Here is a 45,541-nt window from a genome sequence, read left to right as displayed (position 1 = left end):
CGCCACCAATGCGACCACGCCGGCCCCAAACAGCCCCCACGCACGGAGTGACGAAACGCCGAGCGAGCCGATCTCGATAATCCCGGCAATGAACAGCACGAAACCGAGCAACGCCAACGTCTGCCCCACCCAATCGAACGGTTTGATTCGACGCGGCGAAGGCGCGATGCGTACTGCGAGCACCAACACAAGCAGGCAGAACGGCACGTTGATCGCAAAGACCAGACTCCAATGGATCGGCGTCAACAGACCTCCGAGCAACGGCCCCACAGCGGAGGCGCTCGCTCCGCCGGCACCCCATAGGGCGAGCGCCCATGCGCGACGTCTCGGTTCGGGATTCGCTTCGTTGATCAGCGCCATCGATGCCGGCAGAATCAGCGCGGATGCCACGCCAAGCAGACAGCGTCCAACAACAAGCACCATCATCGACCAAGCAAATGAGCTGAACAGCGATGCGGCGGCAAACAGCGTCGCGCCGAACACAAACACACGTTTGGCACCCCAGCGATCGGAAAGATTGCCGCACAACAGCAGCAATGCGGCGAACAGCAGACTGTAGCCGTCAACCACCCACTGCTGGGTGGCCATGTCCCCGCCGAGATCACGCGCGATGGTCGGCAACGCCACGTTCACGATGAGCACGTCCATACCGACGAGGAACGACGCGATCGACGCCGCAACCGTGGTCGTCAGCGCCGAACCTCCCGTCCGCGGTTTCATAGTCGCCATCGTCGTCATACCGTCTCTCGACACCGCCGTTCCCCTTGCCTCCGTCATTGCCTCAGCACTCACCTTTCACCCTTCGACTCGCATATTCGTCTGGTTATCGCAACAGATATACTATGACGCAAGAACCGCGGAAAATAGCCATTAGTAAACGGTTTTAGTTGACGGATCATAAACCATTGGTTCATGAACGATATTCGGGAGGCAGTATGTACGATCGACGACTCGACGCGGTGATCGCCGCCGCGGAACTCGGCAGCTTCGCCAGGGCGGGCCGGCGTCTGCATATCTCCACGCCGGCGGTGGCCAAGCAGGTGAACACCTTCGAGCAGGAATATGGCATCACGCTGTTCGATCGGTCACGAAGCGGCGTCAGGCTCACCGCCGCAGGCGAGGGGTTCGTAGCGGATGCATTGCCGATCATCGACCGATGTCGGGAGATTCTGCGTCGGGTCCGCAATCGCGCTGAATCAGCGTCCGACCCTATTCGTCTCGGCGTATCGATGCTCCGTTCCGGACGCCGCATCCTCGATCTGTGGCAACGCGACGCCCGACGGCACCCGCAGATCCGTCTGGAACTCGTCTCCATGCCCGACGATCGCCAGTCCATCGACGACATCATCACGCATCTCGGCGAACAGGTCGATATGATCTCCACCGCGTTCGACGCCGAATCATGGCACGGTGTCTGCAATACGCTGACGCTTGCCGTCGAGCCGCTATGCATCGCCGTTCCGCGCGAGCATCGGCTCGCAAGACTCCCCCGCGTCACACTCGACGATCTTCAAGGCGAACGAGTTCGCATCATCCGACGTCATCATGGCGGCAATGATCACGCCCGGGACATGCTCGAACGGCATTCCGGCATCGAACTCGTGGATATCGACCATTACGACCTTGACGTGTTCAACCAGTGCGCGCAGATCGGCGATCTGCTCATCACCAAACCGATGTGGGACGGTGTGCATCCGCAACTTGTCAATGTCGCCGTGGACTGGCCGGAACCCGTCGAATTATCGTATGGACTGCTGTACGCACTCCATCCCGAACCGCAGGTGCGCGACTTCGTCGAGCGCATCCGCGAGCTCAATGGCATGCGCGGCGCGTAGTGGTGCATAGGAGAGGCGGATCAATCCCGGACAGGATTCGACTCCGCCGCCAGCCGCCAGCCGCCAGTTTTAGTCGAGTTCGGCGGCGAGCCGCTCCTTATACTGTTCTCCCCACTGCCACATGGCGTCCACCACGAGCTTCAGACTGCGACCGGTGTCGGTGAGCGAATATTCCACCCTCGGAGGCACTTCGGCGTAGACCCTGCGATTCACCAGACCGTCCTCCTCCATCTGCCGCAGATTCGACGTCAGTACCTTCTGCGAGATATTGCCGATGGATCGGCGGAGTTCGCCGAACCGCTTGGTGCCGTCCAGCAGATCACGCACGATAAGCATCTTCCATTTGTCGGAGATCAGCGTGAGCGTGGTTTCCACGGGACACGCCGGAAGCTGTTCCAAAGTCGGCATTGTCAACCTCCCGATAATCGTTGCAATCATTCAATGGTTTCCAAAAGGTAACTATGGCACTTTATGGTGCCTTCTTCCTTTATGAACCATATATCAATAATCTACTGAATTGTCGACGGAAACACCACCGTCATACGGAAAGCAAACAACGAACGAATACCCATGAAGTAACCGTAAAGGAGAATCCCATGACCCGAATCGCAGTCATCGCAGCCAACGGCAAGGCCGGACGCCTCATCGTCAAGGAGGCCGTGGATCGCGGTCTCGACGTCACCGCGGTCGTGCGCGGCGAGAACCGCACCGTCGCACAGCACGCCATCGTCAAGGATCTGTTCGACCTGACCGCCGCCGATCTCGCCGACTTCGACGTAGTCGTAGACGCCTTCGGCGCATGGACGCCGGACACGCTCGACCAGCATTCCACGTCGATCAACCATCTGGCCGATATCCTCTCCGGAACGGACACCCGACTGATCGTCGTTGGAGGCGCCGGCAGCCTGTACGTCAATCCGGAGCATACGCTGCAGCTGTTCGACACCCCAGAATTCCCCGACGAATACGTGCCGCTGTCGAAGGCGCAGGGTGCCGCACTCGACGAGATCCGCAAGCGCGATGACGTGCGCTGGACCTTCGTCTCCCCCGCAGCCGAGTTCCTTGCCGACGGCGAGTGCACGGGCAGCTACGTACTGAACGGCGAGGAGCTGACGACGAACGAGGCCGGGAAGAGCGAGATCAGCTACGCCGACTACGCCATCGCCATCATCGACGAGGCGACCGCGGACGCCGCTCACGCCCACGTCGGCGAACGCATCTCCGTCCGCTGGTAGCGGCAACGACAGGCCGATTCGCCGCCCAACCTACGGGCTGAAAAAGACGAAATCCGTAATTCGTAGTGGTTTACGGACGTTTTGAAGCGCAGAAACGTCCGTAAACCACTACGCATCGGCGAGAACGTCTTTTTCAGCCCGTAATGTCATTCCGCCGGCGCTGTCAGATCGAGCTCAAATCGAGTTCGGCGCGCAGCCAGTCGAGTTCGGCGGCGATCTCGGCGTCGTGCACGCGGATAATGCCTCGACGGTAGGGGTCGTCGATCTGATCGATCGATAGCGGATTGCCAGCGTCGCAGTAGAAGAAGTGGACATCCTGACGGCTCAGTAGGTCGTATCGACGACGAAGCACGGCATCGCGGTCAGCTTTATCGGGCACCACGGAGAGGAACGTGAGCACGACCGTCCATCGCGTGATATCGGTGAGGTTGAACCCACTGGTGTTCTTCAGCTCCTCGATCAGCCGATCGCGGCCGGCGTCCAGCAGTGTGAACACGCGACGCTGACGGCCATCACGCGGCTCGGAATGTTCCGAAATCAGACCGGCCTTGGTCAGTCGTGCGGTTGCCGGGTAGATCGCACCATCGCTGAATTTTCTCGCGTACCCCTGCAGTTGTTCCATTTTTTTGCGCAGTTCGTATCCGCACATGGATTTCTCCGAAAGAAACCCCAGAATCATCATTTCTATCAGGCTCATGACTTCATAATACCTCGTTTCGACACGCCGCGTTTCGACATATCTCTATTCGAGGTATATAGTCATAACCAACACTTCGAAATACCTCGATTAGAGATATGTCGAAGCGAGATACAAGCTGTTGACATCATGCAGACAACACCGTGTGGAAAGGACACATCATGAGCACCATTACCATCTTCGGCGCAGGCAACATCGGATCCGCAGTGGCGGGCATCGCGGTCAAGGCCGGAGCAACTGTGCAGGTCATCGACCGCAATCCCGACAAGGCCTCCGCAGCGGCGGAGGGCGTTACCGGCGCGAAGTTCGGCACCGCCGAGATCGCCGGCGACATCGTCGTGCTCGCCCTGCCGTTCCCCGCATACGACGACGTCATCGCCGCCTATAGCGACCAGCTGGCCGGTAAGACCATCGTCGATCCGTCGAACCCGATCGACTTCGGTACCTTCGACTTGGCCCTGCCGGAGGGCGCACAGTCCGCCGCCGAATACCTGGCCGGCAAGCTTCCGCAGTCCACGATCGTCAAGGCGTTCAACACTAGCTTCGCCGCCACGCTGGCCGCCGGCGTCATCGACGGCGCACCGACCGTGGCACAGCTGGCCGCCGACGACGAGAACGCCAAGAAGGCCGTCGCCGCATTCATCGAGGACGCCGGTCTGAAGACCGTGGACGCCGGCCCGCTCAAGCGCGCCCAGTACCTCGAAGGCTACGGCGCCCTGCAGATCATCCTCGGCGTGACCGAGCAGACCCCGTGGACCGGCGGCTTCAAGGTTGTGAAGTAATAGCTGACCACGGCCGGATCAGCGTTCCCTCTTCGGAGATCAAGATAAGGGTATTCGGGAAACAACTCGACGCTCCCCGTACCGAGCATTTGACGGGCCGAAAAAGACGGTTCCGACAATTCGTAGTGGTTTACGGACGTTTTGAGACACAGAAACGTCCGTAAACCACTACGAATTACAGATTCCGTCTTTTCCAGCCCGTTATTTCACGTGGACGAACCGTTTCGTCCATGCAGCGCGAATATGTACGTTCGTACACATCCCGCGTTATCATGATCGACATGAGCGAACACATCACACGCAACGGAGCGAGCATGAAGGAACTCATGCTCGCCGGCGAGTACTACACCAGCATCGATCCCGAACTCGACGCCGAGCGGGAACGCGCCAAGGACCTGTTGTACGACTTCAATATGATGCGTCCCACCAAGCGCGCCGAACGCGAACGTATCATTCGTGAACTCTTCGGCCATGCAGGCAAGAACTGTTGGATCGAATCCGTATTCAACTGCGATTACGGCTACAACATCTCCGTGGGCGACAATTTCTATGCCAACACCGGCTGCTGCATCCTCGATTGCGCACGGGTGACCATCGGCGACAACGTATGGTTCGGCCCGAACATCGGCATCTATACCCCCGAGCACGTCTTCGACGCGGAGGAGCGCACGGCGGGATGGGAGCATTCGCTGCCCGTGACGATCGGCGACAACGTGTGGGTATGCGGCGGCGCGACCATCGTCGGCGGCGTGACGATCGGTTCGAACAGCATCATCGCAGCGGGTACCGTGGTGGTCAGAGACGTGCCAGACAGCGTGATCGTCGGTGGAGTGCCGGCCCGCGTGATTCGCCAGATCACCGAGGCGGACCGACTGAATCTCGGTCCCGGCGCACGCTGACCGCCATCAGCGCCCGACGCCGCCACTGGCCTTGCCCTCGGCCTGCAAATGCTTGACCTTGTCCACGATGTCGGAGTTCTCCTCCAACAGACGGCGGGCGTCGTCATCCCTCCCCTCCGCAATGGCCCGCCAGTACAGCGTCTTGAACGACACGTACGCCTGCTGCATGCGAATGACCTCGGCCCTGGCCGCCAGTCGCAGGGCCTGCGCATCAAGCAGTTCCATCTGGCGACGGGCACCGGCGGCCCCCTCGGTGGCATTGGCGAGATACTCTCGCATGGCGTCGAGCGGCATGCCCGTGGACGCCAGACACGAAATCGTGGTCAGTCGTTCGATATCGGCGTTGGAATATGCACGATGTCCGGAACTCGGGTCCCGAGCGATCGGCGGAATGATGCCGACCTGTTCGTAGTAGCGCAACGTGGACTCCGGCAGTCCCGAAATCAACGACGCCTCGCGGATGGTATGCCATACGGTTGTGGTGTTCACGGTGCTCATACCTTTTGAATGTAGGGACTTCGAGCGCTTGAAGTCAATCACGTTTACCGCAGCGACTTGAGGATGACCCGCTGAATGGGAATGGTGACCGCAAACGTGAGAATATCGGACACGGACTGCGCCATCTCCACGCCCAGTACGCCGAGGAAATGCGGCAGGATCAGCACGGCGGGAGCGAGGAACAGGCCTGTGCGGCAGACGGCCAGGAAGGATGCGATGCCGGTCTTGCCCAACGTCTGACTCATCATGTTGCCCATCATGTTCACGCCGTTGGTCACTACCGTGGCGCATTGGAAATGCAACGCGGCCACGCCCACCGCCACCACGGCGGGATCGGATCGGAAGACCTCCACCAGCTGCGGCGCGAACGACCAGATCAGCACTGCGAGCGCCAGCAGCACGCCGGTGGCGAGTTTCACGCAGAACCAGTAGGCCTGACGCACGCGATCGAATTTGCCGGCACCGTAGTTGTATCCGCAGACGGGCTGGAATCCCTGACCGAGTCCGATGATGATCGAGTTCGCGCCGAGCATGATGCGCATGACGATGGCCATGCCCGCGATGGCCGCATCCCCGAACGGATTGGCCGCGATGTTCACGCAGGTGGCGGCTATCGAACCGGCGCTCTGCCGAACCAGCGACGGCAGTCCGCCTCCGATGATCTCGCGCAGCAGCAGTACGTTCGGCCGGCAGTTGCGCAACGACAGACGGATCACACCAAAACGGCGACTCATCGTCGTGAGGATGAGGAAGCTCACCGTCTGGCAAATGCCCGTGGCCAGGCCGGCACCGAAGATACCCAGGCCCAACACAAAGATAAACAGGGGCGCCAGCAGGAAATTCAGCAGCGCGCCGGTCACCAGGCCCATCATGCCGAACGCCGACTGCCCCTGGTACCGCAGCAGGCCGTTGAGCGAGAACGAGCCGCATACGCAGGGGGCGGCGATGAGGATCGGCGTGAGATACTGCACGGCGTACGGCGCGATGGTTGCGGTGGAGCCGAGCATCATCACCAATGATCGCAATGTCAACAGTCCGATGATCGTCACGGTCAGTCCGCAGAGCACCGAACCGACGAACCCGATCGCCAGCAGCCGTGATGCACGTTCGTTGTTGCGTTTGCCCAGCTCACGGCTCATGGAATTGCCCGCGCCGTTGCCGAAGAAGAATCCGATGGCCTGCAGCACGGTCATGATCGAGAACGCGATGCCGATCGCACCCGACTGCGAGGTACCCAGCTGACCGATGAAGAACGTGTCGGTGAGATTGTAGGCCGTGGTGACCAGATTGGAGATCACGGCGGGCAGACACAGTCGCAGGATCAGCGGCCTGATCGGGCTGGCGGTCATCTCGCGGTATTTGTCGTCGGCACTCGCCCGTTTCATCGTATGCATGCGAACCACGGAATGTCACTGTACTCCACACTCGTGCCTCGCCGACGCTACTGCCGTCCATCTTCCCCCCCGTATCGATTGCGTATCGATTGTGCCAATCGCCTGTCAATTGCCTGTATTATGGTGCAATCGTTCGCATTGTGTAATTTCCATAAGGAAACTCCACGCGTCACTCTCTGTACATTCATTGTTTACCCCTGCGTCATATTCATAGCCCCCGTACGCCATGTGAACGATCGACAATAGGAATATGGATATGTGTCTTTCCTGCGAATGGACGACAGGAAGACCTCAGCAGGGGAGATGAGATGTTCGGACCACAGACCGCATCGATAACACACATGTTGAAAGCCCGTATGGCTCCGGTGGTGGCGCTGGTGATCGCCATGGCCATGTTGCTGACCGGTTGCGCGGCCGGCAACAATAACTCGAACACGAACGGGCAGTCAAACTCTTCGGTCAACGTCGACGGATACTCCTCCGATCCAACCTCGGGAGACGTCAAGACCCAGGAGTTCAAGCCGAAGTCCGGCTCCCCGACCGCCACGTTGAAGATCGCATCCGGTTCCGAGAACCGTGAGGTGGCCGGCGCAATCCAGAAGGCCGTCGACGATTCCAAGGTGGCCGTGACGCTCGACTACATGGGTTCGCTCGACATCATGAACACCCTCTCGAACGGCGGCGGTGACTACGATGCCGTCTGGCCGGCGTCGAGCATGTGGATCTCGATGGGCGACACCAAGCACATCGTCAAGAACGCGCAGAGCACGTCGACCACGCCGATCGTGTTCGGCATTGAGAAGAAGACCGCGCAAAGCCTCGGTTGGGCGGACAACGACGGCAAGACCAAGGCCGTCGCCACCACCGACCTCATCGACGCTGTGAAGGCGGGTCAGCTGAAGTTCTCGATGACCAGCGCGACCCAGTCGAACTCTGGCGCATCCGCCTATCTGGCGTTCCTGACCGCCATCGCCAAGACCGGCCAGGCGCTCACCAAGGATGATCTCAACAACGCGAACGTGCAGAATTCGGTGAAGACGCTGCTGTCGGGCGTGGACCGCTCATCCGGATCCTCCGACTGGCTCAAGGACATGGTCGTGGCCAACCCCGACCGCTTCGACGCCATGGTCAACTACGAATCGCTGGTGATCCAGGCCAACAAGCAGCTCACCAAGAACGGCAAGGATCCGCTGGTGGCCATCTACCCCGCCGACGGCATCGCCGTCTCCGATTCGCCGCTCGGCTACGTGGATCGCGGCCAGAAGAACGATACGGCGTTCGGCGACTTCAGCAAGGCCCTGCAGTCCAAGGAGGCCAAGCTTCTGTTCGAGCAGGCCGGCCGTCGCACCGGTCTCGGTGGCGTGCTCACGTACGCCAGCGACGCCAAGGTGAAGGATTCCTTCCGCTCCGAATGGGGCATCAACACCACATCGGAAGCGCTCAAGACCATCCCCATGCCTGCGGCTGACGTCATCAACGCGTCGCTGGACATCTACCAGAGCATCCTCAGGAAGCCCAGCTGGACCGTATGGGTGGTGGACTACTCGGGTTCGATGACCGGCACCGGCAAGGACGGCGTGGTGAAGGGACTCAACGCGGCGCTCAACCCCGATCAGGCCAAGCAGGCTCACATCGAGCCCGGCAATGAGGATGTGAACGTATTCATCCCGTTCTCCTCCGACGCATTCAGCCCCACCAAGACCACCGGCACCGACACGAGCGCCATCCTCAATAAGGGATCGGACACCATGCCCACCGGCGGCACCGACATCTATGCGGGTCTTCAGGCGGCATTGCAGAGCAACATGCCCGATGACTTTTCCAAGTACACCACGGCGATCGTGCTGATGACCGACGGCCAGTCCCAGACCAGCAACAAGGACGCCTTCACGGCCGACTACAAGTCCAATGGCCATGAGGTGCCGATCTTCTCGATCATGTTCGGCGAGGCTGATCCCAGCCAGCTTCAGGAACTGGCCTCCCTGTCGAACGCCAAGGTGTTCGACGGACGCAGCGAGGATCTCGCCACCGTGTTCCGTCAGGTGAAGGGATACAACTGATGCTCAGCATCATCGTCAGCTTCGTAGCGGGTCTGCTGCTCGCCCTGCTGGGATTCTGGATCTGCGGGGGCGGGATCCCCGGCATCATCGTGGCGGTCATTCTGGCCGCGGCCGGATACGTGGGCGTGAGCTTTCTCACCCAGCCCGAGCGCAAGCTCGGTCAGGTGCTGGCCTCCGCGATCCCCAACGGCCAGAAGGCCGTGGAGGCCATCGACGCGGCCAACGCGAACCTCAGCACCATCGGCGGACTGCGCTCCCAGGTACGCGACCAGCTCGTAGGCAAGGAGGTCGACGACTTCGCCGTGGCCACGCGTGCGCTCGTGCAGTTCGTGGAATCCAATCCCCAGTCGTACGACACACTGCGCCACTACGTCAACGTGTACGGTGTGCAGACCGAAAAGCTGCTGCGCGGATACGTGGAGGTCGAGCAGTCCGGCGCCACCGATCAGATCGCCAAGGCACGATCCGAAACCATCGAGGCGCTGCAGGTGCTTGAACAGACCGCGGCCGGCGAACTGTCACGCGCCGTGGAGTCCAAGACGCTCGCGCTGTCCGCCGATTCCGACGCGATCGTGCGTCTGGCCAGTCTGGATGGATACACGCAGAATTCGCAGAATGATATGGACGCGGTCGGTAATAGCGGTGCCGGTGGCGCCGGTAGTGCGAATAACGGCTTTGCAGGCAACGGCAATGCGCAGGGAGGGAATCGTTGAAACTCGGAAAATCAAAGATCATAGGTCTCGCCGCACTTCTGGTCGTGGTGCTGGTCATCTGCGGTGCCGTGGCATTCCGCGGATGGCAGCAGAAGAACGCTCCGCAGCCGGTCAAGACCGAAACGGTGACCGGATACCTCGGCGGTGAGAAGATCAGCCTGTTCGAGGATCAGAAGTTCACCGAGCTGGCGAAGAAGAACGGACTCGACGTCGACTATCGCAAGGCCGGATCGCTTGACATGATGACCGCCGACCGCAACGGCATGAGCTATCTGTTCCCCTCGTCCAAGGTGGCCGTGGAATACGGCAAGGCCCAGAACATCGACACATCCAGCGCGGACATCGTGTTCAACAGCCCGATCGTGATCTACACGCACAAGCAGGTGGCCGACGCGCTGGTCGGCAGCGGCATGATGAGTCAGGAGAACGGCGTCTACCACATCGACATGGCCAAGGCCGTGGACGCCATGAAGAACAACAAGACCTGGGCCGATGTCGGCTGGAACGGCGGATACGGCTCCTTCCGCATCGACTCCACCGACCCTGTGAAGTCGAATTCGGGCAACGAATACGCGGCGCTCGTGGCCACCGTCCTCAACGGAGGACAGCCTGCCACCACCGATTCGGTGCAGCGCGATAGCGCCACGCTCCAGACCATCTTCGGCAAGTCCGGCTGGATGGATTCGAGCTCGGAGGACAGCTTCAACCAGTTCCTGACGCTCGGCGTGGGATCGAAGCCCATGATGATCGGCTACGAGAATCAGGTCCTCGACCTTGCGGTCAACCAGCCCGACGCATGGAAGCAGGTGAAGGACGACATCGTGATCGTCTACCCCACCCCCACCGTGTGGAGCACGCATATGCTGATTCCGCTCGACGACAAGGGTCGCAAGCTGCTCACGCTGCTGAAGAGCGATGATGTGCAGAAGCTCGCATGGCAGCAGCACGGATTCCGTTCCGCCAACTTCAGCGGCACCGACGGCATCAAGCGCTTCGGCGTGCCCGGAACCGTGGATCAGGTGACCTCGGTGACCGAACTGCCGAGCAGCGACGCCATGCAGGCGATCATCGGCATACTGCAAAAGCAGCAGGGCTGACGCGAGGCCGATATCCAATACCGATATACCGATCCGAATGATCGTTCCACGATGCTGTGGTTGTTGGGACTTGATGACTCGGACTTGATGAAAGGAAACACGACATGAAGGAAATATCCCTGAGCGATCTCGCCGGCTCCAGCCAGTCGACAAGCGCCGATCTGACCACCAGCACCCCGGCCGACGAGAACCTCGCCGTCACCCCCGATTCGCAGATCGCCCGGCTGAGCGAAGCCGATCAGGCACGTGTCGTCCAGTTGGCGGAGTCGCTTGATCTGACGCGCTCGGGCATCGAGTCCTCCTATGGCAAGGATGTGCAGCGCGCCACCTCGACCTTCGCCGACGACATTCTCTCACGCACCCGTTCCAAGGACGCCGGGCAGGCCGGCGAACTGCTGCAGGGTCTGCTGACCACTGTGGACGAGGCCGAACTCAGTGGCGTGAAGAAGGTTCCGATCCTCGGTACCATCGCCGTGAACATCGCCAAGCTTCGTCGCCGGTACGAGAAGGTGTCGTCGCAGATCGACGACATCGTCAGCCAGCTCGAGCGCGCACAGAGCCAGCTGACCAGCGACATCAGCATGTTCAACACCATGTACGACCGCAACGCCGAGCAGTACCGCGATCTCAAGATCACCGTGCTCGCCGGCAAGAAAGCCCTCGACGACTTCAACACGAACCAGCTGCCCAAGCTCGAGGAGCAGGCCAAGGCGTCGCAGGACCCGATGCAGGCGCAGATCCTTTCCGACTTCAAGGCCAAGCTGGAGCGGTTCGCCAAGCGTCTGGACGATCTCGACCGCGTGAGCGTGATCTGCCTGCAGACCGCACCGCAGATCAAGATCATCCAGAATGCCGATCAGATGGTGTGCGACAAGATCGACACGACGATCTCCACCACGATCCCGGTGTGGAAGAGCCAGATGGTGATCGCGCTCGGTCTGGAGAACCAGCGTCAGGCGCTTGAACTGCAGAAGAAGACCGATGATCTGACCAATCGCCTCATCCAGTCCAACGCCCGCGCCTTGCACCAGGGCGCGGTGGAGGCCGAGAAGGCAAACCAGCGTTCCGTGGTGGATATCGAAACACTCGAGAAGGTGAACTCGGAGCTGATCGCCACGCTGCGCGAGACCGTGCAGATCCAGCGCGAAGGCAAGGCCAACCGTGAGGCCGCCGAGGTGAAGATGCGCCAGCTTGAGGGCGATCTGAAGACCGCGCTGATCGAGAACGCCCAGTCCCTGGGTCGGTAAGCATCATCAGCATCATTGCCGCACAGAACCGATCATGGTTGATCGTCTTTCTGTGCGGCAATGTTGTTTTTTGGGGACGGCGCGCGTCCTTCTCCTAAAAGAAAATCACACAAGTCGAAAGTACCCTCGAGAAACCATTGCAATTGCAAGGGTCTATTTTCGGTACTTTCGACTTGTGTGATTTTTTATAGGGATGGATTGATTTCTACCGCGTTATCACCGGCGAAAACCGAACATTCCTAGTCGATCACTTCACCGCATTGGCGAAATCGTCGACCAGCGCACCCATCCAGTCAGTGAGGTCATCGTATTCCTGCGGCATCTGCTCGGTGAGGTCGACCGTGGGCACGCTGCCCTTGTTGGCGGCGTCGATCAGCTGCTTGGTGGTGGAGTCCTCCTCCTGGGTGTTCAGCACGAACACCTTGATGGATCCCGATTCCAGAGCGTCAGAGAACTGCTTGATGTCGGCGGGCGACGGTTCGCTCTCGTTGGCGCTGGCATTCTTGTAGCCGTCCGTCGTGGCGTCGGTCATGCCGAGATCATCGGCGAGGTACCATGCCACGGACTCGCTTGCCGCGTACGGCACGCCCTGAGTCTTGGACTTGGCGGATTCGATCTTGTCCTCGACCGCCTTCTCCTTCTCCTCTCATGCCTTGTGCTGCTGCTCGAAGTAGTCCTTCTGGTCGGGCATGGCCTTTTCATAGGCGGCGGTGATGGCGTCGGCGGCCTTTTCGCGCACATCCTTGGAGAACCAGACGTGCGGGTTATCGCCTTCCTTCTTACCTGCGGTTTCGGCGGCATCGACCACCGTGGCCTTGGTGGCGTCGGCGGCCTTGCTGGCCCACGGGTCGTAGTCGGCACCGTTGACTACGGCCACCTGCGCCTTGTTGAACGAGGCAACGTCGGCGGAGGTCGGTTCGTAGTCATGCGCCTCGACGTTCGTGGCCTTCATGATGGATTCGACGTTCACCTTGTCACCGCCAAGATCCTTGGCGACGGACCCCCACTGGTTGATGCTCGCCACCACGGTGATCTTGTCATCGGCGCCCTGCGACGACGAAGCACCGCCGGCGTTCGAGTTACCACAGGCCGCAAGCCCTGCGACCATCACCAATGCGGCCGCACCGGCCGCAACACGCTTGACCATGGCTGTCATATTCATCTGATGCTCCATTTTTCGTGATGTACAGAAGACCTTCATATCGCTATTGATATCCGTTATCAACAGTTCCGGCGATCAGTATACATCGTAAATGAGATTCATTATCATCAGCGTGTCGTTCACCGGCTCCCCGACACACTCCACAGCGTGAATTCATCAGTCTGGTCAAACCAGGACGCAACCGGCACGCGCATTTCCTCGTCGGTCAGCAACAGCCATTCCAGTCGCAATGGAATATCCGTATGATTCTCGGACACCACCTGCAATACGGTCATGCACGGCAGATCACCATCGGCGTTGTCCAATTCCTCAATGGAGACTCCACCCGGACCGCCATCCCATACGAACACTGAGAACGGACGCGTCGGCACGGTGAAATGACCGCGAATATGCACGTGGGCCGCCGATCCAGATTCCCCGAATCCGGCGAGCAGAGCGGACAACCGCCCGGGATGAATGGGCCGGACCGAGTGGACCATCGTCGACTCGAATCCATCCGACGCACAAATCAGCCGCACCGGCTCATGCACCCGACTCGCCTCGCCACATTCCGTATGTAACGTCAGCGCGTCAAGACGTTGCTGCGCGGCATCGGCATCATACCGGCCGTCCGCAATGGCACTCCAGTCAGCATCGCAGGTACGTCCGACGTCCATGGTCTCGCCGCCACGAATCTGAGCGATCAGCTCCCCCGTCCACGCAAGCCCGCAATCCACATGGGCCTCTCCCGAACCGACGGAGACGACAAGCAACCGATCCGCCTCACGCAGCAGCGTCGCCTGAATCTCTCCGACACTACGACCGTCATCGATCGACACATCCGCATCACCATGACCATCGGCCCGCACGGAAAACGGCGAATCATCAAACAGACAGGCTCGCAACCCCACCTCATCTACCGTGGAGACGACAGAAGACACACGCGGAGTCGGCACCACCTCATCTTGATTCCCGATGTCGTCGGCGAACGCGAAGCAGTCCTCCATGTATCGAGCGATCGGAAACGCCTGCAGACCGATCGGCAGCACCACGACAAACGTGACGCCCGATCGCACACCACACCGTCGAATGGCCTTGCCCAAACCGACGACCATGCGTTCGGCATCGGATTTGATGGCACAGGTGACGCAGCATTCACGCATCGGCAACCGCTCCTCGCCGCGCGGCACCAGACCGCAACCCTGCACTGATCGCACGATGCAGAGATCACCATCCGCATCATTCATACCATTCACACCGTTCGTATCCCCAACACGCTCCACGCGATAGCGGATAACGCACACATCCTTCTCGTTTTCAGCGCAGAACGCCGACAGGTCCCGCGGCAGCCGCTCCGCTCCGGTCAGCAGAATCACACGATCCGGCAGCGGCGCGTCCCCCTGCGTATTGCGATCGACATCATTGTTGTACATATCGTCCTTTTCTACGGCACGATCGGAGTCACATTGGAGCGATAGTCAGACCGGCACCTGTGACGACACGCCGAAGCGCATCCGTCGCAAAGCGCTGTCACCATTGCCCAACCGAATGGTTTCCGATCACCAATTTGTGATAATGATTCTCATTAGCTATGATGGCAGTCATGAGCAAATATTGTCAAGTCACGGGGCGTCACGCGGGAGTCGGCAACAGCATCTCCCACTCGCACCGCAAAACACGCAGACGCTTCAACGTGAATCTGCAGCGCAAGACCTACTGGGTGCCATCACTCGATCGCCGCGTCACGCTCACCGTGTCAGCACGCGGCATCAAGACCATCGACCGTCGCGGCATCAACTCCGTGATCGCCGAACTCATCCGCATCGGAGAAATCAAACCCTAACTCCTCCACCCCCATACTTAGTGTGATCACACTAAGAAGAGAGCTCCGGATCCGAAGCACCATTCCGGACCCGGGAAGCATCACAGACTTGCCGGTCGCCCTTTCCATCTTCAGCGGCCGGCAACCTTCTTTTGGCGAACGTCATCGAATCAGCACCGGAACCCGTGTAACTGAATCACCTACGACAGTGGCATCAGCCGCCACGAGTCGGTACAGCTACCAGCCGCGTCGTTGCGCGCCGACCCGCCGCCCAGCATCATCCATCATCATTCAAGAAAGAACGAACCGCATCATGGCCGGGAAATCATCAGAGATCCGTCCGGTGATCACACTGCGATCCACCGCAGGCACCGGATTCACCTACACCACACGCAAGAACCGACGCAATACGCCGGACCGACTGGAACTGTTGAAATACGATCCGATCGTCAAGCGCAAAGTCGTATTCCGAGAAACGCGATAAACGCCCACTCCCACATAACAGGGAACACATACAACCCCATACGCCCCACATACCCCCTACAACACCAAGGAACATAGCAATGGCAAAGACCAGCGCAATGGCCAAACAGCGCCAACGCGAGCGCACCGTAGCGAAATATGCCGAACGCCGCGCCAAGCTGAAGGCAATCAGTGTGAATCCGCATGTCAGCGCAGAAGAGCGGGAGGCCGCCATGAAGGCGTTGCACGCGCTGCCCCGTGACGCCAGCCCCACCAGACTACGCAACCGTGATTCCATTGACGGACGCCCACGAGGATACCTTCGCAAATTCGGCGTATCGCGCGTCCGCATGCGCGAGCTCGCCCACGCCGGCAATCTGCCCGGCATCGTCAAATCAAGCTGGTAACCGTTACCGTCACGACGACCCGACGGCCCAACGCCACCGGAAAACCCACACACCAAGAGAGCAAGAAAACAAGAAAGCAAAAACTTATGAGACACGACATTCATCCCGTCTACGGACCGATTGTGGTACGCGACAACTCATGCGGCAGGATGTTCCTCACTCGTTCCACCCTTGCCGGCAATGCGCAGACACTGCCGACCATCGAATGGGATGACGGCAACACCTACCCACTCGTCGTCACGGAGATCACTTCCTACAGTCACCCCTTCTACACCGGCAAAAACGTGGTGTTGGACACCGCCGGCCAAGTGCAGAAGTTCAACGCCCGATACGGGCGCAGAACCGGAAAGGAGCAAGCATGAAAGTCAAGGCATCGATCCGATCCATGGCCAACAAGCCAGGATCCGTGGTCGTACATAGGCGCGGGCACACCTATGTGATCAATAAGAAGAATCCGCGCTGGAAAGCGAGGCAGGGCTGATGGCACATCCGAAAGTCAGGAAATCACGTGCGAATACGCATTCACGCCGCGCCAATTGGAAGACGAAACCCGTCGACCTTGCCACGGTGACCACCCCGGACGGCAGCACAGTCCAAGTGCCGCATCATCTTGCGAGCGCCGCGCGCAGGGGATACCTCGACATCTGATCGAGTTTGAAGAATCATACGAATCACCGGATTTCGGTCATTCATCACAGACGTTGCAACAGACATTGCAATCGCAAAATCCACGACAACAACAAGACCATGGACATCACTGTCAGTACTCGGTAGAAAGATCATCATGTCCAACGACACCATGCCTAACGACACCATGCCCACCTCCAACACCTCTAATGACACCACTGCGGCGTCCAGCCCTGCGCGACGCAAGCGGCGAGCCCTCCTATATGCGATCGGCGGCGGAGCCCTTGCGGCCGCGTTGATCATCGGATCGTTCGCCGCCGGCAGTACCTACCGCGCAGGGCATCCCCAGCAGACCGCCGCGAACGCCAAGGCAGCCAGCGACACATCAAATGTCAACGCCTCCGATTCCTGCGACGTCACACTTAACGTAGTCGCATCCGTGAACCAGTGGGGATCACTTGCCCAGGAGCTCGGCGGCAATTGTGTGGAAGTGACCTCGCTCATCAATTCCACCTCCGCCGACCCACACGACTATGAGGCCACGCCGCAGGATCTCGCGAAACTGTCGAAGGCACAGATCGTGGTGCTCAACGGCGCTGGATACGACGGATGGGCGGAAAAGGCCAACCTCGACGCATCCAAGCAGCGCATCGTGAACGTCGGTGACATCATGGGCATCACCGCGACCGAAGAGCACAGCCACGAACACAATGAGGACACTGAGGGCGCGGGCACCGAAGGCGAATCGGGCCACCACCATCACCATCACGGTTCCACGAACCCGCACCTGTGGTTCAGCCCCGACGCCGTGCTCAAGGCCTCGCAGGCGATCACCAAGGCATACACCGATGCGGCACCCGACGGCGGTGCCACGGAAGCCACGGTGCAGCGCCATTCCAACGCGTGGAACGGCGACTACGCGCAGTTCGTGGCGCTGGTGAACAAGGGTCGCACCCAGAATGTCGAGCGGCATTATGCGGCGACGGAATCCGTGGCGAACTATCTGCTCGACTACATCGGCGCCGTGGACAAGACGCCCGCCACCTACACCAATGCGATGAACAGCGAAGCGGAGCCGTCCGCGTCCGATCTGAAGAACGCCATCGACACCGTCGAGAGCAATGACGTGGATATTCTTGTCGTGAACCCGCAGGAGATGGGTGAATTCGCCAAGAAGCTGGATTCCGCTGCCAAGGAGAGCAACAAGACGATCATCTCGGTGACCGAACAGCTGCCCGAGAACAAGAAGACCCTGCTCGACTGGCTGACCTCCATCACCAATCAGGCTCTGGCCATCGACACCACGAACGGCTACTTCCTCACGCAGGACGTGAAGGACCGCACGCTTGCGGACTATGAGGGCGAATGGCAGTCCGTCTACCCGTATCTTCAGGACGGCACGCTTGATTCCGTCATGGAGGCCAAGGCCAAGAAGGGCGACAAGACGGCCGAGGAGTACAAGCAGTACTACGACACCGGATACAAGACCGACGTGACGAAGATCACCATCAAGGGCGACCAGATGAGCTTCACCAGCGATGGCAAGACCGCGACCGCCACGTACAAGTACGACGGATTCAAGATCCTCGACTATGAGAAGGGCAACCGCGGCGTGCGATACCTGTTCACCGCCACCGGTGATGTGCCGGAAGGCGCGCCGAAGGTCGTTCAGTTCTCCGATCACGGCATCGCACCGTCGAAGGCCGCGCACTACCACATCTTCATGGGCAACGACTCCCAGGAGGCCACGCTCAAGGAAATGGACAACTGGCCGACCTATTATCCCGCATCGATGAGTAAGGACGAGGTCGCCACGGAGATGCTCGCGCACTGATTCACGGTATGGTTGCGTGCGCGGTACGGCTGCGTAATCGGTACGGCTGTGCGCTGATCGTGAAAGTGAAGTGTGATTCACCGCGAAATGCAGCCGCATCATTCGAGAACACATAAGCAACAACAATAAGCACACAACACAGACGCCCGCCGAACGACGACCATGTCGTGGCGGGCGTTCCCCATATATGCAAATACAAAAGTCGTGCGTCGTATGATCAGAGGTCGCGCCACGTCACACCATGTCACGCATTATCGATGTCACATCGTTATGAACGCCTTATCGAGGTCACGCCACGTCACGCCTCATCGATGCCATCCGAATCCGTATGCGCGTCTGTATCACCGGCAGCGTCGCCGCCCTCCTCGGCCGCGCATTCGGCGCAGACGCCGAAGATCTCCAGAATATGATGACTTACGGTGAACCCGTTGTCCTTGGCAACCTTGCGGAACCATGATTCGCTCGGCGGCGCAATGTCGATCGTCTTGCCGCAGCGCTCGCATACCAGATGATGATGGTGGCGCAGGGTGTCCTCGCCGCAGTCGCGGAACAGCTGCTCACCGCCCATGCGAATGGTGTCGGCCTCCCCCGCCGCGGCCATGGCGTTGAGCTGTCGGTATACGGTGGCCAGTCCGATCCTGGAACCGGAATCCTGCAGGCGACGATGAAGATTCTGTGCGGAGACGAAATCATCGGTCTGTCTCAGCGCCTTACGAACCGTTTCCTTTTGAACCGTCCGCCTTGTCTGATGTTCGGCCATGTACGCTCCTGATTAATTGGATAATTCGCGTTTCGCGCATCGAGCCTTGCGCCTCGCACGTTTTCGCGTATCATCCCATGATACGCGCCCCTCCCCCTTACCGTGGCGACAGAGCAACGAGGTGGCCAACACTGCACATAAACACTGCACAACGCATAAACGCAACATACGGGCTGAAACTCCCGTTATTCGGAATTCGTAGTGGGTTACGGACGTTTCGGACACAAAAAACGTCCGTAACGCACTACGAATCGCCGACTTCGGGAATTTCAGCCCGTATTTTTCGTCGACTCGGCCGTCGTCTCAGCGAGCGCAAGCACACGCCGAGTCACGCACGACCATGCGGCCCTGCACGGTCTCCAGTCTGGACTGCGGCGGTTCCTCGCCGGCGCGCTTGGCCTGGATCTGCTCGTAGAGCATGGCGAACGCACGCTCGCCCATATCGTTGAAGTTCTGTCGATAGCTGGTCAGCGCCGGCTTCCACAGCGGCGCGAACTGGCGGTCGTCGAATCCGACCACGCTCACGTCTTCGGGCACACGACGGCCCACCTCACGCAGACCGTTGATCACGGCGATCGCGGTCTCGTCGTTGCCGGCGAACACAGCGGTCACGTCACTGCGACGGCCGAGCGCGCGACCGGCCTGCACCGCCTCCTCAAGATCGGTGGACGACACGCGCACGATCTCCGGAATCGGCACGCCCGCAGCCACGAGCGCGTCACGCCAGCCGTTGGTGCGCGTATTGCCACTCGGACCTTCGGCACGGGCCACATGAAACACCGTCTGGTGACCAAGCTTGAGCAGATACTCGGTCATGGCACGACCACCGTCACGTTCGGAATTGATGACCTGGTACGGCCCCTCCCCCGCGTTGCCGCCGACGATGACCAACGGCATGTCGTCGGGAATGTATCGCAACGCCTCGGCACCGGCACGATCGTATTCGTATACGATCACGCCGGCCGGATTCGCGCCGAGCGCCATCTGCACCATCTGCTGCACCTCATCGAGACGCTTCTCACTCAACGAGGTGACGGCGAACAGGTAGTTCTTCTCCTGCGCGCCGTGTTCCACGCCGATGTTGGTCATGTTGGTGGAGAACGTGCCGGAGTTGGCAGCGAACACCATCACGGAGTCCATTTCCTTGTTCGCCAATGCGCGAGCGACGATGCTGGGCTTGTATCCGAGCAGTTTGATGGCCTGCGCGATGCGCTTGCGCTTCTCCTCGTTCACGTTGGCGGTGCCGTTGAGATAGCGCGACACCGTGGGCGCCGACACCCCTGCCAGTTTGGCGACGTCCTTGATCACCGGCGTGCTGCGCTGCGCGTTCCTAGGCATGAGGACTCCTTCATGTGCTCTCCGACGACTGGTGACATCCGCGTATTGTCTGTACCTTTGACGTACTCGCATGTACCCGCACGTTCCAATAAACAACGAACGGCATGAAATCGTTTCAGATCCCATGCCGAAAGTCGGACTGATACTGATTATTTCAAGTCATACTGACATGTTCGCAATCGTTGCAATCGGTTGCCTCCATGTCAGTATGACTCTCCCGTACTGCGTCGAACGCCGATCGGGCCGCTTGGGATTCTGATCCCTAAGCTTCCTTGGCCGCCTTGAGCGCCGGGGCGACGGACACCGCCGGATCGAGCAACGGAATCAGCGTGCACTGCGTGGCGTGGTACAGGTCGGACTTGCCGGGCCATACCGTGTCGGCGCGGATGCGGCCGGAGACGAGTTCCTTCTCGAGGGCCTTGTGGTCGATCACGATGCCACGGGCGGAGTTGAGCAGCAGGGCACCATCCTTCATGAGGCCGAGCTCGTGCTCGCCGATCATGTTGGCGGTCTGCGGAATGCCCGGGGTGTGGATGGAGACGATGTCGGACTCGCGGAAGACGGTGTCGAGGTCCACCTTCTTGGCGCCGTACTGGGCGGCCTCCTCGTCGGTGAGGTGACGACTCCAGGCGATCACGTTGAAGTCGAACGGCTTGAGCATCTCCATGAAGTCGCGGGCGATCTGGGCGGTGGCGGTCACGACGCCGATGGTCTTGCCGTAGGTGCCGGCGTCGGCGTAGTTGACCTCACGATTGATGTAGGCGCGCTGCTCGCCGTACTGATGCCGGGAGAGCGTGTAGTCCTTGCTTTCCAGCAGAGCGACACCGAGGCAGTACTCGGCCACGGGGATGGAGTTGGCGGCCTGGACGTTGGTGGCGAAGATGCCGCGTTCCTTGGCGATCTTGCGGGCATCCTCGGTCAGACCTTTGTAGGCGACGCCCTGAGCGGCAATGATGACATTGAATTTCTCGGACATGACGCTCCTTTGCAACGGTCTTTGCACACACGACGTCGATATCAGATTCCATGAAAGTGATTTCTTGATTTCATGATTTGCGAGACCTTGAAATCATTACGATCGCCGTTTTCAAAACCGATTATATGAAATCGGTTTCAGATACGCAACCCCGACACGTCGTGACAATGACGCCATTCATACGCACCGGCTGAGCATCGCCTCGCTCCGGACCACCATCCCCAATCGACATGACACATGACATGACAACACGACATGACAAAGGGAGGGCAGCCATAGGCTACCCATTTGGAATTTCAACGGCCCAAATGACCTTTTGAGTTGTGTGATTTTTTGACGCCTATCGGTCACCGGCGAGGAAGGGAATCACGCAGAATCACGTCGGGACGCCCCTGCAGGAAGATCAGGCGACGGCCAGAACCACATTCATCGCCGCCAGCAGCGACAACATCATCGCATCATGGCACGCTTCGCATCCTCGCGTAGCGCGCCACGTTTTCACAGTTATCGTTACTGCCGGACCGGAGCCACGGACCCACGTACCACCAGCTGGGTGGGCATGGTCACATCAATACCGAAGTCATCGAGACCGATCTTGACAGCCATATGGCCCATATTGCCGAAGGGGGCATGCACGGTGGTAAGCGGCACCATCAGATCCTCGGCGTAGGGCATGTCATCGAATCCGCCGACCGACACGTCGTCGGGCACGGACTTGCCAAGCTTGCACAGTGCGGCGATCACATACAACGCCAACTCATCGGTGACGGCGACCACGGCGGTGCAATCGTGAACGGTCGGGAACATGGCCATGGTATTGGCGATCGAGGCCGCCCGATCGTTGTCGAGCGGAATGGTGCAACGCGGATCGAACTCGATGCCGGCCTCGCGCAACGCACGCAGGAATCCGTGGTATCGGGACATGAACACACTGGAGTTGCGACGCAGTCCGGCGAACATGAATCGTCGATGGCCGAGCGAGATCATGTATTTCGTCAATTCGTACATGCCGGACTCGTTGGCGTAGTCCACCACCGCGATCTCCCGCGACAGCCGCATACGAGGCCTGGCGAGCACCACCAGACGCGTTCCCACGGATTTGAACTTGTCCACATAGTCGTTGAGCACATCGTCGATCGGGTCATCGATCACATCGCTGGCGGTAAGTACCGCCAAGCGGGGACGTTGGGAGAGCAGATCATCGAGAATCGGCTTGGGCTCGTCCCATTTGCCACCGGTGGAGGCGATGCGGAACATCATCTTGCGATCGGACGTCTCACGTTCCACGCCGGCGGTCATCTCGCTGTACGTACCGCCGGAGATGTGGTCCACCACCAGAGTGACGGAGTTGGGAGGCGTGGTGAGAGCCAGTGCATGCGCGTTGGGCACGTAGCCGAGTCGTTCGATGGCCTCCTGAACCTTTGCCCTGGTGGCGTCGGAGACCTTGGCGTTGCCGCGCATCACACGCGACACGGTAGCCGTGGAGACGCCGGCCGCCGCGGCGATGTCACGAATATTGACATTACCGGTACGTGCCGGACCCGAATGGCTGCGTTGACGAGTGCCGGTTTCTGATCTGGTATCCGAGGTTCTCGATCCGACATCCGACGATTGTGCATCGTCCAACTGCTTTCGATTCACGTCCGTCTCCTCTCGTCTTCCGTTTCAGATCGTTGTATGGTCTCAGACCCGCGCAGAGAGCGCAAGGTTACCGGCCGAAATCCCATAGAAACCAATGTCATCCAATATACGGACATCCCCTTCCCCTAGTGTGATCACACTAACGAAAGAGGATGTGCCATGATCGTTGAAATTTCAACGAATGTGACTCTTGCCAATCCGTTAGTGTGATCACACTAAGGGAGAGAGTTGTAGTGTGATCACACTAATTCTCAGTGAACTGAGCCCACTGATCCTGCAGCTGCTTGAACATGGAGCTCCAGTTCACGCCGGTGGTATAGGGGACGAGGGTCTGATCGGCTTCCTCGACGACCTTGGCGGCGGCCTTGTCATCAAGCAGCTTGTCGGGTAGGGATGCCTCGACGTACTGGGTGGCGTCGGCGACGGCCGAGAAGGAACCGGGACCAATGGCAACAACGGAACCACCAATGGCAACTCCGTCAACAATACCAACGGCTCTGGCAACGGATCCAAGAACGTTTCCGGCGCCAAGACGAATGGCTCCACGCTCAGCCGTACCGGTAGCGCCGTGGCCGGCATCGCGATCGCCACGATCGTGCTGGTCGGACCCGGTGTCACGCTGGTGATGCGTAAGCGTCAGGCCTGACGGTGTGTGCTCAGGATTCCGCTTCCGCGGAACTGGAATCCTGAGCACGCCATCATCTGATCAGGGGCGGGATGTCGAGTAATCGGCGTCCCGCCTTTTCGCGTTCGCGGATCTTCCCCGCTGCTCCTACATCCGAATCAGAACTGTCGCAGCACTTGACGACTCCGGCCCCTTCACGATACCGGCCGTATCAGCACACCACCTCGGACATCCGTACAGAACTCAAAGACCGCTCCCCCCCCCCTATTGAACCGACGCCCTCTCGTCGGACTCCCGACAAGACCATCCCACCCGGGATACATTCGCCCGTCGGCAAACGTCATACCGTTGACATATTATTGTGAGCGCTAACAAGTCGGGGTGACATCCGCTGAAAGGCGGAGACATTCGCCTCCAACGGACACAGCAGAGGAGACCATCATGAACATCGCAAAGAGCATGTTGCACGGACTCGCCATGTACGGATCCGCCATCGCCAGCACCAACGCGGGCATGGCCAACCGTCATCTCATGGAAGCCGTCATCGATCTGACTCACGAAGACCAGCGCTGACGCCCATTAACGATCAAGTCGATCACATTTTCGACGAACCCGTCCCACATCTGCCGCCAACACGCCAATAGATCCGCCTCTACATCGCAGGAAAACCCCACACGGGTCGCAATCATAGAGCGATCTACCGGTCGGTATCGCATATGGCAGGTGAGGCGGCGGAAAGAGAACGGAAGAGTATCCTCCATCCACGGCCGGACAATGGCGTCCGCCCTTTTTGTCACCCGTAGTTTCGTAACCCCTTTCTCATTACCCGCAGTTTCGCAGTCCCCTCGCATGTGCGAACCCCCACGCAAGACTTACGCACAACGGCCGCCGAAGCCCCGCCGAACGGTACGCACGGCTCCTCGAAGATCGGAAATACGGACCCAACAGGACGAAATCCTTAATTCGTAGTGCATTACGGACGTTTTGAGGCTCAGCAGCGTCCGCAAGACACTACGAATCGCCAAGACCGTCTTTTTCAGCCCGTATCTTTGCCGACCAGGCGGCTCAAAGCCCCTGAGCGCCCAATAAACCAAAACATGCAACCGCACCGCCAACGTCACCGTGCCGCCACGCAATTCAGCAACATGACAGCACAACACGCAACATTGCACAAACGCGGGAACGCTAGCTCGTATACCCTCGTCACCGCTTCATAACTTGATCGCACCCTACAGAATGTGAGCCTTCACATCCCAGTCGCAGCCATAGAACGATTCGCACAAAATCCTTGTAACTTCAAGGAAATCAGGACATCACACCACGACACGCCGACAGATCGGCTTAATACCAACCACCTGGTAGGTTTCTCTGCGACAGCGCTTGCGCAAATTCCGCCAATGCTCTATCGTTATTCATGTCAGCCAAACAAGGCGGACAACAAACAAGCAGAAAAGGGAACAGCAATGAACATGAAGAACAGCATGATGCGCAGCCTGGCCCTGTACGGCGCTTCCGTGATGGCCGGTTCCTGCAGCAAGATGAACCAGACGGTCATCGATCTGACTCGCGAGGCAGAAGCCCGCTAGAGCACACCCCACGCCTCGAGAACGGGACGTAACACATAAACGCACATACGCATAACACTTAGAAGACAATTCACAAAGACTCGATAGCAAGACTTAAGGAGAACATCATGAACATCAAGAAGAGCATCCTGCGCGGCATGGCCCTGTACGGCGCTTCCACCATGACCGCCACCCCGTCCACCAGCAAGCAGATCTTCGACAGCATCCAGTCTCTCGAGAACGACGCCCGCTGAGCGACGCCAGACACGGCAGACAAATACCGAATAACCGAATACAACGACTAAGGAAATACCAATGGACATCAAGAAGAGCATGATCCGCGGTCTCGCCCTGTACGGCGCCGCCACCATGACCGCCACCCCGGCCGCAAGCAAGCAGATCTTCGATTCCCTGCGCGGACTCGAGAACGACGCTCGCTGAATCCTGCAATAGCGTCAGCATCTGAATGCTGCACGTATCACCATCAACCGATTCAACACCGATTCATTCACCATCAATCAAGGAGTAGCAATGAGCTTCAAGAACAGCATGAAGAAGACCCTGGCCCTCATGGGCGCCGCCTCGCTGACCGCATACAACGGCCGCACCTACCAGCAGATCGCCGAGTCCGCCCTGAGCGACGACGAGCGCTGAGTCGGGCTAGTCGAGAGCAAAACCACAGCAACAAGCATCCCCGAGGTCTACGATCATCGTAGATAGTAAACCTCAACCACAAGAGAAGAAGAACAGGAAACTGCGGACAACGACGTCCGTGTTTTCTCCGATTGCATCCGCCAGCCGAAAACGACGCCCGAGCGCATTCGGGTGCGATTCCGGCCGACAGTACGTAAATCAAGTCCGCGCGAGTACGAGATCGCGCAAATCAAACCTGCCCCTGCGCGAGACCGCGCAATAGGGCGATCTCGTCGCAGTGGGTGGTCGGCGTCAGTTCCTTGGTCTCCAGAATCATCGGCAGTGTGTTGAGTCGAGGATCGTTGACCATACGTGTGAAGAACGACAGACCAAGTGCACCGTCACCGATGTTCGCATGACGGTCCTTGTGTGAGTTCAGTCCGTTGATGGAGTCGTTCGCATGAATGGCCTTGAGACGATTCAGCCCGATGACTTCATCGAAATTCGCAAGCACGGCGTCGAAGTCGTTCAGCAGATCGTAGCCGGCGTCGAACACGTGGCAGGTGTCAAGCGTCACGCCTACCAGAGACTCGGATTCCACCCCGGCTTCTTCCGGCTCCCCCGTTTGGATCGGCGTCTTCGTCATGGCCGACGTCTGTGGTTGCGTCAGACGTTCTTCGATACCGCTGATGATCGCCGTAATCTCCTCGAAGTTGCGACCGCATTCGGTTCCCTTGCCCGCCATGGTCTCCAGCAGGATCGGCACGACGACCTCGCCGCTTTCGGCGAGGTCGTTCAGTACGCGACTCAGGCTTTCGGCGATCAGCCGGCAACCCGTTTCGGCGCCTTGGCCCACATGCGCCCCCGGATGCACATTGAGATAGATCGGCTGACCCGCCCGCCGGATTGCGGCCAACAGACGCAGGTCCTCCTCCATCGCGTTGATGGCGAACTCACGTTTGGACTCGTCCTTCGCCGCGAAATTGTAGACATAGGGCGCGTGCGCCACCAATGGGCCGTAGTGTTCGGACCGTAATTGCTCGCCCAGTTTCCGCGCACCCTGTTCGGTCAGTGTTTTCGACCGCTTGCCATACGGCGAGCGCGGGAAGAACGCAAATGTGGTACCGCCCTCTCCATGCGATCGTTCCAGTAGCTTCCCCCAGCCACCGGACGTCGACAGATGCGATCCGATGAACAATTCCCGCTTCGTTTCCGCCATGGCTTCCTCTTTTCATTCCACAGATACATTCCGCAGGACTGTCGTCAGTATGCCCGAAAGCGTGGTCATCGATAGCGAGGATCACGAGCATGCGGCGGAACGGCACTCACGACACACGGTTGCTGAAATCGGTTTCATGAGTTATGGTGAAGGTGTTGGGACAAGCAAGAGGAAACGGCGTGTCGCGCAAGGATGGGCGGGACGAATTCGGCGGGGCTCACTTGTGGGTGCCCTGTACCCGCGGTGTCATTGGTGCCGCGTGGGTTTGTCGTTGAGTTGGACGTGGTAGTCGTCGATGATGTCCGCCAGCGTGATGGAGCGCATGGCCCCGGCTGTGGCGTGTTCGATCTTCTCGTAGGAGGGGGCGAGCGTGGCGTGGATATTCCGCGCCACGGGGCATGACTGTCCCTTGTATTGGTGGACGCCGATCATGGTGGCCAATCCATCGGGTTCGACGGCGTTCTGGATGTCGAGCAACGTCACAGCCTTGGGGTCTTGGATCAGGTGTGCACCGACGTTGCCGCGTTGGACATCGATGATGCCGGCTTTTTTGAGCGCGGCGAAGAGCGCTCGAATGCTTGCAGGGTTGCAGCCAGTGCTTTCGGCCAGCAGCGTGCTGGTGACGCGGTCGTCGCTGCCGGCTTCGTTCATGAAGATGAGGCAGTGCACCGCCACTGAGCATTTCATGCTGATATGCATGTGTCCTCCCGTCCTTCGTGCCGTCGTCCCATATGTTCAGGCGTTGCGACGCTGCTATGTTGACGATATCCCGGCGTCACGATATGGTTTAATGTAATTCTAAATATTACATTACTGGGTCGTCGGAAATCCAACACCTGCGGAATCGAAGAAAGGACGCGCCACCATGCGAGCAGCGCAGATCAACCGTTACGAGAAAGACGTCGCCAAGGCCATTGCGGGGGTTGAGGTCAACGAGATCCCCGAACCGTCCATCGGCGACCACGACATACTGATCCGCGTCAAGGCGGCGGCCGTCAATCCGCTGGAATTGCTGGTCATCACCGGCGGAGTCAAGCTGATCCAGGACTATCCGATGCCGGTCACGCTCGGCAACGAAGTCGCCGGCGTCGTGGAACGCGTGGGCGATGCGGTGCGCGGATTCCAGCCGGGTGATCGCGTGTATGCCCGCACGCCGATCGACCACCCCGGCGCGCTCGCTGAATTCGTCGCATTGCCCGCCGACGCCGTGGCACCGATGCCCGAGGGCTATGATTTCGACGAGGCCGCGACCATCCCGCTCACCGGTCTGACCGCGTGGCAGGCGTTCACGGAGGTTCTGGACGCCAAGCCGGGGCAGGGCGTCCTCATTCCCGGAGGCTCGGGCAGCTTCGGACGCATGGCGGTGCCGATCGCCAAATCGCTGGGGCTGGACGTCACCGTCACCGGTAACGAGCGCTCGCGCGACGAGATTCTCGCCCTTGGCGCCGACCGGTATCTCGACTACCGCGCGGAGGATTACTGGCAGGCCGGCATCGGCGTCGACTACGTGATCGACACACTCGGACCGGCAGAGTTCGACCGTGAGCTGTCCGTGCTGAAACCCGGTGGTACGTTGCTCAGCTTGCGTGGCGTGCCCAACAAGGCGTTCGCCGAACGCATGCGGATGCCGTTCCTCAAGCGCACGCTGTTCTCGCTCGCCGGATCGAAGCTCGACAAGAAGGCGCAGGCGCAGGGCAAGCGGTACGAATTCATCTTCGTGCGGGCGGATGGCGAACAGCTGCGTCATGTCACCGACATCGTGAAGGAGCGTGATGTGCGCCCCTCCATCGACCCGCACATGTTCCGTCTTGACGACATTCAAGCGGCGCTCAAGCTTGTCGCCGGCGTGGGAGGGCGCGCGTCGGGCAAGGTCGTGGTCCGGTTCTGATCATTGGGTAATTGACGAACGCGAATGAAAGGGAGTGGATCGGCAATGCCTATCGCCATTATCACCGGCGCAAGTTCCGGCCTTGGCCGGGCATATATTGATGCGATCATCCGTGAGTGCCCGGAAATCCGGGAGATCTGGATAATCGCTCGCAGCAAAGGCAAACTCGAACGAATCGCCTCTGAATATCAGAGCGTTCGCATCGTGCCGGTTTCGCTCGATCTGACCGATTTGCGCAGCTTTGACGAACTGCGTGACAGGCTTGACGCCGCCAAGCCGCTTATCCGTATGCTTGTCAGCAACGCGGGCATCGGTGCGAGCCGGCCGTTCGCCGATGAGGATCCGCAGCGCCTACTGCAGTTGGTGCAGCTCAACGTCATGGCGGCCACGATGGTCACGCGCCTATGCCTGCCGTACATGCAACGCGGGTCCACGATTCTGGAGACCGGCTCCATTCTCGGCGCTTCACCGGTGAGCAATCTGGCGGCATACAGCGCCAGCAAGTCCTATGTGCGCACCTTGTCCGTCGTGCTGCGGCAGGAACTCAAGCCGCACGGCATCCATGTCACCGTGGTGCAGCCAGGACTGATGGATACGCCGATGCTGTCGCGTGGTTCGGAGTCGTCCGCCGGCGCGGTCTCGGACGCGGGGCCGGGGAAGCGGACGTCGCTGCCGGTACTGGACCCGCGTGACGTGGCGGTCGGTTCAATCCGTGCAGTCAAGCGAAACAAGGCCATCTACCTGCCGCATCCGTTCAACAAGTTGCTCGCGTTTCTGGCCAAGATCCTGCCGATCACGTTTGGTGTATCGGTCGCGAACATGTGACCATACGCTGATTGCCGCGGTTCGACGGCGTCGGTGAAGATGCTCGGGGCGGCGTGAATGCCGGCTTGGATGAGATCTACTGAGTGAGCTCTACTGAGCCGTCAGCTGATGCTTCCGTACCTTCTTGAGGTAATTTTTCTTGAAGCGCGTGCCGACCCGGAAAAACGTTCGTCGGTCGCTGTCTGTTCGTGATTCTCGTACTTGAGCGCAGTCAGTTCGATAGTGCAGATGAAATGCCGGGGGATTACCCCCGGCATGGTACACCGTCATCGACGTCTACTTATCGCCGCTCTACTGTCCGTCTCGCGCCACGAGCTGGCCGGTGGAGTGATTGGCGCGGGGGCAACGGCGGCGCACGGCGAACCAGCGCACAACCAGGATACCGATGACAAGTACCACGACCGAGACCGAGACAATGCCGATCGTGAGCATGCGCACTGGACTGTCGTAGTCGGTGGCGTCCGGTTCGACGGGGTTGGGGATGCGGTGACCGCGCACAAGCAGGCGATGCGTGTTCACCCCGTACGGCGTGCAGGTGATCACGGTCGCGTAATCCTTGCCGTCCTCAATCGCGAGATTGTCAAACTGGTTCGGCAACACAACGCTGATCTTGTCCACTTGGTAGGTATAGGTCTCACCCAGCACGTGGAACGCGAACGTGTCACCCTTTTCGAGGGTGTCGAGGCCGGTGAGCAGCTTCGCGCTCGGCAGTCCGGTATGCCCGGAAACGACCGCGTGCGTGGCCGCTCCGCCCACCGGCAAGCTGCTGCCCTCCAAATGACCGATCGCGATCTGCAGAACACTCTCGTCCGTACCGTGATACACCGGGAACCGTACCTTGAGCTTCGGAATCGTCACATACCCCATGACGCCCGTGCCCGACACGTCCAACAATGACTCGTACTCGACTTTCTGCTCCTTGGTGAGCATCCATCGGTCCGCGGTTGTTGGCAATTTCGTGTTGTACGCATGCGCGGCGTCCAGCATACGTTTGCGTTCGGTTTTCGACAGATCTTCGGTCTGTTCGATGTACGTGGCCACCGCGCGCGACTGATGCATGCGATTCCACCAGTCCGCCACCGTGGGGTACGCCAGCAGCGTCAGTCCTACGACGAGCACCATCGCGAAGAATGCGGAGATGATGCGCGAGACTGTATCCGTGGCCTTTTTGCGATGGGTGGCCATGCTGATTCCTTCCATATGGTCCATATAGATTGACCCCTCTTAGCCGAGGGAGCATCGTTTTGCTTTCCCTCAAGGTTGAGGGGAGCTAGCAGGGAAGCCAATTGAGAGGAGTTCACGAAGCTCCCGCGATCCACTACTTCGCCCTGTGCCTGCGGCGTATGAAGAGGATGAGCCCCAGTCCGCCGAGCGTGCCGGCGCAGATCGCGGCGATGCCCACGCTGGCGCCGGTCTTGCCAAGCAGTGGGGTGTTATTGCTCGGTGGGGTCGTCGGCGGCGTGTACGTGTTGGTGATGGTGACGACGTCGTTCTCGCGATCCGTCAGCACGGTGTAGCCGTCCGGCACGGTCTTCTCAACCACCTGATAGTCATGACCGACCGGCAGATCGTTCCATTCATGGGTCCAGTTGTTGGAGGCGTTGAGCTCCACTTCGTCGATCACCGTGCCGTCCTGCAACAGCTGCACGACGATTTTGCCCGGACGATTTGCGGCGGAATCGCCCTTCCAGACCTTGACCACCTTTCTCTTGACCGTTTCGGCGGGAGGCGTGGCCTCGCAGTCGTTCTTCGGCTCGAGGGTGACGTCCATGGTCGTGGCGTCGGCGTCGTCCACCGGCTTGGACGGCAATGCGACCAGCACGTACGACGGGCCGCAGGTGATGGAGCCATCGTCATAAGCGTCGATGAGGACCAGATAGAGGCCCTTGGGAAGGCCAGAGAATCGGGCACCGCCGTTGGCGTCGGTGGTCGCGGTGGCGGCGGCCGACGGCTTGTTCCTTTCGATGAGACCGACCAACGTGGTGGCGAACCACTGATAATCAACGGAACCTCCGCTGTTCAGCAGCAACCAGTCAAGCGGGTACTTGCCGCTGTCTGAAAACGGGCTGATCGGCGTAAACGTATTACGGTCGGAGTTTGGCGCCCAGTCGGCCACATGGTACAGGTTGACCGTCGCGCCGGCGATCGGCGCGCCTGCGTTCGCATAGTCGACGGTGATGGAGCCGGTTCGGGCCTCGGTGCCGGACGTCTCGTCCGCGAGCGCGGGAACCGGCATGAAGCCCGTCAGGAGCATCGCGACGGCAAGCATCAGCGAGCAGACCGCCGCAAAGACACCGCCCGCCGCACGCGGGGCATGGGCCAGCGCGCCTCGCGCCTGCGCCGCGCCGCGGTCCTGGCCGCGGTCTTGCGCACGACCGTGGGTGTGACCTTGATCTGCGTGAATCATCATCGTTCTTTGCTTCAATCTCTTCGTTGACTTACCATTTCCGATTCGGCCGGCAGCGGCGGTGATGCCGCCCCGCCTTCTGGCAGAAGCGAGGCGGCATCACCGGATCGGCCGATCAGCGCATCGGCATATCAGCCGCGATCAGCGGGACGCGTTGCGGCGGCGCAGGCCGAACCACAGGCCCGCAGCGGCCACGCACACGGCGCCGGCCACGTACAGGATCGTGGTGCCGATGCCACCGGTCTCCGGAAGGTTGGAACCCTTCTTGTTGACGACGTCAATGCTGCCGCCGTCCTTGTTCGTATCGACGGTGAAGTCGTTGATCTCCTTGCCGTTCAGGTCGGTGAACTTCAGCGTCTTCAGCTGCGGGTCGTCCGCGGTGGCGTCATGCTCGGCGACGATTTTGAACTCGAGGCCCTCCCAAGTGTTGTAGCCGGCCGGGGTGGCGGTCTCCTCGAGCTTGTACTGGCCCGCGTCCAGACCAGAGAAGTTGAACTGGGTCATGGTGTCGCCCTTGATCTCCTCGCCGACGGCCTCGTACTTGCTGGAGTCCTTGTTGAACTTGTACAGGGTGAAGCCGGCGCCTTCGAGGGCCTCGTTGTTCTCGTCGACCTTGTTGGCCACGATCTTGAACGTGAACACGGTGACGACGTCCTCCGGGGTCTTGCCTTCGCCCTCGCCGTTCGGGTTGTTGGAGAAGGTCAGGTCCACCTTGTTCGGGTTGCCGGCGGAGCCGATGACCGCGTTCTCGTTCAGCGTGGCGTTGTACTCGACCACGATCCTGGTGTCCTTGTCGATAGTCAGGGTCTCACCATCGGTCGCGGCGGCGGCCTGCTTGAGATCGGCGAACTTGAGGGTCAGCACGGTGCCGCCCTCGTACTTGTCGCCGGTGCCCTCGTAGGCGGCGGTGGCGACCGTGTAGCCGTCCTTGTCTGCGGAGTCTGCGGCAAGCTTCTTGATCTCGGTCTTGGTCTGCTGCTCGCCAGCGTCCTTCACCGCGTACACCTTGATGCTGTCCTGATCCAGCGTCAGGCCCTTGGACAGGGTATCGGTGAACGTGTAGGCGTAGGTGGTGTAGGCGTCGTAGTTGCTCGGCAGGGAGCCGGTCAGCTGGAAGGCGACGGTGTCGTTGATGTCGTGGTCGGCGGAGTCGGACCACTTGTCGTCGTTCGCGTCCTTGTCGTCGGTGGCGGAATCGTTGGTGTCCCACACCTTCTTCTCAACGGTAGGCACGTCGGCCTTCGGCTCGACGGTCACGCTCTTGACCACACGGAGGATGAACTCCGTGTACGCCTCGGTCTTGTCGCCGAGGGTGCCGTCCTTGTCCTTGACCAGGTAGTAGCCGGCGTCCAGACCGGAAATCGTGTAGGTCTTCGCGCCCTCGTTATACGCGCCGGTTCCAGAGGTCGTCTCGGTCAGGTGGGCGGCGGCGACCTTGGCGAACGCGACCGCGTTGTCCGCGGTCAAGGCGGCGGCCACGTCGGCGGCGCCATTCGCGCTAGTAAACGTAGCACCAAGCGTGGCATCCTGCTTCAGCGCGGCGAGCAGTTCGCCGCCCTTGACGCCGTTGCCCCAGCTGATGTTGGACAGCGTGACGTTGTTGTCCTTCTCGGACAGGTCGCCGGCGAACACCTTATATGCCTCGAACGTGTGGTCCTTGGTGACCGGCTTGGTCTGCGTGCCGATGGTGATCGAATACTCTCCCGCCGCCATCGCCGTGACAGGCGCGATCAGCCCCGTGAACAGCATCGCCACGGCGGCGATGAGGCCGAACACGGCCTTTCCTATCTTCTTCATGATTACTCCTTCGAGTGTTCTTTGTTGTTGAAATCCTGATGGTTCCGAGTCGGTGCAGCCGACTACATGCTGAGACCGCCGCGTTTGCGGGATGCGTGGACCAGCGCCAGTGCTCCCGCCGCGAGGGCGACAAGCAGTCCGCCGGACAGTCGCCAGTCGAACATCGTCACGTCACTGCCGGTGTTTGGCAGTAGTACGGCCGAGTACCGGTTCGTGATCACGGGGATGATCTTGCTGTCGCCGCCGTATTCGCCGTCGACCTCCACTCTGGTGGTCAGCTTGCCGGCACCGTTGTCCGTGACCGTCACCTGATACGTGTGAGATTGTTCGTCGTAGGTGACGCCGGCCAGATGTTTCTGATCGTTCTCGGCCGGTATGTTCTCCTTCACCGAGTAGGTGAACGTCTTCGACTTGGCATAGGTGCCGTCGGCGTTTCTGAGGTCATCCATGCCGAAGACGATGGTGTCGAACGTCACGAAGCTATTGCCGGTCGTGCTCGCGGGCACGGTCTTGGTCTGCAGCGGCTTCGCCGATCCGTCAGCGGCATTCACATTGCCCTCGTAGAGCGTGAAATCGAACGCATCCTCGGGAATCTCGTAGGCGGTGCCGTCGATATTCTCGAAGATCTTGCGCGTGTAGAACGTCACCGAACCGGCCGCGTCGTATGTGTTGGTGAACTGCGTGGTATCGCTGCCGGTATCCATATCGGTGACCGTCGCCTTGAGTTCGCCGGTCTGCTTGTCGAGCGTGACCGTCACCTTCACGTAGTTCCAAGTGTCCTTGTAGGTGACTCCGTCCTTGACATTGTTCACCGCCCCGTCTGGCACGTCCTCGATCAGCGAGTAGTAGGTCGAGCCGACTTGGTAGAAGGTGAGCTCGTCAAAGGAGACGTCGCCGTCCGCGTCGTTCGTCTTGGTCTGGAACGCCTCGGCTGTGAAGGATTGGCCCTTAGGATCGCCGAACTGGAATCCGTGGTACAGCTTGAACGAGAACTGGCCGGCTTTGAGCGTGCCACCCTTCAGGGTCTTACGCGCCTTGAGCTGCACCTTGACCGGCTGAGGCGTGTACGTGTTCGAGAATGTCGGCATGGCCACACCGGTGCCATCGGCGTCCGTCACCACATTGCCGTCCGCATCCTTGACGACCTGCGTGACGGCCAACAGTCCGCCCGTATCACGACCGACCGTGACTTCGAACTTGTACACGGCCTCGTCATAGGACATGCCATGCTCGTCGCCTGCGATCTCGGAAACACGATAGGCGTACGTTTTGGCTGAGCCGTTCGTACCGAGGTCCTTGTCGGTGAATCGTATGTCCTTGAAGGACGCTTCACCGTTCGCCGTGTTCTTGGTGGTGAGTTCGTCCACATCGGCGATGTTGCCATCGTCGCCGATCACGTGCAACGGAGCGCCGTCGATTGGGACGAGCTTGAACGTGAACTTTCCGGCGGTCAACGGGTTGCCGCCGCTGTTGTCGACGTATTGCTTCCTGACCTTCGGGGACCAGTTATGCAACAGCGCGTCGTACACGTTGGCGATCTGCGCGACTGGTTCGTTATTGTCCGTCGCCTTGATCTTGACCGTGCGCATGGTGGTCACCGCGACCCGCTTCGCGGACGACGTCGTCTTCTTTGAGGCCGTCTTCGACGACGTCTTCCGCGTCTCGACGTCGGCGCCCTTCTCGACCCGTTCCAGGTTCACGGAAGAAGACAGAGTGCCCTTGCCGTCATCGGTCACGGTGACGGTGGCCCGGTACAGGTCGGTGGAGTAGCTCACGCCCGGCAACGGATTCTCCGGCTGCATCTCGTCGATGTTGTATAGGTACGTGCCGGGTTTGTCGAAGGTCATCTCGCCGAAGGAGAACGCGTTGCCATTGGTGGCCTCGCGCGTAAGCACGCCATCCGCGGCTCCGTCCGGCATCGGCATCGAACCTTTCGCAACGGCCGAACCGTCGACCAGCGTGCCGGAGATGGCCTGCATGCGGAACGTGAACGAGTCGCCGTCCTGCCAGTCACGGCCGGAGAGCGTCTTTTGCGCATACAGCTGTGCCGTGGCGGGCGAAGGCGTGTACACGTTGTTGAACGCGGCCTCTTCGGAATCGGGATCGTCGTCCGTGCTCACGTCACCGTCGCTCACACGATAGCCGACGCCAAGCGTGCCGTTACCCATGTCCCTGACCGTGACGATGACCTTGCGGGTGGTGGCGTCGTAGACGATGCCGTCCTTCGAGTAGCCCTGCGTGACAGGCTGACCGCTGCCGTCGAGCTCAGCGACCGTGTAGGTGAGCGTCCAGTTCTTCGCCGTGGCGTCGTACATGGCGTATCCGTCGGCCACTGCCTGGTTCAGAGCCTCCGGCGTATAGCTGATATCGTCGAAGACGATGTGGCCGGATGCCTCGCCTCCGTCTGGCACGATGTTCGACTTGGTCTGGATTGGCGTTTTGTTCTCCGCATCGTCGCCCTGATACAGGCCGAAGGTGAACATTCCCGCCTTGAGTGTCGGCGCGATGGCGCCGCTTGCGGCGGTGAGCTTCTTGTGCAGCAGGAAGAACACACGGCCGCTCGCACCGTACGTGTTGGTGAAGGCGGTCTTGTCGCTCACGTTCCGGTCCGATTCGGTTGTCGCGTCGGTGTTGTCGTAGGCGATATCGGTCACGAGCCCACCGGTACCGTTGTCCTTGACGGTGACGGTCGCGTAGGACACGTGCGTATCCTTGGTCGTGCCGGCCTTCACGTCACCGGTTTCGGAGATGCGGAACTTGAAGACTCCCGGCTTGGTGAAGTGGATGCCGTCGAACGTGAAGCCTGATGCCACGCCGTCCTGCGCGCCGGTCACGGTGGCCGTCATCGTTTCGGATGCCTTGTCGTCGCCGAAGACGATGGAGTCGTCCGCGAGACCGTCGCGTGCCGCCTTGGCTTCGGCGGTGTCGTCGGCCGCGGCGGCCAGTTGGAACGTGAACCGCTCGTTCGCATCCATATCACGCCCGGTCAGGGTCTTCTGTCCGGCGACGCTTGCGGTGGCGGGCGTCAGATCATACGTGTTGGAGAATACCGGGCGACCTTGGTCAAGCTTCGATGCATCAACCGGATTGCCTTGCGCGTCGAGGGTGGTCGTCTTGGAGACGAGTGTCGCCTGCCCATCGATGACCTCGTTGCTCAGTTCCACCTTGATCGTGTAGACGGTCAAGTCGTAGGTCATACCGTTGAGCGTGGCGGTTTTGCCGTCGTCACTCGTCACGGCACCGGCCGGCGCGTTCTCCTTGAGGGTGTACGTGTAGGTTTTGTCGCCGTCATCGAAGGTCGTGTACTTGATCGAGGGGAACGACACGGCGCCGTCCGAGGTGACGGTTGCGGTGACTGACCCTCCGGGCCTCACACCGTTGGGCATGGGCGCTTTGTCGTTGCCGGTCAGAGTGAACGAGAACATGCCGTCGATCAACGGCTTGGAGCCGGTCTTATCGGTATAGTTCTTGATGGCGAGCAGGCTGAGGTTGATGCTTTCCGCGTCGAAGACGTTCTGGAACCATGCCTTGTTGTAAGCGATGGGCTTGTCAGGATTCTTGTAGTCAGAACCGTCGTCGTTGGATACCTTGGTCATCACGACGCCCTTGTTCGGGTCGATGGACAACTTGCCTGCACCGTCATCGGAGACGGTCACCGCCACATGGTAGAGCGCGTTGGAGTAGTCGATGCCGGGAATCCTCTCGGCGTCCGGCGGCGTGTGCTCGTAGATGTTGTAGTGGTAGACGCCGGCCTTGGTATAGGTGATGTCGGGGAAGGCATGCACTTCGCCGTCGGTCACCGTAAGGCTCGTATACCCTTGCCTTTCGTCGGCTTTGGTGGCCAATGGCGCATCCGGGGTATCCGAGGAGGGCTCCAGACGGAATTCGAAGGAATAGCCGTCCTTCCATGTGCCCCACAGATCCTTCTGCACCTTGATGTTGTTGCTCACCTTCGCCGACGTCGGCGTATACGTGTTTTTGAACGTCTGCGTGCCGCGCACATCGTCCAGGCCTGTGATCTTCGACGTGGCGACAAGATCGCCGACGGCGTTCTTCGTGACCGTGAACACGACCTTCGCGGTGCGGGTGTCGAGCGTCAGACCATTGCCGCCATTGCCGGCCTCCTTGACCGTGTAGGCGTAGGTGCCCGTCTTGGAGAATGTGAAATCGCCGAACGAGAACGCGGTGCTGCTGCCGTCCGCGCCGGTTCCGGTCTTCCTGACGATGGCGGTCGTGGACTTCGGCATCGCGGCCTTGACCTCGTCCTCGGTCACGTCCTTGCTGTCTGCCGCATCAGGAGACAGCTGGAAAGTGAACTGATCGTCGTCGGCCCATGCACGCCCCGACAGCTGCTTGCCGAGCGTGACGGAGGCCGTCGCCGGGCTGGGAATGCGCACGTCGGTCGCAGTGAAGGATGTGTTGGACGAGACGGCGAGCCCGAAGCCTTTGGCGCGTGCGAGCGCCGCTTCGGCGTCGCTGGCATTGCCGCTCGGAATCATGAAATAGTGCGGGGCCGAATCGAGTTCGTAGCCGTTCGGTGCCTTCGTCTCCATGAAATAGTAGAGCGTGTTATTGGCCAGTGGATTATCCGCGCTGCCGAAGGTCAGCATGCCATTGGCGTTCGTGGTTTTTGTCTGGACCTTGCTCGAGGCATTCTTTACCTGTTCGAAGGTCACCTTGGTCCCGCTGAGCCTGTCCATATCGACCTGATACAGCGCGAACTCGGCACCTTGCAAATACCGGCTCAGGTCGTCTGCATCCACCTTGGTGACGGTGACCGTGCCGCTCGCGCCTTCGGTGCCGGCGCTCGCGTTGGTGATTGTCCATTTCTTCTCGTTGGTGGAGCTGCCGCCGGCCACGCCCTTGAGCGACGCCGTATTGCTGAGCGTCACCTTGTCACCGGGTTTGCCGGTCGGCTTGACCTCGTACACCACTTTGAGTGCTGTGGAATCCGGCAACGTGATGGTCAGTTTCTGCGTGGGATTGCCATCCTTGTCGGTCACATCCTCCAGAGCGACCGGCACAACGACGGTCTCACCGGTGCCCACGTTCGTGATCTTGAGCGAGCTGGGCATGAACGTGCCCTTGGCATCCATCACATCGGACAGGGTGATGGTGTCCGAGTCTTTGATCAGATCCGCGCTTTCCGGGTTCACCGAGATCGTGTAGCGCACATGGTTCAGATCCTTGATCTGCTGGGCCGCCTTGTCGATCACCGTGTTCTTGCCCTTGACCGTGGACGAGTCAGTGCCAAGATGTGTGGAACCGGATTGCGCGTCGACGCTGTTGGTGAAGTTGACGCCTTCACCGGTGCCTTTGGCGGCGGTCGAATAGGTGAGGACGGCGTATGCCTTGTCGGAGCCGTCTGCGTTCTGTACGACGGCCTCCGTGGGAATGGTGAAGGTGATCCGGCCGTCCGATTCCGACTTCACGGCGTCAAGGCTCTGGTTCTGCAACGCTCCCGGCCACCAGCCGGCCTGCACCGTGTACTTGCCGTCGTAGCCCGCACCGGCAGGAATGTAGCGCATGCCTTGGGGCAGTGTATCGGTCACGACGATCGGCTGGCCTTTGAGATCCACCTTGCCGGCACCGTTGTACGGGTCGTTGTCCTCATTCACCGTGACCTTCCACGTGGCGATCCACGCGCCCTTGGTCTTTTCCGACGAATCGACCTTCGACCAATCGAAGTCCTTGTCCCACTTCATCGAGCCGGTCTTGGACACGAGGTTGTCATCGTCGATTGTGTAGTCGGCCTCGGCGGACTTGGTCACGCCGTTGAACTTCACGCTCGCCTTGTTGTCGTACGTGCCGGGCGTCCTATCACAGACCGTCGTGTACGTGACCTTGATGTCCTGTTGGCCGATCGCACTCCCGACCTTGTCACCTTTGAAGGTGATGGTCATCGTGTCGTTGGCGCTGTTGAACTTGAGCGTGTAGTCGGTGTCCTTGACGAGCTTGGTTCCGTCGGCGAGCGCAAGTATCGGCTCGCCGTAGAACGTGAACGTGGCCTTGGTGCCGCTCGGCTCGGAGAGCTTATCGGTGAACGTGATCTTCTTCGGATCGGTGAAGCCGCTCATCTTCGACGTCGCGATGACCGATGACCATGTCGCCAGGCCGTTCGACGCGGCGGTGTTGGAATCGAGCGTCTTGGTGATGTAGGTGTTCGTGTCCTGAGGCGTGTATGTGCCGTCGTCACTGCCGTCGGGCTTCGTTGGATCGTTGCCGGGAGGTGTGATGGTGGCGCCATTGCTCACCGTCCCCTGCGAGGACGGATCGTCGAGCGCGGTGTAGTAGACGATGTGATACTGCTCATGACCGGCGTCATTGGGGAACGTGTAAGTGAAGCTCTTGGCGGTGCCGTCAAGAGTGCCGGAGGCGACCGGATTGCTCCAATCGTTGCCCTTGTATACCTGATATGTACCGGTGTAGTGGTGGCCGTCCTTGAGCGTATCGGTGAACGTGTAACCGCCCATGTCGGCTTTGTAGTTGCCGTTGTTGAGGTTCACGATCCACTTGATGCCCCTGTCGCCGTCAAGCGAGCCGTTGCTCTTGTCGATCATCTGGTAGTTCAGGTACGGCGTGGTCTCGGCTTTGCCGGGCGTCTCGGAGCCGGTCCAGCTCCATTCGGCGGTGTTCTTCGAGTCGTTCTGGGAGAGCTTGCCTTCGGCGAGGAGTTTCTTTGCCTCGTCAGTAAGCGTAGCGGTGTAGGTGAGCTTATAGCCGTTCTTGGCGTTGGCCTTGAGATCGCCGAGATTGACTGTGGCGTTCTGGCCATTGATGGTGACGTTATCGAGGCTTTTGCCATCCAGCTTGAAGCTGCCCTTCACGAAGTTGAAATTCGTGCCCAACGTGTCGGTGACGACCATGTTCTTGACATCGAACTTGGGTTTCACGTTGACGGTGAACGTCACAGTGCCGTCGGCATTGATCGTGTAGGTCTTGGAGCCCTCGATCTTGGACTTGTCGATGTTGACGGTGATGTCCTCGCCCTTGGTGCCGAAATCGATGACCACCTTGTCACCGCTGTTGCTGCCATCATCGTTCAGGGTGAAGTCGAAGTTCACGAACGACTCGACATCCGTGGGATTGGCCTTCAGCCAGTCCTCGTTCCACTTGCCGTAGACGACACCGTTCGTGATCCACCAGCCGCCGGCTAAATTACCGCGTGCGTCGTACAGGTTCTTGGGGTTCTTCTCCGATCCCACGTCCTTGACGGTGATGTTCTTCGGGAACGTGTAGTAGCGGATGTTGTCGCCGATCGTCGGTTTCTCGCTCTCGTCCCAATCCCAGACGATATGGCCGTATTGTGTCGCCGACCTGCACCTTGTCGGTATTTTCCAACGGTTGTTGATGGTTCGCGTCCTTGAACAGGTTCACCCGAATCTCGGACTTCGAATTGCCGGTGACCTCCTGTCCACCCTGACTGACGTCGTTCGAATTGGAGGAATTGGACGTGGAGGGTATGCCGGCATCCGCGGACTCGAGAGGATCAGGGGATTGGACGGTCTCGGACGATGCGGCATCGTCCGTCGTCTCGCCGAACGCTTCGGGAACGATATTGACGCCGGTGGCCAGCATCGCCACCACTGTCAGGAACACGACTATCAACCGGCACATAGGTTTGCGGAGCATGCGCATCCCGTCTCTTCTTCCACGACAAACTACACTCATGGCGGATTCGACAACCTCAGACACGATGCCTGTCATCGCTACATCCACTGGCAGTCAAAGCTACCCCCCCCGCTCGATTTGTCAAAACGGGGTGCTACACGAGGGTATGCAACACGCGTCTCAACCCAATCCAGAGAACGCGCCACGCCGTGATAAGCCTGCCGGCCGTCACTTGCAAAACCACGACGTCTTCTGCGGACCTGTGCCGTACACGGGTCCGCAGTAATATGACATTCGCAACGTGACATTCCAAGAGCCGGAGCCATCCCCCGACATCTCTCGCCTTCTTTAAGGTAGATGAAGTTTGCTCTTGTTGATTCGAAGGCTTCGCGAAGAGTCTTATCGCGTTCCAGCATTTGGAAGCCCTCACCGGTTCGAGTGGTCATGCTCAAGTTATTAAGTCAATCAATGATATACTGTGAGCTGTTCGATAGGCCTGACCTATCGGTTGCTTTCACCGGCCCGCGTCCTGCATTGGAGGCGGGCCGAGTGCTTTCAGGAACCAGTGTGGATTACGGAGAGAGGACACATCCATTCCGTCGCTCTGCGCATTCTCCTATGGCACGCTTCGACAGCCCACGCGGGACTCACCTCCGCCGACGCCGATTCCGGCACTGAATCCTACGAACCCAAGAGACTCAGCGATTCCTCACGTTTCCACGCAAAGGTCGTCGCCGACCGATCACCAGCCAGCGACTGCCACGCGACGACCCGTCGTTGAACGACCAGCACCGAATGACGGTAGGGGGAGAGAGCCCTTCCCTAAGTCTCCGGCACTCCCCGAGGCATAGCGCCGCTCTCTCCCCCGATTTCCCACAGCCAACCAATGCTTTGCAATCCGGGGCCGAATCTGATACCGTGTCTCCTACACAGGTCCGCAGCAATGTGAGACTTCCAAGAGCCGGGGGTAATCCCCCGGCATTTTTTATTTTCAGGGGGCATCATGGCGGACGTCTCAATTTTCGCCGACGAAAGCGGCGAACAGGGATTCCAGTCCAAATACTACGCGCTGACGCTAGTGTTCCACGACAGTCCGATCCTGTTATCCCCATGTTCGATGGTTATGAGCAAACGCTCCGCGATGCAGGCCTGCCAGACATTTCCATGCACGCCTCACCGCTGTTGAACGGCCATGACGCCTACCAACACCTCGGCATCAGCCAGCGCAAGCGCCTGCTCACCTACTTCCTGTCCATGCTGTTCAAACTGCCGGCACAATACGTGACGCTCATCTACCGAAAGGCCGATTACGCGACCTTGGAACAGCTGGGAACGCGCATCAAACGCGATATCGTCAACATCGTGTTCGACCATCTGGCGCTCTTTCAGAGCTTCGACGCCATCAAGGTGTACTACGACGGCGGCCAGAGCCTCGTCACGCAGGCCATTCACGGCGCGGTGGAGTACGCGCTCTCGAAGAAGGCCATCGTCTACCGCAGGGACTCGCCGACCGACTACCGTCTTGCACAGATAGCGGATCTCATCTGCACCATCGAACTGACAGCCCTCAAGTACGAGAACCACGAACAGACCGCTACCGACGAACGCTTCTTCGGGCCACTGGGAAATTTCAGAAAGAATTTCCTAAAAAAGGTCCGGAAGCATCAGCTGACAGCTCGGTAGAGAGTTCTCCAATCCGTCTCAGTTCATCGCCATCGTGCTGGAGACCAGCTTGTTGGTCTTCGCCATGGCGCGGGTCACCGGCGTGTAGAGCACGAAGCCAATGAGCAAGGCGACCACGAGATAGATGCCCATGCGACCCATCTGCTCCCAGTAGACGTTGCCGTAGAATCCGCCGACGGTCTCCCTCAGCGCGGTGATGCCATGAGAGAACGGCAGGTAGGGGTACAGCTGCCTGAAACCGCTCGGGAGCATCTCCACCGGGAACGTGCCGCCGATGCCGGCGATCTGCGAGACCATGAGCGCGGCGCAAATCACCTTGCCGACGGTGCTGAACACGGCCGACAGCGTGTAGACGAGCGTCGAGCTCACCAGCGACGACCACCACAGGCATAGCATGAACAGGAACGGATTCTCCGCCTGCGCACGCAGATACAGCAGGTCGCCGAGCCCCAGCACGGTGGTTTGCGCCAGCGAGAACGCGACGAAGGTGAGGCCGCGGCCCAGATACAGCTGCCACGGCCTCGGATGGTCCAAGGTCGCGGCGATCTTGTCCGATACGTTCGCCTTGAGGACGATGCCTAGGAACATCGCGCCGACCCAGATGGCCAGCAGCGTGTAGAACGGGGTCATCGCGGAGCCGTTGTTCGCGATCGGGTACACGGCTATGCGCTTCGTCATGACGGGCGTGGTCATCGCCAGAGCGATGGTGTCCGTGGGTTGGGAGAGAAGTTTGCGCACCTCGTCCACGCCGCCGGATGCCATGGCCTCGTCCAGCTTGTCGGCGGTCTCGCCGAGCTTCTTCGATTGCTCGAGCAACGTGTCATGCGCCGTGTTGATATTATCCGTCACCTCACGGATGTCAGTCAGCGCACCGGCCGAACCACTGCCGTCGGTCTGACCGGTCACGTCGGCGAGCGCCGCGGTGGCGTCGTCGACCAATGCCTTGGCATCCGCACCAGTCCGCTTGGCGGAGTCGGTCACGCCGGAGAGCATGGCGACGACGTTGTCCTGATACGACTTGTTCAGATCGCGGATCGACTGCGCGCTGGCCTGCGCCTGCGCGGCGATGTCCTTGCCGGCGTCGGTGATCGTCTGCCCCTTGGCTTCGGCCTGGTCCGCGGCGTCGTTGATCTTCGTGTCGGTGTCGTTGAGGCGTGTGAGGGTGCGGTCCACATCAGCGATGGCCCGGTCGATCGAGGCCTTGGCCGGTTCGGTGTGCAACGATTCCCTGATGGAGACCAGCGTATTGCGGTATTGGGTCAGGCTCGCGATCATTGGCCTGACGCGGTTCGTGGAGATCTCGCGCAGGGCCACCGCAGTGTTGGCGGCTCCCTCGGCGGGTTTGCTCAGCGTCTCCTCGGCGTTGTCGCCGACGGTATCGAAGGCGTCCGCCGAGGAATCGAGTCCGTTGGTCATGTTCTCGTTGATGCGGTCGATCGACGTGGATGCGTCTCCAAGCTTGCCGGTGAAGCCGTCCATGTCAACGGTGGAGGATTGCAGCGACCGCTTCGTCTGTTCCATCGACTTGTCAGATGCGTCGAGCAGGGATGCCGCGGAATCGGCGAGATCCGCGTAGCTCGAAGCGAGATCGGCAGCGTCGGCGAGATCGCTTGATTGCTGCCGCAGATTGGCACTCAATGCACTGATGGATCGTGTGCTCTGGTCCGTGTCGAGATAGGCGGACACGGAATCAAGCATGCCGGCGGCGGCCTGAGCAACGGCCGAGGTGAGGGTGTCGCTGATCTGCTGACGTACGGTGGAGGCGCCCTGATCGGTGACGGTGGAGCCGATGGGGTTCTTCTTGGGGTTGGAGTAGTAGACGA

General features: G+C 59.9%; 42 protein-coding genes and 1 pseudogene. 23 read left to right on the top strand and 20 right to left on the bottom strand.

What is annotated here, in order from left to right; genetic code table 11:
- A partial coding sequence (locus tag EP30_RS09590) for an MFS transporter (RefSeq protein ID WP_258185465.1) occupies positions 1–729 on the bottom strand: 729 nt, incomplete at its 3' end.
- Positions 730–935: 206 nt separating this feature from the next.
- Here EP30_RS09590 and EP30_RS09585 point away from each other — a divergent pair.
- Positions 936–1,835 carry a LysR family transcriptional regulator gene (locus tag EP30_RS09585; RefSeq protein WP_140558244.1) on the top strand — a complete coding sequence of 300 codons (900 nt, stop codon included), beginning with the start codon at positions 936–938 and terminating at the stop codon, positions 1,833–1,835.
- Between the two features lie 69 nt (positions 1,836–1,904).
- Here the strand turns inward: EP30_RS09585 and EP30_RS09580 are convergent, their stop codons facing one another.
- Positions 1,905–2,243: a helix-turn-helix domain-containing protein gene (locus EP30_RS09580; RefSeq protein WP_169713038.1), complete on the bottom strand. Its 339-nt coding sequence runs from the start codon at positions 2,241–2,243 to the stop codon at positions 1,905–1,907.
- Between the two features lie 188 nt (positions 2,244–2,431).
- Between EP30_RS09580 and EP30_RS09575 the strand changes: the two genes are divergently transcribed.
- Positions 2,432–3,070, top strand: a complete 639-nt coding sequence (locus EP30_RS09575; protein ID WP_140558242.1) for an NAD(P)-dependent oxidoreductase — start codon at positions 2,432–2,434, stop codon at positions 3,068–3,070.
- Between the two features lie 163 nt (positions 3,071–3,233).
- Here EP30_RS09575 and EP30_RS09570 read toward each other — a convergent pair whose 3' ends face one another.
- Positions 3,234–3,767 carry a PadR family transcriptional regulator gene (locus EP30_RS09570; protein ID WP_140558240.1) on the bottom strand — a complete coding sequence of 178 codons (534 nt, stop codon included), beginning with the start codon at positions 3,765–3,767 and terminating at the stop codon, positions 3,234–3,236.
- A gap of 161 nt (positions 3,768–3,928) precedes the next feature.
- Here EP30_RS09570 and EP30_RS11240 point away from each other — a divergent pair, with 161 nt between their 5' ends.
- Positions 3,929–4,549, top strand: coding sequence for an NADPH-dependent F420 reductase (locus EP30_RS11240; protein ID WP_140558238.1), 621 nt, complete (start codon positions 3,929–3,931; stop codon positions 4,547–4,549).
- Between the two features lie 314 nt (positions 4,550–4,863).
- Positions 4,864–5,448: a sugar O-acetyltransferase gene (locus EP30_RS09560; protein ID WP_140558236.1), complete on the top strand. Its 585-nt coding sequence runs from the start codon at positions 4,864–4,866 to the stop codon at positions 5,446–5,448.
- 6 nt (positions 5,449–5,454) lie between these two features.
- Here the strand turns inward: EP30_RS09560 and EP30_RS09555 are convergent, their stop codons facing one another.
- Complete coding sequence (locus EP30_RS09555; protein ID WP_375137754.1) at positions 5,455–5,937, bottom strand: MerR family transcriptional regulator; 483 nt, start codon at positions 5,935–5,937, stop codon at positions 5,455–5,457.
- A 53-nt stretch (positions 5,938–5,990) separates the two neighbouring features.
- Positions 5,991–7,331, bottom strand: coding sequence for an MATE family efflux transporter (locus EP30_RS09550; RefSeq protein WP_375137755.1), 1,341 nt, complete (start codon positions 7,329–7,331; stop codon positions 5,991–5,993).
- 350 nt (positions 7,332–7,681) lie between these two features.
- Here EP30_RS09550 and EP30_RS09545 point away from each other — a divergent pair, with 350 nt between their 5' ends.
- The 4 genes from EP30_RS09545 to EP30_RS09530 all read left to right on the top strand — a co-directional run bounded on the left by EP30_RS09545 (position 7,682) and on the right by EP30_RS09530 (position 12,457).
- On the top strand, positions 7,682–9,400 hold the full coding sequence (locus EP30_RS09545) for a VWA domain-containing protein (RefSeq protein ID WP_140558232.1): 1,719 nt from the start codon (positions 7,682–7,684) through the stop codon (positions 9,398–9,400).
- Positions 9,400–10,113: a 5-bromo-4-chloroindolyl phosphate hydrolysis family protein gene (locus EP30_RS09540; protein WP_094661922.1), complete on the top strand. Its 714-nt coding sequence runs from the start codon at positions 9,400–9,402 to the stop codon at positions 10,111–10,113. Before EP30_RS09545 ends, EP30_RS09540 begins: the two co-directional genes overlap by 1 nt.
- Entirely contained in the window at positions 10,110–11,210 is a 1,101-nt protein-coding gene (locus EP30_RS11235; RefSeq protein WP_181160864.1) for a substrate-binding domain-containing protein, read from the top strand. Before EP30_RS09540 ends, EP30_RS11235 begins: the two co-directional genes overlap by 4 nt.
- Before the next feature lie 104 nt (positions 11,211–11,314).
- Complete coding sequence (locus tag EP30_RS09530) at positions 11,315–12,457, top strand: toxic anion resistance protein (protein ID WP_094661925.1); 1,143 nt, start codon at positions 11,315–11,317, stop codon at positions 12,455–12,457.
- 247 nt (positions 12,458–12,704) lie between these two features.
- Here the strand turns inward: EP30_RS09530 and EP30_RS09525 are convergent.
- Together EP30_RS09525 and EP30_RS09520 are read right to left on the bottom strand one after the other, a co-directional pair.
- Positions 12,705–13,619, bottom strand: a pseudogene (locus EP30_RS09525) (metal ABC transporter solute-binding protein, Zn/Mn family).
- A gap of 119 nt (positions 13,620–13,738) precedes the next feature.
- Positions 13,739–15,031 (bottom strand): hypothetical protein, encoded by a 1,293-nt coding sequence (locus EP30_RS09520; protein WP_140558230.1) that lies wholly within the window; start codon positions 15,029–15,031, stop codon positions 13,739–13,741.
- Positions 15,032–15,201: 170 nt separating this feature from the next.
- On the opposite strand from EP30_RS09520, the gene rpmB reads away from it, so the two are divergent.
- The 7 genes from rpmB to EP30_RS09485 all read left to right on the top strand — a co-directional run bounded on the left by rpmB (position 15,202) and on the right by EP30_RS09485 (position 18,750).
- Positions 15,202–15,441, top strand: coding sequence for a 50S ribosomal protein L28 (rpmB, locus tag EP30_RS09515; protein ID WP_094662073.1), 240 nt, complete (start codon positions 15,202–15,204; stop codon positions 15,439–15,441).
- A gap of 292 nt (positions 15,442–15,733) precedes the next feature.
- Positions 15,734–15,904 carry a 50S ribosomal protein L33 gene (gene rpmG / locus EP30_RS09510; RefSeq protein ID WP_094661931.1) on the top strand — a complete coding sequence of 57 codons (171 nt, stop codon included), beginning with the start codon at positions 15,734–15,736 and terminating at the stop codon, positions 15,902–15,904.
- Between the two features lie 79 nt (positions 15,905–15,983).
- Positions 15,984–16,289, top strand: coding sequence for a 30S ribosomal protein S14 (rpsN, locus tag EP30_RS09505; protein ID WP_094661933.1), 306 nt, complete (start codon positions 15,984–15,986; stop codon positions 16,287–16,289).
- Positions 16,290–16,375: 86 nt separating this feature from the next.
- Positions 16,376–16,651 (top strand): type B 50S ribosomal protein L31, encoded by a 276-nt coding sequence (locus EP30_RS09500; protein WP_094661935.1) that lies wholly within the window; start codon positions 16,376–16,378, stop codon positions 16,649–16,651.
- Complete coding sequence (locus EP30_RS09495; protein ID WP_094661937.1) at positions 16,648–16,770, top strand: ribosomal protein bL36; 123 nt, start codon at positions 16,648–16,650, stop codon at positions 16,768–16,770. The genes EP30_RS09500 and EP30_RS09495 overlap by 4 nt, the downstream gene beginning before the upstream one ends.
- A complete protein-coding gene (gene rpmF / locus EP30_RS09490; RefSeq protein ID WP_094661939.1) occupies positions 16,770–16,937 on the top strand; it encodes a 50S ribosomal protein L32 in 168 nt (55 codons plus the stop codon). Before EP30_RS09495 ends, rpmF begins: the two co-directional genes overlap by 1 nt.
- Before the next feature lie 136 nt (positions 16,938–17,073).
- Positions 17,074–18,750, top strand: a complete 1,677-nt coding sequence (locus tag EP30_RS09485; protein WP_140558228.1) for a metal ABC transporter solute-binding protein, Zn/Mn family — start codon at positions 17,074–17,076, stop codon at positions 18,748–18,750.
- A gap of 298 nt (positions 18,751–19,048) precedes the next feature.
- On the opposite strand, the gene EP30_RS09480 is transcribed toward EP30_RS09485, so the two are convergent.
- From EP30_RS09480 to EP30_RS09460, 5 genes are all read right to left on the bottom strand, one after another.
- Positions 19,049–19,510, bottom strand: coding sequence for a Fur family transcriptional regulator (locus tag EP30_RS09480; RefSeq protein WP_140558226.1), 462 nt, complete (start codon positions 19,508–19,510; stop codon positions 19,049–19,051).
- A gap of 303 nt (positions 19,511–19,813) precedes the next feature.
- Positions 19,814–20,848, bottom strand: a complete 1,035-nt coding sequence (locus EP30_RS09475) for a LacI family DNA-binding transcriptional regulator (RefSeq protein ID WP_140558223.1) — start codon at positions 20,846–20,848, stop codon at positions 19,814–19,816.
- A gap of 262 nt (positions 20,849–21,110) precedes the next feature.
- Positions 21,111–21,824 carry an NAD(P)-dependent oxidoreductase gene (locus tag EP30_RS11230; RefSeq protein WP_140558221.1) on the bottom strand — a complete coding sequence of 238 codons (714 nt, stop codon included), beginning with the start codon at positions 21,822–21,824 and terminating at the stop codon, positions 21,111–21,113.
- Positions 21,825–22,334: 510 nt separating this feature from the next.
- Complete coding sequence (locus tag EP30_RS09465; protein WP_140558218.1) at positions 22,335–23,465, bottom strand: LacI family DNA-binding transcriptional regulator; 1,131 nt, start codon at positions 23,463–23,465, stop codon at positions 22,335–22,337.
- A gap of 244 nt (positions 23,466–23,709) precedes the next feature.
- On the bottom strand, positions 23,710–24,159 hold the full coding sequence (locus EP30_RS09460) for a hypothetical protein (protein ID WP_140558215.1): 450 nt from the start codon (positions 24,157–24,159) through the stop codon (positions 23,710–23,712).
- Positions 24,160–24,531: 372 nt separating this feature from the next.
- On the opposite strand from EP30_RS09460, the gene EP30_RS11225 reads away from it, so the two are divergent.
- The 5 genes from EP30_RS11225 (at position 24,532) to EP30_RS11205 (ending at position 26,309) form a co-directional block, all read left to right on the top strand.
- The gene (locus EP30_RS11225) at positions 24,532–24,663 is read left to right on the top strand and encodes a hypothetical protein (RefSeq protein ID WP_258185464.1); all 132 of its coding nucleotides are present in this window, start codon (positions 24,532–24,534) and stop codon (positions 24,661–24,663) included.
- An 890-nt stretch (positions 24,664–25,553) separates the two neighbouring features.
- Entirely contained in the window at positions 25,554–25,676 is a 123-nt protein-coding gene (locus EP30_RS11220; RefSeq protein ID WP_258185463.1) for a hypothetical protein, read from the top strand.
- Positions 25,677–25,783: 107 nt separating this feature from the next.
- On the top strand, positions 25,784–25,909 hold the full coding sequence (locus tag EP30_RS11215; RefSeq protein ID WP_258185462.1) for a hypothetical protein: 126 nt from the start codon (positions 25,784–25,786) through the stop codon (positions 25,907–25,909).
- A gap of 61 nt (positions 25,910–25,970) precedes the next feature.
- A complete protein-coding gene (locus EP30_RS11210; protein WP_258185461.1) occupies positions 25,971–26,096 on the top strand; it encodes a hypothetical protein in 126 nt (41 codons plus the stop codon).
- A 90-nt stretch (positions 26,097–26,186) separates the two neighbouring features.
- Positions 26,187–26,309 (top strand): hypothetical protein, encoded by a 123-nt coding sequence (locus tag EP30_RS11205; protein ID WP_258185460.1) that lies wholly within the window; start codon positions 26,187–26,189, stop codon positions 26,307–26,309.
- 229 nt (positions 26,310–26,538) lie between these two features.
- On the opposite strand, the gene EP30_RS09455 is transcribed toward EP30_RS11205, so the two are convergent.
- Both EP30_RS09455 and EP30_RS09450 read right to left on the bottom strand, forming a co-directional pair.
- A complete protein-coding gene (locus tag EP30_RS09455; protein ID WP_140558213.1) occupies positions 26,539–27,507 on the bottom strand; it encodes a deoxyribonuclease IV in 969 nt (322 codons plus the stop codon).
- Positions 27,508–27,753: 246 nt separating this feature from the next.
- Positions 27,754–28,206 (bottom strand): Rrf2 family transcriptional regulator, encoded by a 453-nt coding sequence (locus EP30_RS09450; RefSeq protein ID WP_140558210.1) that lies wholly within the window; start codon positions 28,204–28,206, stop codon positions 27,754–27,756.
- 166 nt (positions 28,207–28,372) lie between these two features.
- Here EP30_RS09450 and EP30_RS09445 point away from each other — a divergent pair, with 166 nt between their 5' ends.
- Both EP30_RS09445 and EP30_RS09440 read left to right on the top strand, forming a co-directional pair.
- A complete protein-coding gene (locus tag EP30_RS09445; RefSeq protein WP_140558207.1) occupies positions 28,373–29,395 on the top strand; it encodes an NADP-dependent oxidoreductase in 1,023 nt (340 codons plus the stop codon).
- Between the two features lie 45 nt (positions 29,396–29,440).
- Positions 29,441–30,220 (top strand): SDR family oxidoreductase, encoded by a 780-nt coding sequence (locus EP30_RS09440; protein WP_181160863.1) that lies wholly within the window; start codon positions 29,441–29,443, stop codon positions 30,218–30,220.
- 291 nt (positions 30,221–30,511) lie between these two features.
- Here the strand turns inward: EP30_RS09440 and EP30_RS09435 are convergent, their stop codons facing one another.
- The 5 genes from EP30_RS09435 to EP30_RS09415 form a co-directional block, all read right to left on the bottom strand.
- Positions 30,512–31,405, bottom strand: a complete 894-nt coding sequence (locus tag EP30_RS09435; RefSeq protein ID WP_245819195.1) for a class C sortase — start codon at positions 31,403–31,405, stop codon at positions 30,512–30,514.
- A 133-nt stretch (positions 31,406–31,538) separates the two neighbouring features.
- Positions 31,539–32,630, bottom strand: a complete 1,092-nt coding sequence (locus EP30_RS09430; RefSeq protein WP_140558202.1) for a Cna B-type domain-containing protein — start codon at positions 32,628–32,630, stop codon at positions 31,539–31,541.
- Positions 32,631–32,768: 138 nt separating this feature from the next.
- Positions 32,769–34,424, bottom strand: coding sequence for an isopeptide-forming domain-containing fimbrial protein (locus EP30_RS09425; protein WP_140558200.1), 1,656 nt, complete (start codon positions 34,422–34,424; stop codon positions 32,769–32,771).
- A gap of 62 nt (positions 34,425–34,486) precedes the next feature.
- On the bottom strand, positions 34,487–41,629 hold the full coding sequence (locus tag EP30_RS09420; RefSeq protein WP_140558198.1) for a Spy0128 family protein: 7,143 nt from the start codon (positions 41,627–41,629) through the stop codon (positions 34,487–34,489).
- Positions 41,583–42,131 (bottom strand): hypothetical protein, encoded by a 549-nt coding sequence (locus EP30_RS09415; protein WP_140558195.1) that lies wholly within the window; start codon positions 42,129–42,131, stop codon positions 41,583–41,585. The genes EP30_RS09420 and EP30_RS09415 overlap by 47 nt, the downstream gene beginning before the upstream one ends.
- A gap of 1,014 nt (positions 42,132–43,145) precedes the next feature.
- Between EP30_RS09415 and EP30_RS09410 the strand changes: the two genes are divergently transcribed.
- Positions 43,146–43,718 (top strand): hypothetical protein, encoded by a 573-nt coding sequence (locus tag EP30_RS09410; protein WP_258185459.1) that lies wholly within the window; start codon positions 43,146–43,148, stop codon positions 43,716–43,718.
- Positions 43,719–43,736: 18 nt separating this feature from the next.
- Here EP30_RS09410 and EP30_RS09405 read toward each other — a convergent pair.
- On the bottom strand, positions 43,737–45,541 hold a 1,805-nt coding region (locus EP30_RS09405; protein ID WP_140558192.1), incomplete at its 5' end, for a YhgE/Pip domain-containing protein.

The sequence above is a fragment of the Bifidobacterium sp. UTCIF-39 genome (assembly GCF_006408715.1).
Lineage (GTDB): Bacteria > Actinomycetota > Actinomycetes > Actinomycetales > Bifidobacteriaceae > Galliscardovia > Galliscardovia tissieri.
The sequence above is the reverse complement of the archived record's forward strand: the minus strand, read 5'-3'. Positions and strand labels throughout refer to the sequence as shown.

Excerpts from the sequence above, each read along its gene's own strand:
- EP30_RS09585 (WP_140558244.1), top strand. The coding sequence starts at position 936 with ATGTACGATCGACGACTCGACGCGGTGATCGCCGCCGCGGAACTCGGC.
- EP30_RS09580 (WP_169713038.1), bottom strand. The coding sequence starts at position 2,243 with ATGCCGACTTTGGAACAGCTTCCGGCGTGTCCCGTGGAAACCACGCTC.
- EP30_RS09575 (WP_140558242.1), top strand. The coding sequence starts at position 2,432 with ATGACCCGAATCGCAGTCATCGCAGCCAACGGCAAGGCCGGACGCCTC.
- EP30_RS09570 (WP_140558240.1), bottom strand. The coding sequence starts at position 3,767 with ATGAGCCTGATAGAAATGATGATTCTGGGGTTTCTTTCGGAGAAATCC.
- EP30_RS11240 (WP_140558238.1), top strand. The coding sequence starts at position 3,929 with ATGAGCACCATTACCATCTTCGGCGCAGGCAACATCGGATCCGCAGTG.
- EP30_RS09560 (WP_140558236.1), top strand. The coding sequence starts at position 4,864 with ATGAAGGAACTCATGCTCGCCGGCGAGTACTACACCAGCATCGATCCC.
- EP30_RS09550 (WP_375137755.1), bottom strand. The coding sequence starts at position 7,331 with ATGAAACGGGCGAGTGCCGACGACAAATACCGCGAGATGACCGCCAGC.
- EP30_RS09545 (WP_140558232.1), top strand. The coding sequence starts at position 7,682 with ATGTTGAAAGCCCGTATGGCTCCGGTGGTGGCGCTGGTGATCGCCATG.
- EP30_RS09540 (WP_094661922.1), top strand. The coding sequence starts at position 9,400 with ATGCTCAGCATCATCGTCAGCTTCGTAGCGGGTCTGCTGCTCGCCCTG.
- EP30_RS09530 (WP_094661925.1), top strand. The coding sequence starts at position 11,315 with ATGAAGGAAATATCCCTGAGCGATCTCGCCGGCTCCAGCCAGTCGACA.
- EP30_RS09520 (WP_140558230.1), bottom strand. The coding sequence starts at position 15,031 with ATGTACAACAATGATGTCGATCGCAATACGCAGGGGGACGCGCCGCTG.
- rpmB (WP_094662073.1), top strand. The coding sequence starts at position 15,202 with ATGAGCAAATATTGTCAAGTCACGGGGCGTCACGCGGGAGTCGGCAAC.
- rpmG (WP_094661931.1), top strand. The coding sequence starts at position 15,734 with ATGGCCGGGAAATCATCAGAGATCCGTCCGGTGATCACACTGCGATCC.
- rpsN (WP_094661933.1), top strand. The coding sequence starts at position 15,984 with ATGGCAAAGACCAGCGCAATGGCCAAACAGCGCCAACGCGAGCGCACC.
- EP30_RS09500 (WP_094661935.1), top strand. The coding sequence starts at position 16,376 with ATGAGACACGACATTCATCCCGTCTACGGACCGATTGTGGTACGCGAC.
- EP30_RS09495 (WP_094661937.1), top strand. The coding sequence starts at position 16,648 with ATGAAAGTCAAGGCATCGATCCGATCCATGGCCAACAAGCCAGGATCC.
- rpmF (WP_094661939.1), top strand. The coding sequence starts at position 16,770 with ATGGCACATCCGAAAGTCAGGAAATCACGTGCGAATACGCATTCACGC.
- EP30_RS09485 (WP_140558228.1), top strand. The coding sequence starts at position 17,074 with ATGTCCAACGACACCATGCCTAACGACACCATGCCCACCTCCAACACC.
- EP30_RS09480 (WP_140558226.1), bottom strand. The coding sequence starts at position 19,510 with ATGGCCGAACATCAGACAAGGCGGACGGTTCAAAAGGAAACGGTTCGT.
- EP30_RS09475 (WP_140558223.1), bottom strand. The coding sequence starts at position 20,848 with ATGCCTAGGAACGCGCAGCGCAGCACGCCGGTGATCAAGGACGTCGCC.
- EP30_RS11230 (WP_140558221.1), bottom strand. The coding sequence starts at position 21,824 with ATGTCCGAGAAATTCAATGTCATCATTGCCGCTCAGGGCGTCGCCTAC.
- EP30_RS11225 (WP_258185464.1), top strand. The coding sequence starts at position 24,532 with ATGAACATCGCAAAGAGCATGTTGCACGGACTCGCCATGTACGGATCC.
- EP30_RS11220 (WP_258185463.1), top strand. The coding sequence starts at position 25,554 with ATGAACATGAAGAACAGCATGATGCGCAGCCTGGCCCTGTACGGCGCT.
- EP30_RS11215 (WP_258185462.1), top strand. The coding sequence starts at position 25,784 with ATGAACATCAAGAAGAGCATCCTGCGCGGCATGGCCCTGTACGGCGCT.
- EP30_RS11210 (WP_258185461.1), top strand. The coding sequence starts at position 25,971 with ATGGACATCAAGAAGAGCATGATCCGCGGTCTCGCCCTGTACGGCGCC.
- EP30_RS11205 (WP_258185460.1), top strand. The coding sequence starts at position 26,187 with ATGAGCTTCAAGAACAGCATGAAGAAGACCCTGGCCCTCATGGGCGCC.
- EP30_RS09455 (WP_140558213.1), bottom strand. The coding sequence starts at position 27,507 with ATGGCGGAAACGAAGCGGGAATTGTTCATCGGATCGCATCTGTCGACG.
- EP30_RS09450 (WP_140558210.1), bottom strand. The coding sequence starts at position 28,206 with ATGCATATCAGCATGAAATGCTCAGTGGCGGTGCACTGCCTCATCTTC.
- EP30_RS09445 (WP_140558207.1), top strand. The coding sequence starts at position 28,373 with ATGCGAGCAGCGCAGATCAACCGTTACGAGAAAGACGTCGCCAAGGCC.
- EP30_RS09440 (WP_181160863.1), top strand. The coding sequence starts at position 29,441 with ATGCCTATCGCCATTATCACCGGCGCAAGTTCCGGCCTTGGCCGGGCA.
- EP30_RS09435 (WP_245819195.1), bottom strand. The coding sequence starts at position 31,405 with ATGGCCACCCATCGCAAAAAGGCCACGGATACAGTCTCGCGCATCATC.
- EP30_RS09430 (WP_140558202.1), bottom strand. The coding sequence starts at position 32,630 with ATGATGATTCACGCAGATCAAGGTCACACCCACGGTCGTGCGCAAGAC.
- EP30_RS09425 (WP_140558200.1), bottom strand. The coding sequence starts at position 34,424 with ATGAAGAAGATAGGAAAGGCCGTGTTCGGCCTCATCGCCGCCGTGGCG.
- EP30_RS09415 (WP_140558195.1), bottom strand. The coding sequence starts at position 42,131 with ATGACAGGCATCGTGTCTGAGGTTGTCGAATCCGCCATGAGTGTAGTT.
- EP30_RS09410 (WP_258185459.1), top strand. The coding sequence starts at position 43,146 with ATGTTCGATGGTTATGAGCAAACGCTCCGCGATGCAGGCCTGCCAGAC.